Origin of the sequence: Amycolatopsis xylanica (assembly GCF_900107045.1) — a bacterium.
GTDB lineage: Bacteria > Actinomycetota > Actinomycetes > Mycobacteriales > Pseudonocardiaceae > Amycolatopsis > Amycolatopsis xylanica.
Genome location: NZ_FNON01000010.1, coordinates 167992 through 225662, shown reverse-complemented (window position 1 = coordinate 225662; position 57671 = coordinate 167992). Strand labels below are relative to the sequence as shown.

Genomic DNA, 57671 nt, shown 5'->3' with positions numbered 1-57671 from the left:
GGGCAGCTACCAGCCCGACCGCCTGCGTGAGGTGACGGTGCCGGTCGTCTCGAACGACGAATGCGGGGTGTCGTACCCGGACTTGGACTTCAAGTACTCGATCTGCGCCGGGCGGCACGGCAAGGACGCGTGCCAGGGTGACAGCGGCGGGCCGTTGTTCGTGAAGGCGCCCTCCGGGCGGTTCGTCCAGCTGGGCGTGACCAGCGCGGGCTGGGGCTGCGGCGCGCTGGGCTACCCCGGCATCTACGCCAAGCTGAGCACCCAGGAGGTCGGCGACTGGATCGCGAACTTCGGCATGGACACCAAGTAGGTCGTGCGCGTTGCGGGCGGTTCTAACCGCCCGCAACGCGCACGAGCCCTTAAGTCCCCGTCAAATGCTCGGGCCGCACCGGAACCCGGGGCAGCGCCAGGCCCGTGGCCGCGCGGATGGCGGCCACGATCGCCGGGGTGGACGAGATCGTCGGGGGTTCGCCGACGCCGCGCAGGCCGTACGGCGCATGGGGATCCGCGCGTTCCAGCACGTCGATCGACATCGGGGGCATGTCGAGCACGGTCGGGATCAGGTAATCGGTGAAGGACGGGTTGCGGATCTTGCCGCCGTCGATCTGGATCTCCTCCATCACCGCCAGGCCGAGCCCCTGCGCCGAGCCGCCCTGGATCTGGCCGAGCACGGCCTGCGGGTTCATCGACTTGCCGACGTCCTGCGCGCAGTCCAAGGCCACGACCTTGACCAGGCCGAGCTCGGTGTCGACGTCCACGACCGCGCGGTGGGCGGCGAACGCGTACTGGACGTGCGCGTTGCCCTGGCCGGACTCCGGGTCGACCGCCTGGGTCGGGCGGTGCCGCCACTCGACCGTCTCGTCGAAGATCTCCGAGCCCACGACGTCCGCCAAGTCGGCCACAACACCTTGCGCGGTCACGATTTTGCCGCCCGCGACGCTCGCCCCCGACATGTCGAACCGGGCCGCGGCGTGCTTGAACAACCGGTCGCGCACGGCGAGGCAAGCCGCTTGGACCGCGCCGCCGGTCACGTAGGTCTGACGTGACGCCGACGTCGAGCCGCCGTTGCCGATCGAGGTGTCCATCGGCAGGATCGTCACCTGCTCGATGCCGAGCTCGGTGCGCACGATCTGCTGCATCACCGTGACCAGGCCCTGCCCGACCTCGCACGCCGCCGTGTGCACGGTCGCGGCGGGCTCGCCGCCGACGACCATCAGCCGCACGCGCGCGGTCGAGTAGTCGTCGAAGCCCTCGGAGAAGCAGACGTTCTTGATCCCGACCGCGTAGCCGACGCCGCGGACCACGCCTTCGCCGTGCGTCGTGTTGGACACGCCGCCGGGCAGCAGCCGCAGGTCGGAGCCGTCGTTGGCGGCGGGCATCGGCTTGGCGCGCACCAGTTCCAGCAGCTCGGCGACCGGGGCGGCCGAGTCGACGACCTGGCCGGTCGGCATCAGGCTGCCCTCGGCCATCGCGTTGCGCAGGCGGACCTCGACCGGGTCGAGACCGCAGGCCTCGGCGAGCTTGTCCATTTGGGACTCGTACGCGAAGCCCGCTTGCACCGCGCCGAATCCGCGCATCGCGCCACAGGGCGGGTTGTTGGTGTACGTGCCCCAGCAGTCGACGCTCACACTGTCCACATTGTACGGTCCGACGCCCAGCGTGGCCGCGTTCGCCACCACCGCGCCGGTCGACGACGCGTACGCGCCGCCGTCGAGGAACAGCCGCGCCTTGACGTAGACGAGCTTGCCGTCGCGATCCGCGCCGTGCTCGTAGTACATCTTCGCCGGATGCCGGTGCACGTGACCGTAGAAGGATTCTTCGCGGTTGTAGACCATCTTGACCGGCTTGCCGGTGTGCAGTGCCAGCAGGCACGCGTGCACTTGCATCGAGAGGTCTTCGCGCCCGCCGAACGCGCCGCCGACCCCGCCGAGCGTCAGCCGCACCTTCTCCACGGGCAACCCGAGCGCGGCGACGATCTGCTGCTGGTCGACGTGCAGCCATTGCGTGGCGACGTAAAGGTCGACGCCGCCCTCGGTGTCCGGCACCGCGAGCCCGGACTCCGGGCCGAGGAAGGCCTGGTCCTGCATGCCGACCTCGTACACGCCGGACACGACCACGTCGGCGTCGAACGAGGAGCCACGCCGGATCTTGACGTGCCGCACGACGTTGCCGCCCGCGTGCAGCCGCGCGCCCTCGCCGGCGACGGCGGCCTCGGAGTCGGTGACCGGCTCCAGCACCTCGTACGTCACCGCGATCCGCTGCAACGCCCGCCGCGCGGTCTCCGGGTGATCGGCCGCGACGATCGCGACCGGCTCGCCCTGGTACCGCACGACCTCGTCGGCGAGCACCGGCTGGTCGGCGTGCTCAAGCCCGTACCGGTTGACGCCGGGCACGTCGTCCTGCGTCAGCACCGCGTACACCCCTTGCACCGCAAGGGCTTGCGCGATGTCGATCGAGACGATCCGCGCGTACGGGTGCGGGCTGCGCAGCGTCGCTCCCCACAGCATGTCCTCATGCCAAAGGTCTGACGCGTACGCGAACTCGCCCCGCACCTTGACGATCCCGTCGGGCCGCTGCGGGCTGGCGCCGACTCCATTCGGCGTCTCGGTCGACGTAGCAGTCGACGTGGTCATCTGTCCTCCCGCAGTTTCGCACTGGCCACCGACAGTTCGGCGGCGATCGCGGACTCGTCGGCCCCGCGCAGCCCGCCATCGGACACCACGACATCGCCGCCGACGTACAGCCTGGCCAGCGGCGGCGTCGCGCCGAGCACGAGCGCGGCGACCGGGTCGGTGATCCCGGCGTAGAGCAGGCCACGCAGATCCCACACCGCGAGGTCGGCGAGCTTGCCCGCCTCGATCGAGCCGATCTCCCCGGCGCGCCCCAGGCAGCGCGCGCCGCCCATGGTGCCCATCCACAGCGCTTCCCGCGTGGTCAGCGCACGCGGGCCGCCGCGTTGCCGGGCTTGCAGCAACGCCTGGTGCAGCTCCTCGCCGAGCCCGCCGGACTCGTTGGACGCGGCGCCGTCGGCACCGAGCCCGACCGGCACGCCCGCGTCGAGCAGCTCACGCACCGGCGCGATGCCGCAGCCGATGCGGCCGTTGGACGTCGGGCAGTGCCCGGCGCCGGTGCCGGTCGCGCCGAGCCGCCGGATGGCCGGCGGCGCGAGGTGGACGGTGTGCGCGAGCCAGACGTCGTCACCGAGCCAGCCGAGCTTGTCGGCGTATTCGGCGGGCGTGCAGCCCTGCTCTTCCAGGCATTGCCGCTCCTCGTCGAGCGTCTCCGCGAGGTGCGTGTGCAGGCGGACTCCCTTGCGCCGCGCCAACTCCGCGGCCCCGGTCATCAGCTCGGAGCTGACCGAGAACGGCGAACACGGCCCGACCGCGATCTGCACGCGCGCGTTGGGCCCGGCGTCGTGATACCGGTCGATCGCCGCCTCGGTGCCGAGCAGCGCGCCCTCGGTCGTCTCGACCAGGTTGTCCGGCGGCAGGCCGCCGTCGGACTCGCCGCGGTCCATCGAGCCGCGCACGACGTGCAGCCGCACGCCGATCCGGTCACGCGCGCCGACCAGCGCCTCGACCTGGTCCCCGCCGCCACGCGGGAAGACGTAGTGATGGTCGGCGACGGTCGTGCAGCCGGTCAGCGCGAGCCGCGCCATCCCGGCGGTCGCGGCCGCGTGCGTGATGCCCGCGTCGAGCCCGCGCCAGATCGGGTACAGCTCGACCAGCCACTCGAACAGCGTGTGGTCGGCGGCGAGCCCGCGCGTCGCCCACTGGTAGAGGTGGTGATGCGTGTTGACGAGCCCCGGCGTGACCAGGCACCCCCGCCCGTCGACGCGCTCGTCGTACTCCCCCGCCGGCGCTTCGCCCGCACCGACGGCCGTGATCAGCTCATCCTCGATGACGACGTAGCCGGTGAACTCGTCGCCGTCGGAGTTGACGGTGGCGATGGCCGCGTTCTCGATGACCGTCCTCATTTGGCACCGCGAACCGCGTCGAGGATCTTCTCGTAACCGGTGCAGCGGCAGAGGTTCCCGGCGAGTGCCTCGCGGATCTCCTCGTCGCTGGGATCGGGCACGCGCCGGAGCAGGTCATGCGCGGCGACGACCAGGCCAGGCGTGCAGAAGCCACATTGGACGGCCCCGTGGTCCACAAAGGACTGCTGGATCGGATCGAGCTGGTCGCCGTCGGCGAGGCCTTCGACCGTGCGCACCTCGCGGCCTTCGACCTGACCGGCCGCGACCAGGCACGCGCACACCGGCACGTCATCGAGGTAGACCGTGCACGAGCCGCATTCCCCCTGTTCACAAGCATTCTTGGAGCCGGGGAGACCGAGCCGCTCGCGCAGCACGTAAAGCAGGCTCTCGCCTTCCCAGACGTCATCCGCCTGGCGGGCTTCGCCGTTGACAGTCACGTTCACGCGCACGAGCGCTCGACCCCCTGGTACTCGTTCCATGCCCATGTCAAAGTGCGGCGCGCCATCACGGCCAGCGCGTGTTTGCGGTAGGCCGCGCTGCCGCGGACGTCGTCGATCGGCGAGGCCGCCTGCGCGACCAGGTCGCCGAAGCGGCGCTTGACCGAGTCGGCGATCGGCGCGCGCGTGTCCCACGGCGCCTCGGCCGCGAGGTATTCCTCGGCCTCGCGAGCGCGTCGTGGCGTCGGCGCGGCCGACCCGACGGCCGCCCCGATCTCCGCCCGTTCGGGCCGTAAGGCGAGCGCGAACGAGCAGACCGCGATGACCATCGCGTTGCGCGTCCCGACCTTGGCGAACTGCTGCGGGCCAGCCGACGCCGGCAGGTGCACGGCGGTGATCAGCTCGTCGGGCTCGAGCGCGTTGCGCTTGACGCCGAGGTAGAACTCGTCGGCGGGGATCCGGCGCGAGCCGCGCACGGAGGCGACCTCGACCTCGCCGCCGAGCGCCAGCAGCACGGGATGGGTGTCACCGGCGGGCGACGCGGCGCCGAGGTTGCCGCCGACCGTGCCCCGGTTGCGGATCTGCGGTGAGCCGACCGTGCGCGACGCCATCGCCAGCGCGGGCAGCGCTTCGCCCAGCTCAGCGATGACGCGGACGTACGGGACGCCGGCGCCGAGCCGGACCTGACCGTCCGAAGTGGACCACTCGGCGAGCTCGCCGATACCGGTCAGGTCGAGCAGCGCGGCCGGCCGCCGGTGGTCGAAGTTCAGCTCGACCATCACATCCGTGCCGCCGGCGATGGGCACCGCGTCGGTGCGCTCGGCTTTGAGCTCGAGCGCCTCACGCAGTGTCGCGGGTCGCAGGAAATCCAACTCTGGCTCCTCCCAGGTGATGCCTCAGTACACACACTTATGGCCTAGTCGGCAACGGCGTGCGAGCACCAAACGGCGGCTTCGCGGGCATCACCCGTTGTGCTTTCCTACAAAGGCCATGACGACTGTGAAGACTCTGCTGGACATCCCCGCGTTACGCCTGCGGGTCCGGGCGGGCGGCGATCTCCTCGACCGGGCCGTGACCAGGATCTACGGCACCGAACTCGCCGATCCCGGCCGCTACGTGTCGGCGGGCGAGTTCGTGCTCAGCGGCCTGCTCTGGTGGAAAGGACCAGGCGACGCCGAGCCGTTCGTCGCCGCGCTGGCCAAGGCGGGCGCCGCCGCGCTCGCCGCGTCCGGCGCGGACACCGGCGGCATCCCCGGCGACCTGATCGAGGCCTGCGACCGGCATCGCATCCCGCTTCTGGAAGCACCTGCCGACCTGTCGTTCGCGGTGATCACCGAGCGCGTGGTCCTCGCGCTGGCCGCCGGTTCGCAGAGCGCGCGCAAACGTCTGCTCTCGGTCGCGGCCGAGGACGCCTCGCTCGACGCGCTGGTCGAGCACGGCTCGGCTGAGCTGGGCGCGCCGTGCTGGGTCCTGTCCGCGACCGGCCGCGTCGTCGCCGGCTCCGGCGACCTTCCGCCGGTGAGCACGCTGGTGCAGCGGTTCGTCGCCGCGCGCGGGCTGCCCACCCATGTCGACGACTACGAGCTGACCCCGATCGGTGGCCGCCACGCGGTCCCGTGGCTGCTGGCCGTGCGCCGCGATCTGGTGCCCGCCGCCCACGACGTGATCGACGAGCTGGCCGGCCTGATCGGCCTCGCCCGCTCCCGCGACGACGAGGTCCGCCGCGTCTCCGACCGCATCGCGGAGCCGTTGATCGAGCTGCTGGCCGGCAGCGGCGACCCGGCGGGCGCGTTCGGATCCAGCGGCCTCTCCGGCCACATCCGGGTGCTGGTCGCCCGCACCCCCGACGCCCGCGAGGGCCGCGGCCTGCTCGCCGATCTGCTCGCGGATCATCCAGGCCGGGTGCTGCTCGGTGAATCCGACGAAGACGCGTACGCCCTGATCGAGGATCACCCGGCCTGGCCTGGCGATTGGGCATCGACGGCCAGGCGGTCTCTGTCCACTGTGGAGCCGCTGCTCCTGGCGTCGCGGGTGCTGATCGGCATCGGCGGCCCGGCCCCGCTTTCGGCGCTGCGCGGCGCGAGCGAGGAAGCCAGGCACGCGGTCACGGCGGCCAGCCTGCGGCCGGGCGTGGTCGAGGTGGTCGCGGGCGAGCAGGTCGGCATGCACCGGCTCCTGCTGGCGGGCGCGCCCGACGAGCTGCGCTCGGCGTTGCGGCAGCGTGTGCTCGGTCCCTTGCTCGACTACGACGCCGAGCAGCACGGCGACCTCGTGCACACGATCCGCGTCTATCTGGAGTGCTCGAGTTCGCCCGCCCGCGCGGCCAAGGCGCTCCACGTGCACGTCAACACCCTGCGCTACCGCGTCGCGAAGGCTTCCGAGCTGCTCGGCGTCGACCTGACCGAGTTCACGCAGCAGGTCGACGTCTACCTCGCACTCAAGGCCGAGTCTTAGCCCGAATGGCCTAATTTTCGTGGTCGAGGCAACCGGTGGCACCCTATCGAGCGTGCACAGGCCGAACTCGCACACTTTCTTTGGGGAGAAACAGTGAAAAGACTGCTGGGCGCGCTGGCGCTCGCATCGGCCGTCTCGGCGACGGCCCTCGGATCAGCGCAGGCGGCGCCCCAGGCGCCGAAGCTCGCCTCGGCGGTCCTGATCCACAACGCGGCCACGGGGATGTGCGTCGACCTGCCGGAGTTCGGTCCCGGTGAGCCCGACGGGCCGGTCAACCAGTGGTACTGCAGGCCGACCAACGACAACCAGTACTTCATGATCCAGCAGTCCGGGACGAACGCGGCGGGCACGCCGTTCTACCGGTTCGTCAACACCTCCGACGGCCTCTGCCTCGACCTGCCGTACTACGACTCGGCGCCGGCGGGCACCGAGGTCAGCGAGTACTACTGCCGGTCGAACGACAACCAGGACTGGTACCTGGAGCCGCGGCCCAACGACACCTACTTCATCCGCAACGTCAAGGCCGACCAGTGCCTCGACGTCCCGGGCTACGCCGACGGCGGCCCGGACGCGCGCCTGGGCATCTACCCCTGCCGCGAGAACGACGACCACGAGTGGTGGTTCGGCTGATCAAGCCCGCGAGGTGCTCGGAGCCGCCTCGGCGATTCCGAGCACCGCACGCATGCGGTCCTGGTCGAGCTGCTTCTCGGACTTGGCGACCACGAACGTCGCCACGCAGTTGCCCAGCAGGTTGACGAAGACCCGCATCGAGTCCATCAGCCGGTCCGCGCCCAGCAGCAGCGCGACACCCGCGACCGGGAACGCGCCGATCGCCGCGGCCGTCGCGGACAGCGCGAGGAACGACGAACCCGGCACGCCCGCCATGCCCTTCGAGGTCAGCATCAGGATGCCGATCGCGACCAGCTGCTGCCCTAGCGACATGTCGACACCGAACGCCTGGGCCAGGAACACCGTGCAGATCGACAGGTAGATCGTCGCGCCGTCGAGGTTGAACGAGTAGCCGGTCGGCACGACCAGCCCGGTCGCCGCGCGCGAGCAGCCTGCCTCGGTCAGCTTCGCCATGATCCGCGGCAGCACCGATTCCGTCGACGCGGTTCCGAGCGCGAGCAGGAACTCCTCACGCGCGAACCGGATGAAGCGCCAGATCGGCACCCCCGCGTAGACCCGCGCGATCACCGCCAGGATGAGCGCGAACAGGACCGCCGCGCCGTAGCAAGCCGCGATGAGCTTGGCGTAGGTGCCGAGCGTGCCGAGGCCGTACTGGCCGATGATGAACGCCATCGCGCCGAACGCGCCCAGCGGCGCGACCCGCATGACCCAGCCCATCACCTTGAAGATCACCTGCTGCAGCTGCTCGACGAAGCCGAGCACCAGCGGCGCCTTCTCCTTGCCGATCGCCGCCAGCGCGACCCCGAACAGCACCGCGAAGAACAGCACCTGCAGCAGGCTGTTGGTGGCGAACGCGTTGACCACGCTGTCCGGGATCGTGTGGAGCAGGAAGTCCCCGATGGACGGCAGCTGCCCGCCCTTGGTCTGCGCGGCCACGCCTTTCGGGTCGAGCGTGGCCGGATCGATGTCCAGCCCGGCGCCGGGCTGGAAGACGTTGGCGACCAGCAGGCCGAACAACAGCGCGAACGTCGTGACGATCTCGAAGTAGAGGATCGCCTTGAAGCCGATCCGGCCGACCGCCTTGATGTCCCCGACCGCGGCGATCCCGGTGACCACCACGCAGAACACCAGTGGCGCGATGATCATCTTGATCAGCCGGATGAACCCGTCCCCGATCGGTTTCAGATGCCCGGCGACCTCCGGCCAGAAGTGCCCGACGAGCACCCCGGCCACGACCGCCACCAGCAACTGCGCGAACAAGGACCTGGTCCACCGAAACGACATGCCGGGAACCTAGGCGGTGGATATTCCGATCTTGTTAACCGGCGAGCATGTCTTCGGTGACCACCCAGAGCCGCTCGGCGGCCTCGGGGTCGAGCGCGTAGGCGGCGACGCCACGCGGCGAACCCGGCTGGTTCGGCTCGGCCTCGTTGCAGTCCTCGAAGTACTTGCCGCCGACGCCGTCCAGCAGCGGCGAGGTCGCCAGCAGCACCGACGTCGCGGCGCCCTGCTCGGTCGTCTTCCACGGCCGCAGCTCGCTACCGGCGGCCGCGCGCAGCCGCGCGATCTCCTCGGGGTCGACGTGGCGCTGCAGCGCGGTCTGGATCGAGCCCGGCATCAAGGCGTTGACGGTGATGCCGTCGTCGGCCCAGCGCCGCGTCGCCTCGACGGCGAACAGCACATTCGCGGTCTTGGATTGCCCGTACGCCGACCAGGCCTCGTACTCGCGATCGCGGAAGTGGATGTCGTCGAACACGATGCCCGACCGCAGGTGCGCGCTCGAGCTGACCGAGACGACACGGGCGCCGTCCGCGGCGGCGAGCGCCCGGTGCAGTCCCTTGGCCAGCGTGAAGTGACCGAGGTGGTTCGTGGCGAACTGCAGTTCCCAGCCTTCCGGCGTGCGGGTCTCGGGCGTCGCCATCACGCCCGCGTTGTTGACGAGGATGTCCAGCGGCCCGTCCCAGGCGGCGGTGAACGCGGCGACGGACGCCTGGTCGCCGAGGTCGAGGTGCGCGACCAGCACGCCCTTGCCGATCTCGTCGGCGACGCGGTTGCCCGCCTCGAGATTGCGCACGGCCAGCGTGACTTCGGCTCCCGCGCCGGCGAGCGCACGCGCGGTCTCGACGCCGATCCCCGACGCCCCGCCGGTCACGATCGCCCGGCGCCCGGTGAGGTCGATGCCCTCGATGACCTCCGCGGCGGTCGACGCGTAGCCGAAGTTGGTGCTCAGAGTCATGACGGTTCCTATCCGGTAAGCTAAGCGGAGGTTCCTCCGTTACGTTCTCCACGATAACCGGAGGAGCCTCCGTTTAGCAACCTCGGGAGGACATCCGTGCGTGCCGACGCCCAGCGCAACCGCGACCGCCTGGTCGAGACCGCGGCGCGCGCGTTCGCGGACGACGACCCGGACGTGACCCTCGACGCCATCGCGAAAGCGGCGGGCGTCGGCATCGGCACGCTCTACCGCCACTTCCCCACCCGCGAGGCGTTGGTCGAAGCGGCCTACCGGAGTGAACTCGCGAAACTGTGCGACGCCGTGCCCGGCCTGCTCGAGAACATGGCCCCCGACAAGGCGATGCGCGAGTGGATGGATCGGTTCTTCGACTACATGGCCACCAAGCGCGTCATGGGCGACGCACTGCGCGCGGTCGTCGCGTCGGGCGGCAACCCGTTCTCGGAGAGCCGGGACAAGCTCACGGCCGCGATCGCGACCCTGCTGCGCGCGAGCGCCGGGAAGCTTCGCCAAGACGTCGACCCGGGCGACGTTCTCGTTGGCATGGCCGGGATTTCCCTCACTTCAGCGGAACCCGACCGGTCGCGGCGCGCGCTCGACCTGCTGATGGACGGACTTCGCTACCGGGTTTGACCGTCAGTGCCACGATGGCCCTATGCGGTTGCCGGTCGGCGAAGACGAAATCCTGCTGGCGGAGTCCTTGCGGGTCGGCTTGCCCGGGGAGACTTACGCCGTCGACCTCGTCCATTCCGGCACCGACGGGCTGTGGCTCGCCACCGAGCACCGGTACACCGCGACCGTGCTGGACATCATGCTGCCGAGCCTCAACGGATATCGGGTATGTCAGCGGCTGCGCGCCGTCGGTCGAGATGAGCCCGGCGACACGTAGGTCCCAGGCAGCAGCGAGGGGGCGCCACCACGGCACCCCCTTTGATCTTCCACGGAACCGGATGGAACGGCGATGGAACGCCCTAAGGATGACTCGTTCATCCGAAGGGAGACCGATCGTGAAAAGACTCGCGGTGTTCGCGGCACTGACCATGGCTTCGGCAGTGCTGCCGCCGGGAGCGGCGCACGCGGCCAAGGGCGGTGGTGTCGCGCAGGTAGCCGACACCCAGCTTCGCTACGAGGCCGCGGCGGGTGACGTCAACCAGGTGGCCATCACGCAGGTCGGCAAGACGCTGATCGTCGACGACGTGGTGCCAATCCTCCCCGGCCCCGGCTGCGCGTTCCTGAGCCCGAACGACACCACCATCGTCGGCTGCGCCGCGTCCAAGGTCAGCGCGATCGTCGTTTCACTCGGCGACCTCGACGACAATGCGGAGAACCTGACCGCGCTCCCGTCACTGCTGCAGGGCGACGACGGCAATGACGTGCTCAGCGGCGGCAGCGCCTTGGACTCGCTGTTCGGCGGTCCCGGCGCCGACCACCTTTCGGGGAACGAAGGCAACGACAAGCTTGTCGGCGGCGACGGGAACGACACGCTCGACGGCGGACCGGGAAACAACCGTCTCGACGGCGGCGCGGGCAAGGACTTCTGCGCCAACGGCCCGTCCTTCTTCAACTGCAATCCCTAGCGGTCTGATGAAATGACCGGATGAGCGACGAGAGGAAGCCCGGCCAGGTGCTGTCGACCAGAACGATCGCGGTCTGCTCGATAGGCTTGATGGCGCTCGCGGCCGGGCTCGCCTGGTTGCTTCTGTGGCAGTATGGGGATGGCAGCGCCGCGAACAACGCACGGCTGGACGGGATCCGGACAGTGGGCACAATCGTGCTCGGCGCTGGCGGCGCGATCGCACTGTTGCTCGCCGCGCGACGTCAGCAGACCGCGGAACGCGATCTGGAAGAGAAGCGCCGCGACCTCGCGCACAAGGAACGCGTCCAGCAGCACACCGAGCTGATCGCAGCGGAGAATATGGCGCACCAGCAACGGGTCGCGGCCGCGAGCGAAGTGGACGCCGAGGCACGCCGAATCACCGACCTTTATACGAAAGCGGTCGAACAGCTTGGATCGGAGAAGGCGCCGGTCCGGCTGGGCGGGCTCTACGCGCTAGAACGCCTTGCGCAGGACAACGAGTCTCAGCGGCAGACCATCGTCAACGTGTTGTGCGCTTACCTGCGAATGCCTTACGACCCGGCCGACAAGAACCTCGAAAATGTTCAAGAACAGAAGGTCAGGCTTACCGCACAAAACATCCTCACCGACCACCTCTCCAACTACACGCAACCCGTTGCGGCAACGTTCTGGCAAGACATCGATCTCAACCTGGTCGAAGCCACGCTCGTAGATTTCAATCTCAGATCCGGTCGAATCAGGTCAGGAGATTTCAGGAACGCGAGATTTATCAAGCATACAGTATTCGATGGCGCAGCATTCACCGGTGACGCCCAATTCACCGAAGCCGAATTCTCAGGAATATCCTATGTTAGCGGAGTGACGTTCACTCAAGCCGCCATTTTTAGTGACGCCACCTTTTTCGAAGACGTTGAATTCATCAGAACCAGGTTTTTGGGTGATTCGAGTTTCCATGGAGCGCTTTTCTCCAAGGGAGTCGTCGTGCCCAACAACAGTACGCACGTCTACATGTTTGAAAATGCATGGATTCGCATGGCCCCGCGGGAGCAAAGGTTACTGCCGCCCAGCCTGAAACCGTCATCACAACCCGGCATGCCACGACCAGACATCGAGGGCGACTGGCGGCAGTTGCAGGACACCACTCGCCGGCCAGTGGGCGAGTCGTGAGTATTGCGGGCGGTTTCTAATGACCGAAAAGCCAAACGTGTTGTGCGAGTGGAAGCTTTGCCGCGTGAGACGCGGCAAAGCTTCCACTCGCTCGCAACAGGCCGAGGTCGTCGTGAGGTCGTGGACGAGAGGTTCCCCTGCCGCGCCCAACGCAGCAGGGGAAACCCTCATTCAGGCGCGAAAGGGCACGCGCGAGTGGTAACTCTGCTCCGTTGGACGCAGCAGAGTTACCACTCGCAGCCCGTCCAAGCCTCGCAACGTGAAGACCCTCGGCAACCTGGCCTGAGCACGCCACATGCACCCTTCCCCTCAATAACCGGCCGGAACACTCCCGACCCAACTTCCTCGGCCTCGCTAGGAACCGGACTCGAACACAGGATGTTGTGGCGGCGAGCAGGTTTTGCGGCATTGAACGACCCATTTCCCACTACCAGGCTCACGCAACCGATCGAGGGGGCTGCCCCTTGCCACATGCCGGAACGACGACGGCGTTTGAGTCGTGAGTGTTCCGGCCGGTTCTAACCGGCCAAAACACTCACGACCCATCCGGGTCATGGCCTAGACCACAGGCACCACCCGATCAGGCGATGCGCGCACCACTCGGATCGCGGTAAAAGTGGCATATGACAACAGCCACTGTTCGCAGGCTCCAAGTCGGCCAAGTACTCCGCACACTCCGCGAATCCGCCGGGTTCGGGCTGGACCAGGCCGGGAAGATCATCGGCAAGAGCGCCAGCTCGATGAGCCGGATCGAACGCGGGATCACCGGCCTGCCACCGCATTCGCTCAAGAAGATCACCGTCTCACTCGGGGCGGCCGCCTGCCAGGACGTCGATGTCGAGTGGGTGCTCGAACTCGGCCGGGGCAGCCAGGAACGCGGGCGCTGGTCCGGGTACCGGCGCGTCTACGACAAGCATGCCCGGATGGCGATCGACCTCGAGGAGGACTCGTCCATGGTCAAAACCTATTGCCACGAAAGGATTCCCGACCTGTTGCAGGAGGAGGGCTACCTGCGCGCCCAGCTGCCGAAGGAGACCGCCGACGATGTCGTCGAGGCGCGGCTGGAGCGGCAATGGATCCTCAGCAAGAAGGACCCGGCCGAGCTGCACTTCGTGCTGTCCGAGTCGTCGCTGCGGCGGATGGTCGGCGATCGGGACGTGATGCGGGCGCAGCTGGCCCATCTCGCGAGGATCATGCTGTTCGACCATGTCCAGGTTCAGGTGCTGCCCTTCCGCGCCCGCACCGCGCCGAGGGCGAGCTACGACTTCCAGCTGTTCCGCATCCCGTCGCCCGCGCCCGCCGGGCCGCTGCGGTACGTCTACCGGGAGAGCTACACGGATGGCCATTACCTGGACGAACGGCCGCATCTCGACGCGTACGCCGACCTGTGGCGGCGGTTGACGGCCGCCGCGCTCGGACCGGAGGACTCGCGGGACTTCGTGCTCAGAGTGGCGGGCGAATACCTGTGAGAACGCCGAACCTATACTCGCCGGATGCCAGAGGGAGCCGCTGATCATGGGTAAGAAGAACCGGCAGCGGCAAGCCGCGAAACAGAAAACCCAGCCGAAGCAGTCCGGTTTCTGGACCGCGCAGCAGCAGCCGTCCGCCGACGACATCGGCAACGTGATCATCACGGCCGCGGCGGACACGGTGCGCGGCAACGCCGGCGCCGCCAAAGCATGCGCGAACGAGCTGGCACGCACCGACGAGCTGGCTCCGTTGCTGCAACGGGCCGCGGGCCTCGCGAGCCAGCACATCATCACGCGGGTGTTCCGCAACGGCTGGCTGCCCGCCGACATCCACGAGGCCGCTCGCCGCAACGTCGACCAGTTCGCGGGCGCCTACCTGCTGGATGTGATCGCCGAGTACCTGCTGCCGTTCGCGCCCGCCACGGTGGACGAGACCTGGCGTCAGCAGGTCGGCGAACTCGGCATCGTCGCCTGGTGGTCGCGGTCGGAACCGCATCTCGGGCAGTGGGCCGCGAAACACATCCTCACCGCGGTGGAAACGCTGACCACCGTGGTCGAGGCGCTCGCGTTGCTGATCAGCCTGCCCCGGCTCGAACTGATCCGCCCGTTGCCGGGCACCGCCGTCCCGCGTGCGCCCAAACACCACAACGTGGACGAGAAGATGCTCGGCCGGGTGCGGGCGCTGCTCGCGAAGGCCGAGTCGACCGGGTTCCCCGAAGAGGCGGAGGCGTTGTCCGCCAAGGCACAGGAGCTCATGACCCGGCACGCGCTCGACCGCGTGCTCGTCGAAGCGGACACCGCCGCCGAGGATCTCCCCGGCGCGCGCAGGCTCTGGCTGGACACGCCGTACGTCGACGCGAAAGCGTTGCTGGCCGACGTGGTCGCCCGCGCGAACCGGTGCAAGGTGATCTTCTCGGCGTGGGGGTTCGTCACGATCGTCGGTGACGAGAACGACCTGGACGCCGTCGAGCTGCTGACGACCTCGTTGCTGGTACAGGCCACGCGGGCGATGGTCGCGAGCGGGAAGCAGAGCTCTTCCCGGTCGCGGTCGTACCGGCAGTCGTTCCTGGTCGCGTACGCCACGCGGATCGGGGAACGGCTGGAGAAGGCGACCGAAACGACGATCGCCGAATCCGCTGACGCTGAACGGCTTTTGCCGGTGCTCGCCTCGCATCAGGCCAAAGTTGACAAAGTATTCGACACACTTTTTCCCACTGTCCGAGGCAAAAACGTCTCCTTCAGCAACGGTGAGGGCTGGCACGCAGGCCGCGCCGCCGCCGACCGCGCACAGCTCGACACCCGTCGTCCGTTACGTCAGCGCAACACCGGTGGGCCACCATAGGCGGATGAACTTGCGACGGGTGCGGGTCGGGTGCGAGTTCGACTATCTGGCGGAGATCGCCACGCCGACGGTGTTCCAGACCTTCCCGCTCAAGGAAGCGCCGGTCACGGTGCTGCACGAGCAGCACTCGGTGGAACCCGAGGCGGGCAGCCACGCCTACACCGACCTCTACGGCAATTCCTGCCTGCGCCTGATCCTGCCGCCGGGAAAGTCCACTTTCCGCTATGAGGCGCTGGTGGAGGTGCCCGACGCGACCGAGGACTTTCACGACGACGCGCCCGAGCAACCACCCGCGGACCTGCCGGACGAGGTGCTGGTCTATACCTTGCCCAGCCGCTACTGCCTGCCGGACATGCTCGGCAACGAAGCCTGGTCGCGCTTCGGCACCATGGCCCCCGGATACCGGCGGGTCCAGGCCATCTGCGATCACGTCAACAAGCACCTCGAGTTCCGGTACGGCAGCACCACCGCGACCTCGACGGCGGCCGACGTCAACACCTCCGGGTTCGGCGTCTGCCGTGACTTCACGCATCTGGCGATCTCGTTCTGCCGCTCGCTGAACATCCCGGCGCGGTACGTGTTCGGCTACCTGCCGGACATGGACGTCGAGCCGGACCCGGCGCCGATGGACTTCGCCGCCTGGATGGAGGTCTGGCTCGGCGGGAAATGGTGGACCTTCGACCCGCGCAACAACCGGCGCCGCAAAGGCCGCGTCGTCATCGGCCGCGGCAGGGACGCCTCGGACGTGGCGATGGCGACGACCTTCGGCGGGCCGGTGCTCCAGTCGATGGTGGTGGTGGCCGAGGAGGCGCCATGACGTTCGACGCGCCCTTCCTCGACCACCACGAGCACGACCTCGACGCGGCGGATCGGATCACCTACCGGATCGAGCAGAGCTTCCGGTACGACTACGACTCCCCCGTCGAGTCGGTGCGGCAGCGCCTGGTCGTCGTCCCGCCCGCCAGGCACGGCGACGTGCATCGGCGCGCGCATCGCGTCGAGGTGACCGGCGCCGAATCGCTGCGCCGGGTGCGGCAGGACGTCGCGGGCAACACGATCGTCCGGGTGCGAGCGCCGCGCGTCGAAAGCAGTGTCGAGTTCCGGGTCTCCGCCGTGCTGGAACGGGTGCGGGGCGACGGGCCGCCCGCGTTGCCGTCGTCCGCGCTGACGGATCCGCGCCTGTTGCGCACCACCCGGCTCACCGCCGCCGACGACCGGCTCCGCGACCTCGCCGCCGACCTCACGCGCGACGGCGCTCGCGGCCTCGAGCTGGCCGACCGCATCTGCGTGCGGGTGCACGCGCTGATCGCCTACGAGTACGGCGTGACGACCGTGCGGACCACGGCCGCCGAGGCGCTGGCCGCCGGGCGTGGCGTCTGCCAGGACACGGCCCATCTGATGCTCGCGCTGTGCCACCTCGCCGGGCTGCCTGCGCGGTACGTGTCCGGCCATCTGCTTGGGCAGGGTGGCACCCACGCCTGGGTGGAGGTGCTCGTGCCCGACCGCGACCAGGCGGTGGCCGTCGCTTTCGACCCCTGCCACGGAAGGCGAGCGCACGCGGGCTATGTCACGGTCGCGACGGGACGCGATTATGCCGACGTGGCACCGACTTCCGGCTCCTACGTCGGTGCGCCGGGCGGGCGGCTGACCACCAGCCGCCACGTGGGCGTGATCGCGCTCGCGGCTTAGAGCAGGCGGCGCGCGTACCGGTCCAGCGTCACGCGGTCAAACGGTGACTCGCTCTCGTCGAGCGCGCCACAATCCAAGCCCCGCAACAGATACGTCGCGAGTGCCTGCGCGGTGGCCGGTTCGTCGAGAATTCCGCTCGAGGCCCGATCCGCGTAAGCCGTCAGGCGTTCGGAAGCCACGGGAGAACCTTCGCGGAAGAACGCATACGTCGCGGCGAAGCGCGTCGGCAGCTGGTGCGGGTGCAGGTCCCAGCCCTGGTAGAAACCCCGTTCCAGCGAACGCCGCACCAAGCGCAGATGTTCTTGCCAGGCGGGCAGCACCTGGTCGCCGATCGGCAGCTTGTTCGTCGAGCCGTCGGACAGCCGCACCCCGGTTCCCGCCGCCGCGACCTGCATGAACTGCTTCGCGAAATCGGCGGCCGGATGTTCCATGCTCTGGTACTCGGCGCTGATGCCGAGCCCGGCGCTGTAGTCGTAGGTGCCGTAGTGCAGGCCGGAGCACCGGCCACCGGCGGCCTGGATGACCCGCGCCACCGAGACGGTCCCGTCGGTGCCCAGAATAGACTGCGACGTCTCGATCTGGACCTCGAAGCGCAACTCGCCCTCGGGCAGGCCGTACGCGGATTCCAAGCGCCCCAACACTTCCGCGCAGGCTGCGACCTGCTCGACCGCGGTCACCTTCGGCAGCGTGACGACGAACCCTTGCGGCAGCGGGCCACTTTCGAGCAGGCCCGAGAGGAAGAGGTCCAGCGTGCGGATGCCCCGGCGGCGGGTCGCCTGCTCGAAGCTCTTGAACCGGATGCCGACGAACGGCGTCCCGCCGGTGACGGCCAGCGTGCGGCCCGCCGCGACGGCGTCCTTGTCCTCGGCGTCGTCGCCCGGCTTGCCATAGCCGTCCTCGAAGTCGATCCGCAGATCCTCGATCGGCTCCATCAGCAGTTTCGTGCGCACCCGCTCGAACACCGCTTCGTCGAGCCCGAGTGCTTCGCCCTGCTCCATGAACACGCGCATCGCCTGCTTGCCCCAGTCCGCGACCAGGCGCGTCCGGTACTGCGAAGCGGGCACGTACACGGTGTGCACGGGCTGGCGGCCGGACGGCTCGCCGGGGTACCGCGCCGCCACCCGCGCGTCCGCCTCGGCCAGGCGGGCGTCGGCGGCGGCGTAGACATCTTCAGCGAGCCGTCCGTCCATGGGTCTTACTTGATCCGTTCGTAAGCGGGGAGGGTCAGGAAGTCGGGGAACTCCTCGGCCAGCGCGACCTGCTCGAACAGCTCGACCGCCGGGTCCAGCAGCTCCGGGGCGATCTGCGTCGCGAGATCGGCGCGGACCTCGTCGAGCACACTACGCACCAGGGGCTCGGTGACCACATCGCCGGTGTCGAGCTTGACGCCGTTGCGCACCCACTGCCAGATCTGCGAGCGCGAGATCTCGGCGGTGGCCGCGTCCTCCATCAGGTTGTGGATGGCGGCGGCGCCGTTGCCGGACAGCCACGAGGCGATGTAGCGGATGCCGACGTCCACCGCCGCGCGCAGCCCGGCCGCGGTCGCGCCGCCCTCGGTGGAGGCCACGTCGAGCAGCTGGTCGGCGGTGACGCTGACCTCGTCGCGCGTGCGGTCGAGCTGGTTCGGCTTGTCGCCGAGCACCTTGTCGAACTCTTCGCGGCAGATGTCGACCATGCCGGGATGCGCGACCCACGAGCCGTCGAACCCGTCGCCCGCCTCGCGGCTCTTGTCGCCCCGCACCTTGTCCAGCGCGGCCGCGGTGACCTCTGGGTCGTTGCGGTTCGGGATGAACGCGGCCATGCCGCCGATCGCGAACGCGCCGCGCTTGTGGCAGGTGCGCACCAGCAGCTCGGTGTACGCGCGCATGAACGGCGCGGTCATGGTCACCGAGTTGCGGTCCGGCAGCACGAACTTCTCGCCGGCGTCACGGAAGTACTTGATCATGCTGAACAGGTAGTCCCAGCGCCCGGCGTTGAGCCCCGACGCGTGCTCACGCAGTTCGTAGAGGATCTCCTCCATCTCGAACGCGGCCGGGATCGTCTCGATCAGCACGGTCGCGCGGAGGGTGCCGTGCTCGACGCCGAGCGTCTTCTCGGCGTGGGTGAACACGTCGTTCCACAGCCGCGCCTCGAGGTGGCTTTCCATCTTCGGCAGGTAGAAGTACGGGCCGCTGCCGCGGTGGAGCAGTTCCTTCGCGTTGTGGAAGAAGTGCAGGCCGAAGTCGACCAGCGCGCCGACCGCCTTGCGCCCGCCGAAGACCAGGTTCCGCTCGTCGAGGTGCCAGCCACGCGGGCGGACCACGATGGTGGCGTGCTCGACGTCGTCGCGGAGCGCGTAGCTCTTGCCGCCGCTTTCCAGCGTGATGGTGCCGCGGATGGCGTCGTAGAGGTTGACCTGGCCGGACACGACGTTCGCCCAGTGCGGGGTGTTGGCGTCTTCGAGGTCGGCGAGCCAGACCTTGGCGCCGGAGTTCAGCGCGTTGATGGTCATCTTGCGGTCGGTCGGCCCGGTGATCTCGACACGGCGGTCCCGCAGCCGTGGCGGCGCCTCGGCGACGCGCCAGTCACCCTCGCGGACCTCGCGCGTCTCGGGCAGGAAGTCCAGCTTGCCGGTGCGCTTCGCCTCCTCGCGGCGCTTGCCACGCGCCACCAGCAGCTCATCGCGCCGCGCCGCGAAGGCATCGTGCAGACCGGCGAGGAAGTCGAGCGCTTCCGGCGTCAGGATCTCGTCGCCACGGTCGACGGATTCTCCGAGCACCTGGACTTCAGACATGCGAAACACCTCAAAGGACTCTCGTAGGTTTCTACATGCCAGACTATAGTTTCCGCATGGCGGAGAAGTCGAGTGGTGTGCAATCGCTGGAGCGAACCTTCTCGCTGCTCGAACGACTGGCCGACGCGGGCGGCGAAGCCAGCATTTCCGAGCTGGCGGCCCTGTCCGGGCTCCCGATGCCGACCATCCACCGCCTCATCCGCACACTCGTCAGCCTCGGATATGTGCGCCAGAACACCAACCGCCGCTACGCGCTGGGCGCCCGCCTCATCCGACTGGGCGAGCACGCGAGCATGCAGTTCGGCACGGCCGCGCGCCCCCTCTTGGCGGAACTGGTCGAGGAAGTCGGCGAAACCGCCAACCTGGCGGTGCTGGAGCGTGACGAGGTCGTCTACGTCGCCCAGGTGCCGTCGAAGCATTCGATGCGGATGTTCACCGAGGTCGGCCGCCGCGTGCTGCCGCACGGCACGGGCGTCGGCAAGGCGATCCTCGCCCAGATGCCGGTCGAGGACGTGCGCGAGCTGCTCAAGCGCACGGGCATGCCGCCGTACACGGAGCACACCTTCACGGACGCGGACGCTTTGATCGAGCACCTGGCTTTGGTCCGCGAGCAGGGTTACGCGGTCGATGAGAACGAGCAGGAGATCGGGGTGCGCTGCGTGGCCGTGGCGATCCCAGGCGCTCCGACGCCCGCCGCGGTCTCGGTTTCAGGACCTTCGGGACGACTCACCTTGGAAGCGGTGGCTCGCATCGCCCCAGCCGTGAGGCGCGCCGCAAACGCGTTAACCAGTGGGCTTAGCCACTAGACACCCTGCGTAGTGGCCCGACGACCGGGTCGATACACTTCTGGACGTGGCAAGCAACGAAGAACTGGAAGCAAGAATGAGCAGCGTCGAAGGTGAGGTGACCAGCCTGCGGAGAGAGTCGGCCACTGCCCGGAAGGACGCCGCGGCAGCGCGGGTACTGGCTGGCGCAGCCGACCGGGATGTATCCGAATTCAGGCAGATCTTGACCGGGCACACCGGCGTACTGAACGCGCTGCGGGAAACACAGATCGAGCATGGCCAGCGACTCGGCAAGGTCGAAGTCCGACTTGACCGACTGGAAACCAAGGTCGACGAAGGGTTCACCAAGTTAAACCTGGGCATGGTCCAGATCGGTGCCCAGCTTCAGACCCTGCTCGACAGGGAATAGCCCAAAACGACAGATGCCCCCTTGGGAACGTAGAAGGTTCCCAACGGGGCATTTGTCATCTTAGCGGCTTAGCCGAGCAGGGCGTCCACGAAGGCCCCCGGCTCGAACGGCGCCAGGTCATCAGGACCCTCACCCAGGCCGACCAGCTTCACCGGCACCCCGAGCTCACGCTGCACCTGGAACACGATCCCGCCCTTCGCGGTCCCGTCCAGCTTCGTCAGCACGATGCCCGTCACGTCGATGACCTCGGAGAACACCCGCGCCTGCATCAGCCCGTTCTGGCCGGTGGTCGCGTCGAGCACGAGCAGGACCTCGTCGACCTTCGCGAGCTTCTCGACGACGCGCTTGACCTTGCCGAGCTCGTCCATCAGGCCGGTCTTGGTGTGCAGGCGGCCCGCGGTGTCGATGAGCACCGTGTCGACGCTCTGGTCGATGCCGCGCTTGACCGCGTCGAACGCCACGGCGGCCGGGTCGGCGCCTTCCTTGCCGCGGACGACCTCGGCGCCGACGCGCTCGGCCCAGGTCTGGAGCTGGTCTGCGGCGGCGGCGCGGAAGGTGTCGGCCGCGCCGAGCACGACCGTGTTGCCCTGGGCGACGAGCACCCGGCCGAGCTTGCCGGTGGTCGTGGTCTTGCCGGTGCCGTTGACGCCGGCGACCAGCACCACGGCGGGCTGCTTCTGGCCGTCGACCACGTGCGGGAGCGCGCGGACGGCGCGGTCGCGCTCGGTCGAGAGCGTGGAGGTGAGGACCTCGTGCAGGACGGCGCGGGCGTCTTCGGAGGTGCGGACGGCGCGGCGGGAAAGCTCGTCGCGCAGCCTCGCGACGATCTCGCCGGTCAGCGCGGCGCCGAGGTCCGCGACGAGGAGGGTGTCTTCGACCTCCTGCCAGGAGTCTTCGTCGAGGTCACCGGCGCCGAGCAGGCCGAGGAGGCCCTGGCCGAACATCGAACGGGACTTGGACAGGCGGCCGCGCAGGCGCTCCATGCGGCCGGTCGCGGGCTCGATCTCTTCGACGGGCGCGGCAGGCTCGGCCTCGGGGAGCACGACGTCGACGACCGTGCGCTGCGGCGAGTCCCTCGGGACGGCCGCGTCGTCGCCGACGGCGGGCTGGCCGTCGGTCTCGGGGCGGTCCTCGACCGGGTGGGCCTCGCCGCCGGGAGCCAGCGCGATCCCGCCGCCGGTCTGGTAACCACCGCCCTTGGGTTTCCGCTCGACCTCGGTGGCGGCCTTGCTGTCCAGGCTGATGCGGCGCTTGCGCGCGATGATCAGCCCCGACACCAGTGCGACGACCAGCGCGAGTACGACTACGACGACGATCCAGAACCAGGGCGCGTTTGACACGGCCGCCATCTTCGCAGGTGCCCGGGCACCTGCGCGCACCCACCGCTCCGCCAACGGATAACGATGTGCCACCCCGTTGGGACAAGACTCAACGCCAGGGGTTGCGTCACGCGCTGTCGTGGACTAGACCACTCCGCGTGGTGGTGCCTACTTACGACGCCCTGCGGGTCGTCGGCCTGATCTCCGGCACGTCGATCGACGGGATCGACGTGGCGGCCGCTGAGTTGCACGTCGAGGGCGATCTGGTCGAGCTCGTCCCGCTCGGTCATCGCGAACTCGAGTATCCCGAAGAGCTGCGGACGGACCTGCTCGCCGCGCTGCCGCCCAAGCCGTGCAGCGCCGCGATGCTGACACAGCTCGACACCCGCGTCGGCCAGGCCTTCGCCGAGGCCGCCAGAATCGGCGTCAACCGGCTCGCCGGCGGGCACGCGCACGTCGTCGCGTCGCTCGGGCAGACGGTGTACCACTGGGTCGAGAACGGCGTCGCGTACGGCACGCTCCAGCTCGGCCAGCCCGCCTGGATCGCCGAGCGCACCGGGCTGCCGGTGGTCGCCGACTTCCGCGTCCGCGACATCGCGGCGGGCGGTCACGGCGCGCCGCTCGCGAGCACGCTCGACACGCTCTGGCTGCGCGAGCTCGCCGAGTCGAACGGGCACGCGGTGGCCGGGCTGAACATCGGCGGCATCGCGAACGTGACGGTGGTCGAGCCCGGCGGCGAGACGCTCGCGTTCGACACCGGCCCCGGCAACGCGCTGCTCGACATCGCCGCCACCGAGATGACCGGCGGCGACCTCCGCTGCGACGTCGACGGCGCGCTCGCGAGCCGCGGTGTCGCCAGGCTCGATCTGCTGGAACGGCTGCTGCGCGACACCTACTACGAGCAGCCGGCGCCGAAGTCGACCGGCAAGGAGCATTTCCACGCCGACTACCTGCTCGCGGCGATGGCGGGCCTCCCGGAACTGTCCGGTGAGGACCTGCTCGCGACGCTCACCGAGCTGACCGCGACCACGATCGCCGAAGAATGTATGAGGTATTCGGTCAAAACAGTGGTGGCTTCCGGCGGAGGGGTGCAGAATCCCGCTCTCATGGGGGCATTGGTCAAGAATCTTCCGGGCACGACGATCAAGACCAGCGACGAACTCGGAGTACCGAGCGTCGCCAAAGAGGCGTACCTGACCGCACTGCTCGGCTGGCTCACCTGGACCGGCCAGCCCGCGAACCTGCCCTCGGCCACCGGCGCGACCGGTTTCCGTTTGCTGGGCAGCATTACGCCGGGCGACGGACCGCTGCTACTGCCCACCCCCTTGTCCGAAACCGTCACCCGTTTGCGGGTTTCCGGGGATACCGCCGAAAGGGTAGGAGAGTCGAATGCGCCCTCTTGATTTAACGATCGTCATCCTCTATTTGGCGGCGATGCCGCTGATCGGCGTACTGGTCGGCCGCAAACAGAAATCCGCCTCGGATTACTTCGTGGGCGAGCGCAGCCTGCCCTGGCCCGCCGTGATGCTCTCGGTGGTGGCGACGGAAACCTCCACCTTGACGGTCATCAGCACGCCGGGCCTGGTGTTCGGCAACGGTTTCCTGTTCCTGCAGCTGGCTTTCGGCTACATCATCGGCCGGACGATCGCGGCGCTCGTGCTGCTGCCGCGCTACTTCAGCGGGAACCTGGTGAGCGCGTACGAGTTCCTGGGCAAGCGCTTCGGCAAGGGCCTGCAGGGCACGGCCTCGCTGACCTTCGTGATCACCCGGCTGCTGGCCGAGGGCGTGCGGCTGTTCGCGGGCGCGATCCCGATCAAGTTCATCCTGGCGCACTACGGAATCCACCTGGACTACTGGGCGATCGTCGTCATCGTCACCGTGCTGACGCTGATCTACGCCTACGTCGGCGGGATCAAGGCGGTCGTCTGGGTCGACGTCATCCAGCTCTCGCTGTACCTCGGCGGCGCGGCGGTCGCGGCGATCGTGCTGCTGAACAAGCTGCCGTCGGACTGGGCGAGCCAGGCCTCGGCCGACGGGAAGTTCATGCTGGTCGACTTCGGCAAGCACCTGCTGACCAGCCCGTACGCGTTCATCACCGCCGTGCTCGGCGGCGCCGCGCTGTCGATGGCCTCGCACGGCGCGGACCAGCTCATCGCGCAGCGGCTGCTGGCCACCCGCGGCCTGCGCGACGGGCAGAAGGCCCTGATCGGCAGCGGCATCTTCGTGACCGTCCAGTTCGCACTGTTCCTGCTGGTCGGCTCGATGCTGTGGGTGTTCAACGGGCGCAAGACCACCGCGCAGCTCGGCATGCAGAGCTCCGACGACGTGTTCACCCGCTTCATCATCGACGATCTGCCGGTCGGCGTGTCCGGCCTGCTGATCGCCGGTGTGCTCGCGTCGACCATGGGCGCGCTGGCTTCGGCGTTGAACGCGCTGTCGACCTCCACGGTGGCCGACCTGTACCAGCGGTTCACGCACCGGTCGGCCGAGGATTCGAAGCTGCTCAAGCACGGTCGCTTGTGGACACTGATCTGGGCGGTCGTGTTCGCGGTGTTCGCCTCGATGTTCTCGACCACGAAGAACGCGGTCATCGAGCTGGGCCTCGGCATCGTCGGGTACACCTACGGCGCGCTGCTGGGCGCGTTCCTGCTCGGCCTGCTGATCAAGAAGGCACGCCAGCTCGACGCGATCATCGCGTTCGTGACGACCGTGGTGGGCATGGCCTTCGTGATCCTCGGCGTGAAGTTCAGCGCGAAGACCGGCGAGTTCATCGGCATCGACTTCAGCAAGGCCGCGGGTGACAAGGTCGCGCTGGCCTACCCCTGGTACACCCTGCTCGGCGTGGTGATCACGCTCGTCGTCGGCGGGCTGCTTTCGTTGCGCCACAAGGCACCCGAGCCCGAGCCCGAGGCGGAAGCGGAGAAGGCCGCGGCCTAGCGGGATAAAGCGGGCTTTATCCCGGGTGCTTTCCCCGGGATAAAGCCCGCTTTATCCCGGGCCTGACCAACCTTTCGGGCGACCGAGTCCACCCTGCCGTCCGCCCGATGAGGCGCTGACCTGCGAGGACGCGTTGCGCACACTCAGCGCATGCGTGGACGTTTCGCTTTACTGGGCTCACTGCTCGTCCTGCTCGCCACCGCCGCACCGGTGTCCGCGGCGCCTGTCTCGGTCTATGCCGTCACCGGTCTCGACCGGCCGGTGACCCTCGTCCAGGACGAGTGGGGCATCCCGCATATCTACGCCCAGGGCACCGGCGACCTCTTCCTTGCGCAGGGCTTCAACGCCGCGCGCGAGCGACTGTTCCAGCTGGACCTCTGGCGCAGACGAGGCCTCGGCCTGCTCTCCGAGGCGTTCGGCCCGTCCTATGTGGAACAGGACGCGGCGGCGCGGCTGTTCCTCTATCGCGGTGACATGGACGCCGAGTGGGCCAGCTACGGCCCCGAGGCGAAGCTCGCCGCGACCCGGTTCGCCAACGGCGTCAACGCGTACCTCGACTGGCTCGCCCGCAACCCGCGCGCCATGCCCGAGGAATTCCGGCTGCTCGGGCACTCCCCCTCGCGCTGGCGGCCGGAAGACGTCGTCCGGATCCGCAGTCACGGCCTGATCGGCAACCTCCGCAACGAGGTCACCCGCTCCCGCGTCACCTGCGCCGCGGGCGTCAAGGCCGATCAGCTCCGCTGGCCGACGCAGCCCGCCGACCAGGCACGCGTGCCCGACGGCTTCGACCCGTGCTCACTGCCCGCCGACGTGCTGCGGACCTACGACCTCGCGACCCAGGCGGTCACCTTCACCGGCACCACGCTCCAGGCCCAAGCGGCCCCGGACTTCACCGAGGGCAGCAACAACTGGGTGATCAGCGGGGACCGGACCGCGTCCGGCAGGCCGATCCTCGCGAACGACCCGCATCGCGGGTACGCGGCGCCGTCGCTGCGCTATATCTCGCATCTGTCCGCGCCCGGACTCGACGTCATCGGCGCGGGTGAGCCCGCGCAGCCCGGGATTTCCCTGGGCCACAACGGTTCCGTCGCGTTCGGGCTCACCGTGTTCAACATCGACCAGGAAGACCTCTACGTCTACCAGCTCGACCCGGCCGACCACACGCGCTACCGCTACGGCTCCGGCTGGGAGCGGATGACCACGCTCGACGAGAAGATCCCCGTCAACGGCGCAGATGCGAAGGCCGCGCGTCTCAGCTTCACCCGGCACGGCCCGGTGATCAAGGTCGACGAGCAGCGCCACGTCGCGTACGCGGTGCGGTCCGCCTGGTTCCAGCCGGGAACGTCGCCGTACTACGGCAGCCTGAAACTCATGCGCGCCAAGAACTTCAGCGACTTCAAAGACGCCATGCGCACCTGGGGCGGCCCGGCCGAGAACCAGGTGTACGCCGACACTAGCGGCGACATCGGCTGGGTGCCCGGAGGCCTCACACCCATTCGTAAGGGTTACGACGGCCTGTTCCCCGTCCCCGGCGACGGACGCTACGAGTGGACCGGCTACCAGACCGACTTCCCCAGCTCGCTCAACCCCGCCAAGGGTTTCATCGCGACGGCCAACGAGGACAACGTGCCGCCGGAGTACCGGGACCGCGGGTACGGCTATGAATTCGCGGACCCGGTGCGTTTCCAGCGCATCACCGACGTGCTCGGCGCCAATCCCCGGTCGACGGTCGCGGACTCGGCCAAGCTCCAGGGCGACCAGCTTTCCCTGACCGCGCAACGGATCGTGGCGCTGGTCAAGCATCCGGTGTTCGACGGCTGGGACGGCGTCGAAGGCGTCGACTCGGCGCCCGCCGCGCTCTTCGAGGTCTGGCGCAAGCTCTATCTCGGCCCCGGCCTGGTCAAAGCGGTGCTGCCGAGCGCGGCGAACCTCATCGCCCGCCCCGACAACGCCGCGCTGGTCGACGCCTTGGAGCATCCCGAACCCTGGTTCGGCGCCGACGCGATCGCCAAACGCGACCGGTTACTGGCCGACACGCTCGACGCGGCGTACGCGGACGTCGCACGCCGCCTCGGCCCCGACCCTGCCGCCTGGAAATGGGGCGACCTCCAGAGCACCGTCTTCGAGCACCCGCTCGCGCCGGTGGCGGGACCGCGCCTGAACGTCGGCCCGTTCCGGCGTGGCGGCTCGGAAACCGTGGTCAACGCCTCCGGCTTCCGCGCCACCGACTTCCGGCAGACGGGCGGCCCGTCGTTCCGGATGGTCCTCGACGTCGGGAACTGGGACGCTTCGCTGGCCACCAACGCACCCGGTCAGTCCGGCGATCCGGCCAGCACGCACTACCGCGACTTGGCCGATTCCTGGGCCAGCACGGCCCACGTGCCGCTGCTTTACAGCCGAGCGCAGGTGGAGCGACACGCGGACAAGCGGATCCTGTTGCTCCCGGCTTGAGGTCAGAACAGGATTTAGCGGGCTTTATCCCGGGAAAAGCGCCCGGGATAAAGCCCGCTAAATCCCTAGACCGTGACGGGCTCGTCGACGGGGACGGTCTCTTCCTCGGTGCGCAGGCGCTGCGAGATGACCTTGGTGATGCCGTCGCCCTGCATGCTCACGCCGTAGAGCGCGTCGGCGATCTCCATGGTCGGCTTCTGGTGGGTGATGATGATCAGCTGCGAAGACGCGCGCAGCTGCTCCAGCAACCCGATGAGCCGTCGCATGTTGGTGTCGTCGAGCGCGGCCTCGACCTCGTCCATGACGTAGAAGGGTGACGGCCGCGCGCGGAAGATCGCGACCAGCATCGCCACCGCGACCAGCGACTTCTCGCCACCGGACAGCAGCGAAAGCCGCTTGACCTTCTTGCCGGGCGGGCGGGCTTCGACGTCGACGCCGGTGGTGAGCAGGTCGCCCGGCTCGGTGAGGATCATCCGGCCCTCGCCGCCGGGGAACAGCACGTTGAACACGACCTCGAACTCGCGCGCCACATCCTCGTACGCCGACGCGAAGACCTCGAGGATCTTCTCGTCGACCTCCTTGATGACGGTCAGCAGGTCCTTGCGCGTGTCCTTGAGGTCTTCGAGCTGCGTCGACAGGAACTTGTAGCGCTCCTCGAGCGCCGCGAACTCCTCGAGCGCGAGCGGGTTGACCTTGCCCAGCAGCGCGAGGTCCTTCTCGGCGCGCTTGGAGCGGCGCTGCTGCGTCGCGCGGTCGAACGGCATCGGCGGCGGCGGGGTGACGTCCTCGCCGCGCTCCTTCGCCGCCTCGTACTCGGCCATCTCGCCGGCGCTCGGCGGCACCGGGACGTCGGGGCCGTACTCGGCGACGAGGTCGTTGAGCCCCATGCCGAAGTCTTCGGCGATCTTGGTTTCGAGCTGCTCCAAGCGAAGCCGCTGCTCGGCGCGGAGCACCTCGTCGCGGTGCACGGCGTCGGTGAGCTTCTCCAGCTCGCCGGTCAGCTCGCGGACCTTGGCGCGGACGCCGGACAACGCGGTCTCACGGCTCTGCCGCTGCGCCTGCGCCTCGTCGCGCTCGGCGGCCGCACGCTGGACGGAGTGCTCGATGCGCTCCAGCGCGATCTCGCCGCCGTCGACCACGGCCGTGGCGATGTCGGCGCCGCGCTGGCGGGCGACCCGCGCCTTTTCGGCACGGTCACGCGCCTGACGCTCGGCGGCGGCCGCGCGGCGCAGGGATTCGGCTTTACCGGCGATGCTGCGCGAACGTTCCTCGGCGGTGCGGAGCTGGAGCCTGCCTTCCATCTCCTCCTGGCGCACGGTGGCCAGTTCCTCGGCGGCCATGTCGCGCTCGGCGGTGTCCGGGTCCTCGTCGACGGCCTCGTCCGCGACCATGGTGAGCCGCTCTTCCAGCTCGGCGAGCTGGGTCAGCGCCTGCTCACGGCTCTGCTCGACCTTGAGCCGCTGGGTGCGCAGGCGCTCGACCTCGGCCTCGGCCGCACGCGCGGCCTGCTGCATGCGGTTGAGCCGCTCGGACGAGCGCGCCTTGCGGACCTTCGCCTCGCCGAGCGCTTCCTTCGCCTGCGCGACCTCGTCGCGGCGCGCCTGCTGCTCGGCCCGCGCGCCTTCCAGCTCGGCGCCGGTGCGCTCGAGCGAGCGCTCGGCGGCGAGCAGCCGGTCCTGCGCCTCGTCGACCGCGGCCTGCACCTCGATGACGCTTTCGCGACGCTGCGAGCCACCGGCGGCCCAGCGCGAGCCGAAAACGTCGCCTTCGCGGGTGACCGTGCTGACGTCCGGGTGCACGGCGACCAGCCGCCGCGCCTCGTCCAGACCGTCCACAATGGCCACGAGTTCGAGAGCGCGTTCGACGGCGGGACGCAGCGCTTCGGGGGCACGCACGACCTCGCGGGCCCAGCGCGCACCGTCCGAAAGCGACGGCCAGCCCGACGGGTCCACAGTGGACGCTCCGCCGCCGAGCAGGATGCCCGCACGGCCGGAATCGTTGTTCTTCAAGTACTTCAGCGCGGCGAGCGCGTCTTCCCCACCCGCGACGGCGACCGCGTCGGCGACCGGACCCAGCGCGGCGGCCAGCGCGACCTCGAAACCGGGCTCGACGGTCAGCAGCGCGGCGACGGACCCGAGCAGCCCGGGCAGCTCGTGCGAAGCGCCGAGCAGCGCGCCCGCGCCGTCCTTGCGTCGCAAGCCCATCGAAAGCGCCTCGACGCGCGCACGCTCGGAAGCGATCTCACGCTCAGCGGTGCGCTCGGCTTTGACAAGCTCTTCGACACGCGCCTTGGCCGCGTTGTTGGCCTCGACCGCGCGGTCGTGCCGTTCCTGCAGGTCAGCGTCGTCGGATTCCTCGACCCCACCCTCGGCGCGCGCCTCTTCCAGCTCCTCGACGGCGAACTCGGCCCGCGCGGCGGCCTCCTCGATCGACATCGAGATGCGCTCGATCTCGTCGGAGGTGGCGCCGTTCTTGGACCGCAGCGCCTCGACCTGGCCGCTCAGCTTCGCGAGCCCCTCACGGCGGTCGGCGATCGCGCGGACCGCGGCCATGTGCGCGCGCTCGGCGGCCTGGACCTGGTGTTCCAGCTGCTCACGGCGTTGCACGGTCATCGAGAGCAGCTCGCGCGCCTCGGCCACGCCTTCGGCCAGCTCGGCTTCGCGCTCGGCGACCTCTTCGGCCTCCATGAGCAGCTCGTCCGGGTCGCGCCCGGTGCTGTGGCCCGCGACGTCGGCCGAGAGGTGGCGCTGCCGTTCGACGGCGAGCCGGACGGTGCCGCGCAGGCGCTCGGCCAGCGCGGACAGCTTGTACCAGGTGTCCTGGGCGGCGGTGAGGCGCGGCGCGTCCTCGGCCAGCGACGCCTCGAGGTCGTTCTCCTGCGCCGTGACCAGCTCCAACGCCTGCTCGACCTCGGTGCGGCGCGCGCGGGCGGTCTGCTCGTCGGCCTCCTCGCGGGCGATCGCGTCCCGCTGGGTGACCAGGTCGTCGGCGTACAGGCGGAGGCGCGAATCGCGCAGCTCGGACTGCACGGACTGGGCCTTGCGCGCGATCTCGGCCTGCTTGCCGAGCGGCTTGAGCTGGCGGCGCAGCTCGGTGGTCAGGTCGCCGAGCCGGTCGAGGTTGGCCTGCATCGCGGTGAGCTTGCGCAGGGCCTTTTCCTTGCGCTTGCGGTGCTTCAAGACGCCGGCGGCCTCTTCGATGAACGCGCGGCGCTCCTCGGGCTTGGCCTCGAGGATCTGCGCGAGCTGGCCCTGACCGACGATGACGTGCATCTCGCGGCCGATACCGGAGTCCGACAGCAGTTCCTGGACGTCCATCAGGCGGCAGGTGCTGCCGTTGATCTCGTACTCGCTCGCGCCGTCACGGAACATGCGGCGGGTGATCGAGACCTCGGTGTATTCGATCGGGAGCGCGCCGTCGGCGTTGTCGATGGTCAGCGTCACCTCGGCGCGGCCCAGCGGCGCGCGGCCGGCGGTGCCGGCGAAGATGACGTCCTCCATCTTGCCGCCGCGCAGGTCCTTGGCGCCCTGCGTGCCCATGACCCAGCGCAGCGCGTCGAGCACGTTCGACTTGCCGGAGCCGTTCGGCCCCACGACACAGGTGATACCCGGTTCGAACCGCAGCGTGGTGGCCGAGGCGAAGGACTTGAAGCCCTTCAGCGTCAAGCTTTTCAGGTGCACTGGGTGCAGACCCCTCTGGCCTCGGGTTTTCCTCTGTCAATCGCCGAATGTTACCTGGGGCGCTCTGCCATCTGTGGGACGTGGGGGCCTAGCGCTCGTCTAGCGCTCCACGAACCCGGTCAAACCGCCCTTCGGTGCGCTCCACCGCTCAATGACCTGATCCACACGTCCGGGTGATTCTCCGGACCGGAGGGCGGTCAACAACCGCTCACAGTGGTCACGAGTACCCTCCGCTACCACCTCAACACGCCCATCACGCAGATTGCTCGCACTCCCGGCCACCCCGATCTCGAGTGCTCTCGCCCGGGTCCACCAGCGGAAACCCACCCCCTGGACCTGCCCGTGCACCCACGCCGTCAACCGGACCTCGTCAGTTTCCTCACTCACAGGACTTATTGTGCCGGTTGCGGAGGGTGAACTGTGAGCGTGCTCTCGCTCGCTGAGGGTGAATCGTCGGTGATACCGTCCCCGTCCAGGGGTCCCCCGACCGTGGGAGTTTCACGGTTTCCCCGCCATCCCCGATGTCCCCCGTTTCGAGGAGCAGACAGCATGTCCCCTGGGCCCGAGGCGAGCCCGCGTATCTCCGTGGCGCCGCCGCGTGAGACGAACGGACTGATGCAGCGCACCGGATACGCCGTGCTGGCGGTGGGCGGGCTCGTCGTGGCGACGGCGTTCGCCGCGGTCGCCGAGCTGGCGGGCCCCGGCGTCGGCCACGACGCCAGCGGCCCCGGGCTCGGCGGCGGCACCGGCTCCGGCCCCGCCACCCAGGTCATCCAGGGCAAGGGCACCGCCGGTGGCCCGGAGACCATCCCCGGCGCGGGCGCGCCGGGCGCCCCGTCTTCGTCGTCCTCGGCCCCGACCACGGTCGTGAACGTCGGCCCGGACGGCAAGCCGACCACCACGGTCATCGCCCCGCCGCCCCCGCCGCCGAACCCCGGCGACCCCGGCACCACGCCGAACGACCCCGGCACCCCCACGCAGCCGACGACCAAGCCGACGAAGCCGACTTCCTCGGCGCCCTCGTCGTCGTCTTCGCCTTCGTCCTCCTCTTCGCCGGGATCCCCGTCGAGCACGTCGCCACGCAGCGACACGCCGGCGCCTCCGCCTCCCGGCAACAGCAGCACCGGCGGCTCCCCGAGTCCGACCAAGCCGTAAAGGTCGTGAGTGTTTAGGCCGGTTAGAACCGGCCGGAACACTCACGACCCCAGTCGGCAAGGCCGGGCGGCTCGCCCAGCCCGACCCACCCCTAACGGGGGCCGAATTGCCGTCGCCGCGCGCCGCGCGCTCGGGTTGGGTGAACGCGACCTGACCTCTGTTCGGCGAGGAGGAACCCGTGCGGCGTTTCGCTCGACTCGTGGTCGCGGCACTCATGCTGGCCACCCTGCCGGTGCTCGGAAGCTCGGCGGCACACGCCGCCGAGCCGGTATTGACGATGGCGCAGCGGCGCGCCTACCTGAACTACTACGCCCCGGTGATCTTCAAACGGGCCAATGAGGACAACGGCCAGGACGGCCGCGACTGGCTGACGAACTTCGATTTCGACCAGGACCAGAACTTCGCGACCAACCGCGTCAACTGGGTCGAGAGCGAGCGCTACGTCGCGGCCGCGGCGGCGAACCAGACCACCAGCCCGTACGCGAAGTGGCGCATCCGCCCGACGCTCTACACCTCGCTGATCGAGTACACCAGCGGCGGCGTGAAGTCGCTGGTCCTGCTCTATCACGTGTACAACGCCGCGGACAAGCAAGGCGACGCCATCCACGACTGGGAGCGGATCGAGATCGTCGTGCGCGGCGTGACCGGGACGCCGGGCGCGGCCGGTGAGTACGTGAACAACTCGACCATCACGCACCACCACGAGCACATCATCCGCAAGCGCGGCGACTCCGGCTTCAACTTCATGACCACCTCGACCGGCAAGCACCTGATGGTCTGGCAGGCCGACGAAGCGGGCAGCGTGCTGGCCACGCACGCGCACGAGCTGCGGTACGTGAAGGACAGCTACGCCTCGCTGGTGAGCCAGCCGGTCACGAACAACGCCGAGGTGGAGATCAGCGGCAAGGACAAGAACGAGAACGTCCACTACATCTTCGTCCCGCAGGCGTCCGCCGCGGCGGTGAGCGCGTGGGGCGCGCAGACGCTGAGCTGGGCCAACGCTCCGACGCTGATCGCCGGGCACGACAACGAGCACACGGTCGACTGGTACCAGGCCAAGCGGATCACCTACGAGCTGCAGGACATCGCCGACCTCATCCCGACCCACTGGTCCCAGAACCCGGCCTGGCCGAAGCACTGGCTGTCCTCGGCCGTCGACGACGTCGAACTGGAATCGCCGGTGGTCAACGAGCTGGGCGTGACCGAGGTGAGCACGGGACGCCAGCGCTTCTACAGCAAGTCCCGCGACAACGGCGCCTCCGACCTGACCGACGGCCGCGAGGGCCTCATCCACAAGGACTGGCTCTACGGTGCGTACTCGGCCGAAGCGGACGAAGACCGGGAAGGCTCTTCCGACGACTTCCCCGCTTATCAAGGGACTGGCACCGACAGCTCCGGCTGGAGCCGCCAGCTGGCGAGCGGCCGCTCCGATTCGCCCAACGTGTACTGGTGGCAGCACGACTTCTTCGTCCACGACGGCACGGTCAACACCGCCTCGTCCCGCGAGAACGGCGCCTGGCTGCGGGGCGCCTGGTACACGGCGGCGAACGGCGGGTTCGACGGCCGCTGGGTCCAGCTTTTCGACGACTGACCAGAAAGTGGGGTCGTGAGTGTTTAGGCCGGTTAGAACCGGCCGCAACACTCACGACCCGCCCCATAGGTGGCCGGGCTGGCCTCGCGCCGGGCTTCCGGCCTCAGTCCTATTTGGACAAGAGCACGCGTGACGCGGTCAGTGCCGTCGAGACGGGTGTAGTCAGCGAGCCCCGAGGTGACGACCGTGGCCCGCACACTGCTGCTCTGGTCGAGATACTGCCCCACGTCGAACCCGGGCGCGGCGCCGAGCAGAGCGGCCAGCGAGCCACCCCAAGCCTCGATCCGCGCCGGGTCGACGCCCAGCGCGCCCGCGTGCGCCTTGAGGAACCGGACCGCGCATTTGGCGTCGGTGAGCTGAGCGGGCCATGGCGCGGCGGGCGCGAGCCGATAGTCGATCGAGGCGACCACGAACCCGCGGGCGTTGAGCTCCTTGAACAACGCGCCGTCGGTCTTCGCGAGCCAAGCGCCGGGCCCGGTCGCTTTACGTCCGCCAAGCACGAATTCGCCGCCGTGGACATAGAGCACGACCGGCGCGGGCCGCCCGGCCGTCGCCGCGGGCATGTGCAGGTCCATCGGCAGCGGAACACCTTGCGGACGGCAGTATTCGACGGTGCTCATCTGCCCGGCGGGCAGCGCGGAGGCGAGGACCGCGTCGCCGGGAACACCCGTGCCGGTGAAGCCGTCCGACGCGGCTGTCACCCCGGCCGCGCTCGCCACCAGCGTGACGATGAGCAGCGGGAACCCCACGATCCACGAAGCGACCCACTTCGCGATCGACGGCGGCCTCGGGTCGCCGGTCGCCACGATCAGCAACCCGAGCACGGCCACCGCCTGCAACCCGACGGCGAGGTAGTCGGTCGCGCCGAACACGGCGTCGGCGGGCTGCCAAGGATCAGGATCGCCGAGTTTGCCGAGCCCGCGCCCCGCCAGCCACACCATGACCCAGGCGCCCGCGGAGGCGGCGCCGAACAGTACCGCGCGCCGGGTCGGCCTGCTCCACAAGACGATCATGGCCACGGTCTCGATCAGCGCCAGCAGGCCGAACACCATCGCGTGCAGCTGCCACATCCGCCACAGCGGCGGCAACGTCACCGCCGGGATGGCGGCCCCGCCGAGCCCGGCCACGAACGAGCTGACCAGCAGCGGACCCCGCCGCAGCAGCGGCGTTTCCCTGCTCGTCGGCATCCACGGCCCCGCCGGTGAGTTGACCACCCCACCAGTGTGCCAAGGGGTCGTGAGTGTTGCCGCCGGTTGGAACCGGCCGGAACACTCACGACCCCTCACAGCTCGAACCGGTAGCCCATCCCCGGCTCGGTCAGCAGGTGCCGCGGCCGCGAAGGCTCGGGCTCCAGCTTCCGCCGCAGCTGGGCCAGGTAAACGCGCAGGTAGTGCGACTCCGTCTCGTAAGTCGGCCCCCACACGTCGTGCAGGATCTGCTTCTGCGCGACCAGCCGTCCCCGGTTCCGCACGAGCAGCTCCAGCACGCCCCACTCGGTCTTCGTCAGATGCACCTCGGTGCCGTCTTTACGGACCTTCTTGGCCGCCAGATCGATCGAGAACGTCCCGGTCTCGACGACCGCGTCGGTGTCCTCGCCGGCCGAAGCGGTCGATCGGCGCACCGCCGCGCGCAAGCGAGCCAGCAGCTCGTCCATGCCGAACGGCTTGGTCACGTAGTCGTCGGCGCCCGCGTCGAGCGCCTTGACCTTGTCCGACGAGTCGCCGCGGGCGGACAACACGATGATCGGGACCAGGGTCCAGCCGCGGATGCCGGCGATGACCTCAGTGCCGTCCATGTCGGGCAGGCCGAGGTCGAGCACCACCACGTCCGGCTTGGTCTCGGCGACCGCGCGGAGCGCGGCCGTGCCGTCGTGCGCGGTGATCACCTTGTAGCCACGGGCCGACAGGTTGATGCGCAGCGCGCGCACGATCTGCGGCTCGTCGTCGACCACGAGCACGGTGCTCATCGGATTTCCTCCATAGCGGAACGATAGGCGGGCAGGGAAATCACCACGGTGAGGCCACCGCCCGGCGTGTCCTCGGCGCGGATGCCGCCGCCCATCGCCTCGGTGAACCCCTTCGCCACCGAAAGCCCGAGCCCGACGCCGGGGGTGGCGTCGCGGTCGCCGAGCCGCTGGAACGGGGCGAACGCCGAGTCGGCCGTGCCCTTCTTGAGCCCGCGGCCGTGGTCGACGATCCGCAGTTCGACGTGGTCGGAGTGCTCGCTCGCCCGCGCGGCGACCGGCTCGCCGGACGCGCCGTGCCGCAGCGCGTTGTCGAGCACGTTCGCGACCACGCGTTCCAGCAGGCCCGGATCCGCCAGCACCGCGGGCAGCGTGTCGTCGACGCACACCAGCACCGACTCCGAGTTGTCCACATTGGACAATGCGTGCGCGACCACCTCGTCATAGCCGACCGGCCTGAGCAGTGGCCGCACCGCGCCGGTCGCCAGCCGCGACGAGTCCAGCAGGTTCTCGACGAGCCCGGCCAGCCGGTCCGCCGACAGCTCGATCGCCTCCAGCAGCTCGGCGGTGTCCTCTTCGGACAGAGTCAGATCCTCCGCGCGCAGGCTGCCGACCGAAGCCTTGATCGACGTCAGCGGCGTCCGCAAATCGTGTCCCACGGCGGAAAGCAGCGCCGTGCGCAACTCGGTCGCCTCGGCCTTCCGCTCGGCGCGGGCCGCCGCGAGAGCCATCCGCTGCTGACGCAGAGCGAGCAGCGCCTGCCCGGCGACGGCCTCCAGCACCCGCCGATCCGAAGCAGGCAGTGCTCGCCCGCGCAGAGTCAGATGCACGTCAGCGGTGACGGCGATGTCGACGTCCGCCTCGTCGGGATCACGGCAGACGTCGTCGCCCGCCTGCTCGACCAGTGACCAGCCACCGTCGCTCTTTTCCAGCAGCGCCACCGAAACCAGCCCGAAGTTCTCGCGCAGCTTTTCGAGCAGCCGCCGCACGGGATGCTCGTGCGTCAGCACCGTCCGCGCGTAGGAGGCGAGCAGCGCCGCCTCGGTCCGCGCCCGCGCGGCCTGCGCGGCCCGGCGCGCGGCGATGTCGACGACCGTCGCCACCAGCACCGCCACCACGACCATCGCGATCAGCGTGATCACGTTGCGGGGCTCGTGCACGGTGAGCGTGTACAGCGGCGGCGTGAAGAAGAAGTTCAGCAGCCCGGCCGAAAACAGCGCGGCGAGCAGTGCCGGGCCGAGCCCGCCGACCAGTGCCACGATGACCGTCGCGAGCACGTAGTCGATCACGTCGGTCGAAAAGTCCAGCTGCCGCTTCAAGGCGATGCCGATCAGCGTCGCCAATGCGGGCAGCACCAGCGAAAGCGCCCAGCCCATCATCCGCCGCGACGGCGTCAGCGGGCTGTGGTCGAACCGGGCACGCAGCCGCCCGCCTGCTTGCTGGTGCGTGACCGTGTGCACGTCGATCGCGCCGGACGCCTGGACGACCGCGGCGCCGATGCCCTCGTCGAACAGCCGCGCCACCCGCGAGCGCCGCGAGGTGCCGATCACCAGCTGGGTCGCGTTGACCCCGCGCGCGAAGTCCAGCAGCGCGTTCGGCACGTTGTCGCCGACCACCTGGTGGAACGTCGCGCCGACGTCCTCGGCCAGCTTCCGGTACTTCGAGACCGCCGTCGGCCCGAGGCCGGACAGCCCGTCGCCGCGCAGCACGTGCACGACCTGCAGTTCGGCACCGGCCCTGGTCGCGATGCGCCGCGCGCGCCGGATGAGCGTCTCGCTCTCCGGCCCGCCGGTGATGGCGACGACGACCCGCTCGCGGGCCTCCCAGGTATCGGTGATCTTCTGTTCGGCGCGATACCGCTGCAGCGCGACATCCACCTGATCGGCGACCCACAACAAGGCCAACTCCCGCAAGGCGGTCAGGTTCCCTGGCCGGAAGTAGTTCCCGAGCGCGGCGTCGATGCGCTCGGCCGGATAGACGTTGCCGTGCGCGAGCCTGCGCCGCAGCGCCTCGGGGGTGATGTCGACGAGCTCCAGCTGCTCGGCCTTGCGGACGACCTCGTCCGGGATGGTCTCCTGCTGCGCGACGCCGGTGATCCGCTCGACGACGTCGTTGAGGCTCTGCAGGTGCTGGACGTTCACGGTGGACAGCACGTCGATACCGGCCGCGAGCAGCTCTTCGACGTCCTGCCACCGCTTCTCGTTGCGCGAACCCGGCACGTTGGTGTGCGCGAGTTCGTCCACAATGGCCACTTCGGGTTTGCGCGCGAGCAGCGCGTCGATGTCCATCTCGGTGAACTCGGTGCCGCGGTGGACGAACTCGCGGCGCGGCACCACCTCGATGCCCGCGAGCAGCTCGGCGGTCTTCTTGCGGCCGTGCGTCTCCACGATGCCCGCGACGACGTCGGTGCCGCGGTCGAGCCGCCGCCGCGCCTCGCCCAGCATCGAGAAGGTCTTGCCGACGCCCGGCGCCGCGCCGAGGTAGATCCTGAGCTCTCCCCGGCGCGGCTTCACGGGCCTGCTTTCGGTGTCCACGGGACTTATCTTGCTCCCCCGGCGGCGTCACGCACGGCGAGATTGAGCTTCCCCACATTCACGCCGGGTAACACTCCTGCCGTGTTCGCTTCGACCAGCTCGCGCACCTTGGCCTCGGGAAGACCATTCACCCGGGCCACCCGCGCGACCTGGAGGTTCGCGTACTCGACGCTGATCGCCGGGTCCACGCCGGAACCCGAAGTCGTCACCGCGTCGAGCGGAACCTGCGACGGCTGGACGCCTTCGAGCGCGGCGACCGCGGCCCGGCGCTTCGCGATCGCGTCGAGCAGGTCCGGGTTGGCCGGGCCCTTGTTCGACGCCCCCGAAGCCGACGGGCTGCCCGCCGACGGACGAGAGTGGAACCACTGGTCACCTTGCAGGTCGACGCCGATCAGCGAAGACCCGACGGGCCGGTTGTCCTGCGTGATGATCGAGCCCTCGGCGTTGGACTCCAGCCCCGGGATCCGCGACACCGCCCACACGCCCAGCGGGTAGATGACGCCGAGCAGCACGGTCAGGACGATGAGCACGCGCAGCCCCGCCAGGGTCTGCTTGAACAAGCCATTCATGGTGTTACCCGATTCCAGGGATGAGACGGACGAGCAGGTCGATGAGCCAGATGCCCAAGAACGGGCTGACGATGCCGCCGAGTCCGTAGATCAGCAGGTTGCGCCGCAGCAGCGCCGAGGCCGACGACGGCCGGTACCGCACGCCGCGCAGCGCCAGCGGGATCAGCCCGACGATGATCAGCGCGTTGAAGATGACCGCCGACAGGATCGCCGACTTCGGCGTCGCCAGGTGCATGATGTTCAGCCCGCCCAGCTGCGGGTAGATGGCCAGGAACATCGCGGGCAGGATCGCGAAGTACTTCGCGAGGTCGTTGGCCACGCTGAACGTGGTCAGCGCGCCGCGCGTGATCAGCAGCTGCTTGCCGATCTCGACGATCTCGATCAGCTTGGTCGGGTTCGAGTCGAGGTCGACCATGTTCCCGGCCTCTTTGGCGGCCGACGTGCCGGTGTTCATCGCGACGCCGACGTCCGACTGCGCGAGCGCGGGCGCGTCGTTGGTGCCGTCGCCGGTCATCGCGACCAGCCGCCCGCCCTCCTGCTCCTTGCGGATCAGCGCCATCTTGTCCTCGGGCTTGGCCTCGGCGAGGTAGTCGTCGACACCGGCGTCCTCGGCGATCGCGCGCGCGGTCAGCGGGTTGTCGCCGGTGATCATCACCGTCTTGATGCCCATCGCGCGCAGCTCCTCGAAGCGCGCCTTCATGCCCGGCTTGACCACATCGGACAGCCGGATCACACCGCGCACGAACGCCTTGCCGCCGTCGATCTCCGCGACCACCAGCGGCGTGCCGCCCTGGCCGCTGATCTCGTCGACGACCCGCTCGGTCTCGTCGGGCACGTCGCCGCCGCGTTCGCGGACCCACTGCCGGACCGACGCGGTCGCGCCCTTGCGCACCTCGCGCTCGCCGACGTTGATGCCGCTCATCCGGGTCTGCGCGGTGAACTCGACGAACTCGGCGAGCTTCTCGTCCTCCGAGGCGGTCTCGCTCAGGCCGTGGTCGCGGGCGACCAGCTCCAGGATGCTGCGGCCTTCCGGGGTTCCGTCGGCCAGGCTGGACAGGCGTGCCGCATGCGCGAGTTCCTCCACTGTGGACGTTCCGACCGGGATCAGCTCGGTCGCTTTACGGTTGCCGAAGGTGATGGTGCCGGTCTTGTCGAGCAGCAGCGTCGAGACGTCACCGGCCGCCTCGACCGCGCGGCCCGAGGTCGCGAGCACGTTGCGCTGCACGAGCCGGTCCATGCCCGCGATGCCGATGGCCGAGAGCAGCGCGCCGATCGTGGTCGGGATGAGGCAGACGAGCAGCGCGGTCAGCACGACCACGGACTGCTGGCTGCCCGAGTACCCGGCCATCGGCTGCAGCGCGACCACCGCGAGCAGGAAGATGATGGTCAGCGTCGACAGCAGGATGGTCAGCGCGATCTCGTTCGGCGTCTTCTGCCGCGAAGCGCCCTCCACCAACGCGATCATGCGGTCCACAAAGGACTCACCGGGCTTGGTGGTGATCTTGACGACGATCCGGTCGCTCAGCACGGTCGTGCCGCCGGTGACCGCGCACCGGTCGCCGCCCGACTCGCGGATGACCGGCGCCGACTCACCGGTGATGGCCGACTCGTCGACCGTCGCGATGCCCTCGACGACGTCGCCGTCGCCGGGGATCACCTGGCCTGCCTCGACGACCACCAGGTCACCGATGCGCAGGTCGACGCCGGGCACGCTCTCTTCGGAGCCGTCCTCGGTCAGCCTGCGCGCGACCGTCTCCTTCTTGGACTTGCGCAGGGTTTCCGCCTGCGCCTTGCCCCGGCCTTCCGCGACGGCCTCGGCGAGGTTCGCGAACAGGACGGTGAACCACAGCCACACCGCGATCAGGATCGTGAACACGCTGGGGTCGGTGATCGCGAAGACCGTGGTCAGCAGCGAGCCGACCCAGACCACGAACATGACCGGGTTCGCCAGCTGGTGCTTGGGGTTGAGCTTGCGCAGCGCGTCGGGGACCGAGGTCCATAGCTGCCGGGGACTGAACACGCCCACGCCGATCCGGCGGGTTTCTTCCTCGTGTTTCGTGACTGGGCGTTCCTGGGTGACGGTCACGCGAGTGCCTCCGCGATGGGCCCGAGCGCGAGCGCCGGGATGAAGGTGAGAGCGGCGACGAGCACGACCGTGCCGGTCAGCATCGTGCCGAACAGCGGTCCGGTGGTGGGCAGGGTGCCCGCGGTCTCCGGGACCTTCCGTTGCGCGGCAAGGGAACCGGCCAGGCAGAGCACGGCGATGATCGGGATGTACCTGCCGAACGCCATCGCCACGCCGAAGCTGCTCTGGAACCAGTCGCTGGTCGCGGTCAGGCCGCCGAACGCGCTGCCGTTGTTGTTCCCGGTGGACGCGTAGGCGTAGAGCACCTCGGACAGGCCGTGCGCGCCGCCGTTGCCGAGCGCGCTCGCCGTCGACGGGAACATCAGCGCCAGCGCGGAGCCGAGCAGCACCACGGTCGGCATCGCGAGCATCGCGACGGCCGCGCAGGTGACCTCGCGCTTGCCGAGCTTCTTGCCCAGGTACTCCGGGGTGCGGCCGACCATCAGCCCGGCCAGGAACATCGCGATGATCGCCATCACGAGCATGCCGTACAGACCGGTGCCGACACCGCCCGGCGAGATCTCGCCGAAGAGCATGTTCAGCAGCGGACCGCCGCCGCCGAGCGCGCTGAGGCTGTCGTGCGCGCCGTTGACCGCGCCGGTCGAGGTGCCCGTGGTGGTGTTGGCGAAGATCGAGGTCAGGCTGGTGCCGAACCGCTGCTCCTTGCCTTCCATGCCACCGGTTTTCGCCTCGGAGATCCAGGTGACCGCGAGCATGAGGCCCCAGAGCAGGCCCATCACCGAGAGCAGGACGTAGCCCTGCTTGCGGTTGCCGACCAGCTGCCCGAACGTGCGGGTCAGCGACACCGGGATGACCAGGATCAGGAAGAGCTCGACCAGGTTCGTCCAGTAGTTCGGGTTCTCGAACGGGTGCGCCGAGTTGGCGTTGAAGATGCCGCCGCCGTTGGTACCGAGCTCCTTGATCGCCTCCTGGCTGGCGGCGGGCGCCAGCGCGATCGTGCTCGAGGTGCCGTCCGGGTTGGTCACGGCGACGCCGGCCTTGAGGCTCTGCACGACGCCGAGCGCGATCAGGACCAGCGAGAAGACGAAGGCCATCGGCAGCAGGACGCGGATCGTGCCGCGCGTGAGGTCCACCCAGAAGTTGCCGAGCCGGTCCGCCTGCGAGCGGAGGAAACCGCGGGTCAGCGCGATCGCGACGGACAGCCCGACCGCGGCCGACAGGAAGTTCTGCACGGTCAGCCCGGCCATCTGCACGAAGTGACCCATGGTCGACTCCGGCACGTAGGACTGCCAGTTCGTGTTGGTGACGAAGCTGATCGCGGTGTTGAACGCGACCCCCGGCGAGACGGCGCCGCGGCCGAGGTCCCACGGCAGCAGCGGCTGGAGGCGCTGGAGCAGGTAGAGCAGGACCACCGAGACGAACGAGAAGCCGAGCACGCCCGCGGCGTAGGTCGGCCAGCGCTGTTCCGACTCGGGGTTGACGCGGAAGAGCTTGTAGAGGCCCTTTTCCACTTTCGAGTGCTTCTCCGACGAGAACACTCGCGCCATGTAGTCGCCGAGTGGCTTGTAAGCCACCGCCAGTGCGACCAGGAGTAAACCGAGCTGCAGCAGCCCGGCCGTCGTGTCCGACATCAGAATTTCTCCGGTTTGATCAGCGCGATGAACAAGTAGACGATCAGGCCCAGCGCCAGCACACCGCCGACGATGTTGGCCACCGTGCCCGCCCCGTTCACAGCCGTTCCAATCCGCGCAGCGTGAGCGCGAGCACCACGAAGACGCCGATCAACAAGATGGCGTAGAGCAAATCGGCCACTGTGCACCTCTCTTGACGCGTCACCCATCTGGCGACACGGCAACAGTGCGCCCGTAGCGCTGCGTGATCGAGAGCCGCTAACGCCTCCTTGATGCGCTGTTCGCGGCCGTTTACGCGATCTTGATGGCCGGTGATCCACATCACAGTAAGTAGTGAATCAAGCACAGATCGCTCGATTCGGGCAGACAGCGAACCGAAACCGTGTTACACCTGAGTTACGTGTAGTTGTAGTAACTAAGTAAATCCCCGGGAGGCTACGCATGTGCGGAATCACCGGCTGGGTCGCTTACGACTCAGATCTGACCAGTCAGCAGCACACTCTCGACGCCATGACCGCCACCATGGCCTGCCGCGGCCCCGACGACTCGGGCACCTTCGTCCGGCCTCACGCCGCGCTCGGCCACCGCAGGCTCGCGATCATCGACCTGCCCGGCGGCAAGCAGCCGATGAGTTCTCATTCGGTCGCCATGGTCTACAGCGGTGAGGCCTACAACTTCACCGAGCTGCGCGCCGAGCTGGTCAAGCTCGGCCACCGCTTCGAAACCGACAGCGACACCGAAGTCGTGCTGCACGGGTACCTGCAATGGGGCGAGAGCGTCGCCGACCACCTCAACGGCATGTACGCCTTCGCGATCTGGGACGAGCGCGAAGAGAAGCTCGTGATGATCCGCGACCGCATGGGCATCAAGCCGTTCTACTTCTACCCCACCCGCGACGGTGTCCTCTTCGGTTCGGAACCCAAGGCGATCCTCGCGAACCCGTTGGCACGCAAGGTCGTCGACGCCGACGGTCTCCGCGAGCTCGTCTCGATGACCAAGGCCCCGGGCTGGTCACTATGGAAGGGCATGGAGGAAGTCCCGCCCGGCGCGATCGTCACGGTCGACCGCGACGGCATCCGCACCCGCACCTATTGGAAGCTCGACGCCGTCGAGCACACCGACGACCAGGACACCACGGTCGAGCGCGTCCGCGAGCTCATGACCGACATCGTCCACCGCCAGCTGGTCGCCGACGTCCCCCGCTGCGTCCTGCTGTCGGGTGGCCTCGACTCCAGCGCCGTCACCGGCCTCGCCGCCGCCCACCTCGCCTCCCAGGGTGAGCAGCTCCGCACGTTCTCGGTCGATTTCCTCGGCCAGGAAGAGAACTTCCACGCCGACGAAATGCGCGACACCCCGGACTCCCCCTTCGTCCGCGACGTCGCGTCCCTCGTCGGCTCGGCCCACCGCGACATCGTGCTGAACCCGGGCGACCTCACCGACCCGGCCGTCCGCCGCGCGGTCATCACCGCCCGCGACATCCCGGCGGGCCTCGGCGACATGGACACCTCGCTCTATCTGCTCTTCAAGGCCATCCGCGCCGAGTCGACGGTCGCACTCTCCGGCGAGTCGGCCGACGAGGTCTTCGGCGGCTACCGCTGGTTCCACGACCCCGAAGCCCGCAACACCAAGACCTTCCCCTGGCTGGCCTTCCGCAACGCCCTCACCAGCGACCGCGCGGGCCTGCTCAACAAGGACCTCCGCGCCCGCCTCGACCTGCCCACCTACGTCGCCGACCAATACGCGGCCGCGGTCGCCGAGGTCGACCACCTCGACAACGCCACCCCCTTCGAGCAGCAGATGCGCACGATCTGCCACCTGCATTTGACCCGCTTCGTCCGCATGCTCCTCGACCGCAAGGACCGCGCCTCGATGGCCGTCGGCTTGGAAGTCCGCGTGCCGTTCTGCGACCACCGCCTGGTCGAGTACGTCTACAACACGCCTTGGTCGTTGAAGACCTTCGACGGCAGGGAGAAGAGTCTTCTCCGCCACGCCACCAAGCACGTGCTCCCCCAGTCGGTCGTGGACCGGGTGAAAAGCCCGTATCCGTCCACTCAGGACCCGGCGTACGCGGTCGCGTTGCAGCAACAGGTCAAGGAGGTCCTCGCCGAGCCGGATCACCCGGTCTTCGGCCTGATCGACCGCGACTGGGCCCACAACGCCTCCGAGCTGGACGCCCACACGATGCCGAGCGCCGTCCGCACCGGCCTCGACCGGGTCCTCGACCTCTACCACTGGCTGGACATCTACTCCCCCGAGATCCAGCACTGACCTCGTCGGGGTCGTGAGTGTTTAGACCGGTTAGAACCGGCCGGAACACTCACGACCCCTGGGCTCAGCGGCGGACTTCGTCGATGCCGACGGGGCGGCGTTCGCGGCGGGAGATCTCGCAGGCTTCGGCCACGTAGAAGGCTTCGAGGGCGTCGGCCACTCCGCAGGGGCTGGTGGTGCGGCCGGCGACGACGGAGACGAAGGCCTCGAGTTCGCGGGTGTAGGCGGGGCGGAAGCGTTCCATGAAGCCGGGGTAGGCGGGGCCGGCGAGTGCGACCACGCCGGGCTCGACCGAGCGGAGGGGGGCGCGGTCGTCGAGGCCGACTATGACGTTCGAGCGGGAGCCGAGTACTTCGAGGCGGACGTCGTAACCCGCCGCGTTGTAGCGGGTGAGGGAGACGACCGCGAGGGTGTCGTCGTCGAGGACGAGGGTGGCGGCCGCGGTGTCGACGTCGCCCGCGTCGGCGAAGAAGCGCTCGCCGCGGTTGGTGCCGAGCGCGTAGACCTCGGTGACCTCGCGGCCGCTGACCCAGCGGATGATGTCGAAGTCGTGGACGCCGCAGTCGCGGAAGAGCCCGCCCGAGTGCGGGACGTACTCGGCGGGCGGGGGCGCCGGGTCGAGGGTGGTCGCGCGCAGTGTGTGGATCCAGCCGAGGTCGCCGGAGGTGACGGCCCCGCGTGCGGCGGTGTAGCCGGCGTCGAAGCGGCGCTGGAAACCGATCTGCACGGGGACGTCCGAGCCGCTGATGCGGTCGATCACCGCGAGGGTGCCCTCGATGTCGGCGGCGACCGGCTTTTCGCAGAACACCGGGATGCCGGCGTCGACGGCCGCGGTGATCAGCTTGGGGTGGGCGTCGGTGGCCGCGGTGACCACCAGACCGTCCAAACCGGACTGGAAGAGCGCGTCGATGCCGTCGGCGAACTCGACGCCGAGCTTGGCCGAGGCGGCGCGCGCCCGCGCCGAATCGACGTCGGCGACGACGACCGAGGTGACCTCGTCGAAGCCCTTCAGCGTCTCGGCGTGCGAGGTGCCGATCCGGCCGGTGCCTGCAAGTCCCAACCTCATAAGAATCCTCCAGTAGAAAAAGCTCAGCCGTGGGTGGGGAAACCGAGGTCGACGCCGTGCGCCTGCCTCGGCCAGCGCGCGGTGACCGCCTTGCCCCTGGTGTAGAAGTGCACGCCCTCGGCGCCGTGGACGTGGGTGTCCCCGAAGAGGGAGTCCTTCCAGCCGCCGAAGGAGTAGTACGCCATCGGCACCGGGATGGGCACGTTGATGCCGACCATGCCCACGGTGACCCGGCGCTGGAACTCGCGGGCGGCCAGGCCGTCCGCGGTGAAGATGGCCGTGCCGTTGCCGTACGGGTTGGCGTTGACCAGTTCCAGCGCGGCTTCGAAGGAGTCGGCGCGCACGACCGCGAGCACCGGGCCGAAGATCTCGTCGGTGTAGATCGACATCTCGGGGGTCACGCCGTCGAACAGGGTCGGGCCGACCCAGAAACCCTCTTCATGATCCTGCGGCGCGAACCCGCGTCCGTCAACCACCAACCGGGCGCCCGCTTCGACTCCGGCGTCCACATAGGACACGATGCGGTCGCGAGCTGCGCCGGTGACGACCGGGCCCATCTGGGAGGCGGGATCCGTGCCGGGGCCGGTCTTCAGCGCGCGCGTGCGCTCGGCGATCGCCTCGACCAGCTCGTCGGCGGAGTCCCCGACGGCGACGACCACCGAGATCGCCATGCAGCGCTCACCCGCGCTGCCATAGCCCGCCGAGACGGCGGCGTCGGCCGCGCCCGCGATGTCCGCGTCCGGCAGCACGACCATGTGGTTCTTCGCGCCGCCCAAGGCCTGAACCCGTTTGCCCGCGGCGGTTCCGGTGGCGTAAACGTGTTTGGCGATCGGCGTGGAGCCGACGAACGAAGCACCCGCGACGTCGGGGTGGGCGAGCAGCGCGTTGACCGCGGCCGCGTCGCCCTGCAGGACGTTGAGCACGCCCGGCGGCAGACCCGCTTCGGAGAACAGCTCGGCCAGGCGCAGTGAAGCGGACGGGTCACGGTCCGACGGCTTCAGCACGAAGGTGTTGCCGCAGGCGATGGCGATCGGGAACATCCACATCGGCACCATGACCGGGAAGTTGAACGGCGTGATCCCCGCGACCACGCCGAGCGGCTGGCGGATGGAGTACGCGTCGATCCCGCGCGAGACCTGCTCGGAATGCTCACCCTTGAGCAGCTGCGGGATGCCGCAGGCGAACTCGACGACCTCGAGCCCGCGCTGCACCTCGCCCGCGGCGTCGGAGAGCACCTTGCCGTGCTCGGCGGTGATCAGCGCGGCCAGCTCGTCGCGGTGCGCGTCGACGAGCTCGCGGAACTTGAACAGGACGCGCACCCGCGAGGACAGCGAGCCTTCGGCCCAGTCCTGCGAAGCCTTGACCGCGGAAGCGACCGCGGCGTCCACATCGGACTGATCGGCGAGCACGACCTGGCGGGCGACCTCGCCGGTCGCGGGCTGGAAGATGTCGCTGCGGCGGGCGGACACACCGGACGTGCGGGCGCCGTCGATCCAGTGCTGGACGAGTTCGGTCACAGTGCTTCTCCTACGGGGCTGGCAGTGGTCGACCGGACCACCAACGACGGATGCAGCAGATGGCGGACGGGCTCCTCGCGGCCGTCACGCACACGTTCGAGCAGCGCCTCGACGGCGAGCCTGCCCATTTCGGTCCTCGGCTGGTCCACAGTGGTCAGTGAGAGGTGGCGCAGCGCGGCGAGCGAGGTGTTGTCGTAGCCGACCACGGAGATGTCCTCCGGGACCCGCAGGCCCGCCTCCTCCAGCCGGGAAATGGCGCCGACGGCGTTGAAGTCGTTGCCCGCCACCACCGCCGTCGGCCGCTGGGCCAGCATGTACTCGTTGAGCATCTGCTGCATGGCCTTTTCACCGGCGCTGTCGGTGTGCTCACTGCGGATGATCAGCGGCGGCAGGCCGTGCTTGAGCATCGCCGAGCGGAAACCGCGGCGCCGCGCCGCCGCACCGGCCGCGCCCCCGCCGTCGAGGTGCACGATCCTGCGGTGGCCGAGCGCGACGAGATGATCGACCGCCAGCGCGGCGCCCGCCTCACCGTCGTCGTTGACCGTGTCGATCTCCGGGGCGCGGGTCGTGCGCGACACCATCACCACGGGGCACTGCTTGACCGCGTCCTCGATGGCGAACGCGGGCATCACCGGCGACAGGAGGATCACCCCGGCCGGGCGGAAGGAAAGCAGGCTCCGCAACGCGGACCGCTCACGGGCGGGACTGCGGCCGCCCGTGTTGAGGATCAGCTCGAACCCGGCGGCCTGCGCCGCGGCGTCCAGCCCCTCGACCACGTCGGCGAAGAAGGCGTTGCGCAGATCGGAGACCATCACGCCGAGCACGGTCGACGTGCGGCTGGCCAGCGACCTGGCCATCGCGTGCGGGGAATAGCCGAGTTCCTCGGCCGCCTTCAGCACGGCCTCCCTGCGCTGCGGGCTGACCTTCGGTGAATTCCTCATCACCAAGGACACCAGTGCGCGAGAAACTCCCGCACGGGCGGCCACATCCTCCATCGTCGGTCGCGACACCTTCACCTCCCCGATTCGCCCTTGACTTGCCGTGATCGACGTTACAAGATTAGAGCGCTCTAATCAATAGAGCGCTCTAACCGCCGACCGCGAGAGGCACCGATGACAGCGTCGTCCAAGATCCGTATCGCCGCCGCCCCCATTTCCTGGGGGGTGTGCGAAGTACCGGGCTGGGGCCGGGTGCTCGACGCGCCGACCGTGCTGGGCGAAATGGCCGAGCTGGGCGTCAATGCCACCGAACTAGGCCCGCCCGGATACCTGCCGCGCGACCCCGCCGAGTTGCGGGCGCTGCTCGGCGGCTACAAGCTGAGCCTCGTCGGCGGGTTCCTCGCCGTCGTGCTGCATGCCGACCCGGCCGCCGCGCTGGCCCAGGCCGAGGATTCCGCGGCGCTGTTCGCCGCGTGCGGAGCGGAGGTGCTGGTGCTCGCCGCCGCCACCGGGCTCGACGGCTACGACGAACGGCCGCGGCTGAGCGACGCCGAATGGGCCACGCTCGTCGAAACCTCCGCGAAGATCGGCGAAATCGCCGCGAAGCACGGACTCAAGACGGTGCTGCACCCGCATGTCGGCACGCACGTCGAGACCGAGCCGGAGGTCGAGCGGTTCCTCGCCGACTCGGCGCTGCCGCTCTGCCTGGACACCGGGCACCTGCTCATCGGCGGCACCGATCCGGTCGGGCTGGCCAAGCGGTTCCCTGACCGGATCGGGCACATCCACCTCAAGGATGTCCGTGCCGAGATCGCCGAGGAGGTCCGCGCGGGCCGTCTCGGCTACACCGAAGCTGTCGGGCAGGGCATCTATGTCCCGCTCGGCGAAGGGGATGTGGACGTCGAGGCACTGGTGCGCTTCGTCCACGCGGGGGGATACGGAGGCTGGTACGTCCTCGAACAGGACACCGCCCTCGGTGAAGCGAGCCCGGTCGACGGTCCACGCCGTGACACCGAGCGCAGCCTGCAGCACCTGACCGAGATCGCCGACCGACTCTAGGAGAGACAATGAAGTCTTTGACAGCGAAGTCCCTGACAGCGAAGAAATGGATGCTCGGCCTCGCCGCCGGCCTAATCCTCACCGCGTGCAGCGGCCCCACCGCGGACAAGCCCGCCGCGACCGGCGCCGCCGACGCGCCCGGCCAGAGCGGTGACCTGCGCATCGCCGTGATCACCCACGGCAGCGCGGGCGACGCGTTCTGGAACGTCGTCAAGAACGGCTCCGAAGCAGCGGGCAAGCAGCTCGGCGTGAAGGTCGAGTACAACTCGGACGGCGACCCCGGCGCCCAGTCGAAGCTGATCGACAACGCGGTCGCGCAGAAGGTCGGCGGGCTCGTGATCTCGATGGCGAACCCCGAGGCGCTCAAGACCTCGATCGGGAACGCGGTCAAGGCGGGCATCCCGGTCATCACCATCAACTCCGGCGAGGACCGCAGCGCCGAGTTCGGCGCGATCGCCCACGTCGGCCAGAGCGAGGGTCTCGCCGGCCAGGGCGCGGGCCAGCGGCTCAAGGCGGCGGGCAAGACCAAGCTGCTCTGCGTCATCCACGAGGCGGGCAACGTCGGCCAGAACCAGCGCTGCGACGGCGCGAAGCAGTCCTTCGGCAACGTCCAAACGCTGCAGGTCGACATCAACAACCCGACCGACGCGCAGGCCAGGCTCAAGGCCGCGCTGCAGTCGGACCCGTCGATCGACGCGGTGCTCGCGCTGAACTCCCAGGTCGCCGCCGGCGCGGTCACCGCCGCCAAGGGCGCGAACTCGAAGGCGCAGGTCGCCACGTTCGACCTCAACGCCGACGTGGTCGCCGCGATCAAGGACGGCAGCATCCTCTTCGCCGTCGACCAGCAGCAGTACGAGCAGGGCTACCTGCCGATCGTGTTCCTCAAGCTCTACAAGGAGAACGCGAACACCATCGGCGGCGGCAAGCCGGTCCAGACCGGGCCGGGCTTCGTCGACAAGAGCAACGTCGACGCCATCGCGCCCTACGCCCAGCGAGGTACCCGGTAATGGCCGTAGCAGCGCCCGCGCGGGCGGATGAACGTATCGCCAAACCGAGGCTCACCGATCGGCTGATCGTCCGGCCGGAGATCGGCGCGCTGCTCGGCGCCGTGCTCGTCTTCGTGTTCTTCTCCGTGGTCACCGACCAGTTCCTGAGCCCGCTCGGGGTCTCGACCTGGCTCGACGACTCGTCGACGCTCGGCATCATGGGCGTCGCGGTGGCGCTGCTGATGATCGGCGGCGAGTTCGACCTCTCCGCCGGCGTGATGACGGCATCGACCTCGCTGGTCACCGCGATGCTGGCGACGCAGGCTGGCTGGAACGTCTGGCTCGCGCTGCTCGCCTCGCTGGCGTTCGCACTGGCGGTCGGGGCGTTCAACGGCTGGCTGGTGATGAAGACCGGGCTGCCGAGCTTCATCGTCACGCTCGGCACCTTCCTGGCGCTGCAGGGGCTCAACCTCGGCATCACCAGGCTGGTCACCGGCACGGTCCAGGTCTCCGGCATGCGGGCGACCGACGGCTACGAGTCGGCCGGCGCGCTGTTCGCGTCCACTTTGGACATCGGCGGCACGCAGTTCCAGATCTCGATCGTCTGGTGGATCATCGTGGCCGCGGTGGCCGCGTGGGTGCTGGTGCGCACCAAGTTCGGCAACTGGATCTTCGCGGTCGGCGGCTCGCTGCAGAGCTCGCGCGCGGTCGGCGTCCCGGTGGTGCGCACCAAGATCCTGCTGTTCATGACCACGGCCTTCGCGGGCTGGATCGTCGGCTCGATCAACATCCTGCGGTTCGCCAGCGTCCAGGCGAACCAGGGCATCGGCCTGGAACTGCAGTACATCATCGCGGCCGTGGTCGGCGGCTGCCTGCTGACCGGCGGCTTCGGCTCCGCGGTCGGCGCGGCGATCGGCGCGCTGATCTTCGGCATGGCCAGGCAGGGCATCGTGTTCGCCCGCTGGGACAGCGACTGGTTCATGCTCTTCCTCGGCGTGATGCTGCTGGCCGCGGTGCTGGTCAACAACACCTTCCGGCGGCGGGCGGAAAGGGTACGGCGATGAGTCTCATCCAGGTCACCGACATCGGGAAGACGTACGGCAGCGTCATCGCGCTGCGCGATGTGTCCACTGTGGTCAACGCGGGCGAGGTCACCTGCGTGCTCGGCGACAACGGCGCGGGCAAGTCCACGCTGATCAAGATCCTCGCCGGGGTGCATCAGCACGACCGCGGCGAGTTCCTGGTCGAGGGCGAGCCGGTCCGGTTCACCTCCCCGCGCGAGGCGCTCGACCGCGGTATCGCGACCGTGTACCAGGACCTCGCGGTGGTCCCGCTGATGAGTGTCTGGCGGAACTTCTTCCTGGGCTCCGAGCCGACGGTCGGGTTCGGGCCGTTCCGCGCGCTGGACCGCAAGACCGGGCGCGAGACGACCAAGAAGGCGTTGTCCGACATGGGCATCGACCTGCGCGACGTCGAGCAGCCGGTCGGCACGCTCTCCGGTGGTGAGCGGCAGTGTGTGGCGATCGCGCGTGCCGTGCACTTCGGCGCCAAGGTGCTGATCCTCGACGAGCCGACGGCGGCGCTGGGCGTCAAGCAGGCCGGGGTCGTGCTCAAGTACGTGGCGCAGGCCCGCGATCGCGGGCTCGGGGTCGTGCTGATCACGCACAACCCGCACCACGCGTATCCGGTGGCCGACCGGTTCCTGCTGCTCAAGCGGGGCGCGGCGCTCGGTTCGTACGAGAAGTCCGAGATCGACATCAACGAGCTCACCCGGCAGATGGCGGGTGGCGCGGAGCTCGAAGCGCTCGAACACGAACTGCGGCAGGTGGAAACGGGATGAGCGTCGAGGCGCTGGAAGCACTGACGATCGGCCGGGTCGGCGTCGACCTCTACCCCGAGCAGAGCGGGGTGCCGCTGGCCGGCGTCAGCACTTTCGCCAAGTCGCTCGGCGGCACCGCGACCAACGTCGCGGTCGCCGCCGCGCGGCTCGGGCGGCGGACGGCGGTGCTGACCAAGGTCGGGCCCGACGGGTTCGGGGAGTACGTGCGCGAGGCGCTGGCCGGGTTCGGGGTGTCGCCCGAACACGTGGGCACCTCCCCCGGCCTGCAGACGCCCGTGGTGTTCTGCGAGCTGAACCCGCCCGCCGATCCCCCGCTGCTGTTCTACCGCGCGCCGATCGCGCCGGACCTCACGATCACGGACGAGGACGTGCCGTGGGCGGTCGTCGAATCGGTTCCGCTGCTGTGGGTCACCGGCACCGGTGTCTCGGTCGAACCGGCACGCACCACCCAGCGCAAGATCCTCGAGACCCGGGCCCGGCGTGAGCACACCGTGCTGGACCTGGACTACCGGCCGATGTTCTGGCCGGACGTCGAGACGGCGCGCGCGGAGATCGGCTGGATGCTCGACCACGTCACGGTCGCCGTCGGCAACCGCGCCGAGGCCGAGGTCGCGGTCGGCACGGCGGACCCGGACCTGGCCGCCGACCGGATGCTCGAGCGCGGGCTGAAGCTCGCGGTGATCAAGAAGGGCGCCGAGGGCGTGCTGGTCGCGACGCCCGAGGGCCGCTGGACCGTCAAACCACAGCGGGTCGAGGTCGTGTGCGGGCTCGGCGCGGGTGACGGGTTCGGCGGCGCGCTGATCCACGGGCTGCTGTCCGGCTGGGATCCCGTGCGCATCGCCGAGTACGCCAACGCGGCGGGCGCGCTGGTCGCGTCGCGGCTGGCCTGCGCCGACGCGATGCCGGCTGCCGAAGAGATCGAGGAGCTGCTGTGAGCCTGCTGACCGATGAGCGCTGGAACGAGCTGCTCCGGACCCGCGTCACCGATCCTGGCGCGATCAAACGGGCCTACACGCACCGGCGGCGGCGCGAGCTGGTGTCGGACAAGGGAACCCTGTTCCTGGTCGCGGCCGATCACCCGGCGCGTGGCGCGCTCGGGGTCGGCGACGATCCGATGGCCATGGCCGACCGGCGCTCGCTGATCGAGCGGCTGCTGGTCGCGCTCGAAAACCCCGCGGTCGACGGGCTGCTCGGCACCCCGGACGTGGTCGAGGAACTGCTCCTGCTCGACGCGCTGCACGACAAGGTCGTCATCGGCTCGATGAACCGCGGCGGGCTCGCGGGCGCGGACTGGGAGATCGACGACCGGTTCACCGGCTACGACGCCAAGTCGCTGGTCGACTTCCGGCTGGACGGCGGCAAGATGCTGCTGCGGCTGGTCGACTCGGACCCCGGCACCGTGCCGACGCTGCAGGCCTGCGCGCAGGCGGTCTCGGAGCTGGCCGCGCACGAGCTGATGGCGATGGTCGAGCCGCTGCCCTACGACCGTGACACCACCGGGAAACTGGTGCTGCAGAAGGACGCGGAGTCGCTGGCGCGCGCGGTCGCGGTCGCCTCGGGCATCGGCGTGACCTCCGCGCACACCTGGCTGAAGATCCCGGCCCCCGAGGACTCGGCCGTGCTCAACGCGACGACGCTGCCGGTGGTCGTGCTCGGCGGGGTCCCGTCGGCCGATCCCGCCGCCGATCTGGCGTCCTGGGGACGGGCGTTGCGCCACCAGGCCGTGCGTGGCCTCGTGGTGGGCAGGACCCTGCTGTATCCGCCGGATGGGGATGTCGGCGCGGCCGTCGAGGCCGCCGCGAAGATTCTGGAGGCCGCCAAGTGAGCAAGCTGCACCGTCCATTGGGGACACTGAGCGACGGCCAGGACCCGATCCGGCTGACCCCGGACTCGGCGGGCTGGAACTACAGCGGCCTGCGAGTGCTCAAGCTCGAAGCCGGTGAGACACGCGTGCTGCACACCGGCGAGTACGAGGCGTTCGTGCTGCCTCTGGCCGGTTCGTGCGTGGTCAGGGTCGACGGGCAGACCTTCGAGCTGGCCGGTCGCGAGTCGGTGTTCAGCCGGGTCACGGACTTCGCGTACGTGCCGCGCGAAGCCGAGGTCGAACTGTCCACTTCGGACGGCATCGAGGTCGCGCTGCCGATGGCGCGCTGCGTCAACCGGCTGGAGCCCAAATACGGGCCCGCTGAGAACGTGCCGGTCGAGGTGCGCGGCGCCGGCCAGGCGACCAGGCAGGTGACGAACTTCGGCACGCCCGGTGTGTGGGACCACGCGGACAAGCTCAACGCGTGCGAGCTGATCACGCCGGGCGGCAACTGGTCCTCGTACCCACCGCACAAGCACGACGAGGCCACCGAGTGCGAAGTGATCAACGAGGAGATCTACTACTTCCGCGTCGCCGGGCGCGACGGCGTCACACCGTCGCGCGAGGGCTTCGGCCTGCACCGGACGTATACCTCCGACGGTGAGTTCGACGAGGACGTCGCGGTGCGCGACGGCGATGTTTTCCTTATCCCGCGCGGTTATCACGGTCCTTGCGTGGCCGCGCCCGGTTATCCGCTGTACTACTTGAACGTGCTCGCCGGGCCCGCCGCCGAGCGGTCGATGGCGTTCTGCGACGACCCGGCGCACAGCTGGATCCGCGCAAGCTGGCAGGACCAGGAACTCGACCCGCGCTGCCCGGTGACGAGCCACGAAGGACGGGTCTCATGAAGCTGACCACCGCGCAGGCGCTTGTCCGCTGGCTGCTGGCGCAGCGCTCGGAAACGCTCGACGGCCGCGAGGTCCCGCTGTTCCCCGGCGTGTTCGCGATCTTCGGGCACGGCAACGTGCTCGGCCTCGGCACCGCGCTGGAGGAGCACCGCGACGAGATCCCGGTCTGGCGCGGGCACACCGAGCAGGGCATGGCGCTGGCCGCCGTCGGCTACGCGAAGGCGACGCACCGGCGTCAGGTCGGGGTCGTGACCTCGTCGATCGGGCCCGGCGCGCTGAACATGGTGACCGCGGCCGGCGTCGCGCACGCCAACCGGCTGCCGGTGCTCCTGCTGCCGGGCGACACGTTCGCCAGCCGCGCGCCGGATCCGGTGCTGCAGCAGGTCGAGCACTTCGGTGACGCGACGGCGACGGTCAACGACGCGTTCCGCGCGGTCAGCCGCTACTTCGACCGGATCACCAAGCCCGAGCAGCTGCTCTCGACGCTGCCGCAGGTCGCGCGCGTGCTCACCGACCCGGCCGACGCAGGCCCGGTCACGCTCGCCTTGCCGCAGGACGTGCAGGCCGAGACGTACGACTTCCCCGAAGCGCTGTTCGCGCCGGTCACGCACCGGCTGCTGCGGCCGAGGCCGGACCGGCGGTCGCTGACCGCCGCGGCCGCCGCGCTGCGTGCCGCACAGCAGCCGATCCTCGTGCTGGGCGGCGGTGTCCGGTATTCCGGCGCCGGGCGGCGCGCGGTGGAGTTCGCGGAGCGCCACGGGATTCCGGTCACGGAGACGACGGCCGGGCGCACCCTCGTCCGGCACGATCATCCGCTGTTCGCCGGTCCGCTCGGCGTCACCGGGTCGACCTCGGCGAACGTGCTCGCCGCCGAAGCGGACGTGGTGCTCGCCGTCGGGACGCGGCTGCAGGACTTCACCACGGCCTCGTGGACGGTCTTCTCCCCCGACGTCAAGCTCGTCACGCTCAACGCGGCCCGGTTCGACGCGGTGAAGCACGGCGCGCTGGCCGTCGTCGGTGACGCCGGCGCCGGGCTGGCGGAGCTGACCGAGCTGCTGGAGGGCTGGGGTGCCGCGCCGGAGTGGACAGCGCGGGCGGTGGCCGAACGCAGCCGGTGGGACGCGCACATCGACGGGTTGCGCGCGTACGAATCGGGCGTGCCGACGTACGCGCAGGTCGTGGGCGTGGTCAACGAGCTGTCCGAGCCCCGTGACTACGTGATGACCGCGTCCGGCGGCATGCCGGGTGAGCTGCTCGGCGGCTGGCGCGCGACCGGTGAGTCCACAATGGACGTCGAGTACGGGTTCTCGTGCATGGGCTACGAACTCGCGGGGGCGTGGGGCGCGGCCATGGCGCACGACGGGCTCGTCACCACGATGCTGGGCGACGGCTCGTACCTGATGCTCAACTCGGAGCTGTTCTCGGCGGCGTTCGCCGGGCACCCGTTCGTCGCGGTCGTCTGCGACAACGACGGCTACGCGGTGATCGCGCGGCTGCAGGAGGGCCAGGGCGGCAAGCCGTTCAACAACCTGTACGCCGACTGCCGTTCCGGGCACGCGACGCCGCCGCGCGTCGACTTCGCGGCGCACGCGGAGTCGCTGGGCTGCGCGGTTTTCACGGCCTCGAGCCTGGACGACGTCCGCATCGCCTACGCGAAGGCACGCGAGGCCGCCGTCGCCGAGAAGCGGCCCGCGGTCGTGGTGGTCGCGACGCAGCCGAACGCCTGGACCGAGGCCGGGGCCTGGTGGGAAGTCGGGGTGCCCGAGCACCTCGCGGGGCGCCCCGCGTACGACGAGGCCAAGCCGGGACAGCTGAGGTACTTGGGATAAAGCGGGCTTTATCCCGGGTGCTCCTCCCGGGATAAAGCCCGCTTTATCCTTAACCAGGCGAGACCGCGTGGGGCACCAGGAGGAGGGGCGCGCCCGAACCATCGGCTTTCACCGACCAGGTATCGCCACCCAAGCCGTAGAGGACCGACTCCTCCCGCCACAAGGGCTGGTCGTCGACCGACCGCGTTTCCGCGAGCACGGTTTCCCGCAGGGTCGACAGTTCGAGCACGGCTATCCGCCAGCCGTCCCCGAAGCGTTTCTTGAAGGCGATCCGCGTGCCGTCCGGCGAGAGCGACGGGCATTCGACGCCGTCACGCAGCACCTTGGCGCGGAACTTCTTGAAGTCGCCCTCGATCAGGTACGTATGCCCCTTGCTGCCCAAGGTGGCATAGAACCGGTTGCCGTCGTCCGCGAACGTGATGCCCCAGTAGTTGACGTCGTTCGCGTAGTAGCGTTCGCCGTCGAGGAAGACCGCGAGCTGCTCGATCGACTTGATCAGCTTGCTTTGCTGCGTGTCGTAGATCCCGGCGCGCGTGGAGAACCCGGTCTCCGCGTAGGAGTCACCGCTGACGAACAGCGTCCAGTACGCGAACCGGCCGT

At 69.4% G+C, this 57671-nt stretch carries 50 protein-coding genes (2 of these 50 only partly in view); 27 read left to right on the top strand and 23 right to left on the bottom strand.

The features are described 5' to 3' along the window. A protein-coding gene (locus BLV57_RS36150) for a S1 family peptidase (RefSeq protein WP_091297332.1) crosses the window boundary here: on the top strand, positions 1-310 show its 3' end. 509 nt of this gene lie to the left of the window's left edge; 310 of the gene's 819 nt are visible here — the last part of the coding sequence; its start codon lies off the left edge, out of view; it ends in the stop codon at positions 308-310. 49 nt (positions 311-359) lie between these two features. Here the strand turns inward: BLV57_RS36150 and pucD are convergent, their stop codons facing one another. From pucD to BLV57_RS36130, 4 genes are read right to left on the bottom strand one after another with little or no spacing between them, the layout of a single operon-like run. Further along, on the bottom strand, positions 360-2633 hold the full coding sequence (gene pucD, locus BLV57_RS36145; RefSeq protein WP_091297329.1) for a xanthine dehydrogenase subunit D: 2274 nt from the start codon (positions 2631-2633) through the stop codon (positions 360-362). Next, positions 2630-3976: an 8-oxoguanine deaminase gene (locus BLV57_RS36140; protein WP_091297327.1), complete on the bottom strand. Its 1347-nt coding sequence runs from the start codon at positions 3974-3976 to the stop codon at positions 2630-2632. The genes pucD and BLV57_RS36140 overlap by 4 nt, the downstream gene beginning before the upstream one ends. Next, on the bottom strand, positions 3973-4425 hold the full coding sequence (locus tag BLV57_RS36135) for a (2Fe-2S)-binding protein (protein ID WP_091297326.1): 453 nt from the start codon (positions 4423-4425) through the stop codon (positions 3973-3975). Before BLV57_RS36135 ends, BLV57_RS36140 begins: the two co-directional genes overlap by 4 nt. Beyond that, the gene (locus tag BLV57_RS36130) at positions 4416-5285 is read right to left on the bottom strand and encodes an FAD binding domain-containing protein (RefSeq protein ID WP_091297323.1); all 870 of its coding nucleotides are present in this window, start codon (positions 5283-5285) and stop codon (positions 4416-4418) included. Before BLV57_RS36130 ends, BLV57_RS36135 begins: the two co-directional genes overlap by 10 nt. Before the next feature lie 118 nt (positions 5286-5403). Here BLV57_RS36130 and BLV57_RS36125 point away from each other — a divergent pair, with 118 nt between their 5' ends. Both BLV57_RS36125 and BLV57_RS36120 read left to right on the top strand, forming a co-directional pair. Next, a complete protein-coding gene (locus BLV57_RS36125; RefSeq protein ID WP_091297320.1) occupies positions 5404-6867 on the top strand; it encodes a helix-turn-helix domain-containing protein in 1464 nt (487 codons plus the stop codon). A gap of 93 nt (positions 6868-6960) precedes the next feature. Further along, entirely contained in the window at positions 6961-7497 is a 537-nt protein-coding gene (locus BLV57_RS36120) for an RICIN domain-containing protein (protein ID WP_091297317.1), read from the top strand. Here BLV57_RS36120 and dctA read toward each other — a convergent pair whose 3' ends face one another. Continuing rightward, positions 7498-8781, bottom strand: a complete 1284-nt coding sequence (gene dctA, locus BLV57_RS36115; RefSeq protein WP_091297315.1) for a C4-dicarboxylate transporter DctA — start codon at positions 8779-8781, stop codon at positions 7498-7500. 34 nt (positions 8782-8815) lie between these two features. Beyond that, positions 8816-9733: an SDR family NAD(P)-dependent oxidoreductase gene (locus BLV57_RS36110; RefSeq protein ID WP_091297313.1), complete on the bottom strand. Its 918-nt coding sequence runs from the start codon at positions 9731-9733 to the stop codon at positions 8816-8818. A 96-nt stretch (positions 9734-9829) separates the two neighbouring features. On the opposite strand from BLV57_RS36110, the gene BLV57_RS36105 reads away from it, so the two are divergent. The 8 genes from BLV57_RS36105 to BLV57_RS36070 all read left to right on the top strand — a co-directional run bounded on the left by BLV57_RS36105 (position 9830) and on the right by BLV57_RS36070 (position 16973). Next, entirely contained in the window at positions 9830-10363 is a 534-nt protein-coding gene (locus tag BLV57_RS36105; RefSeq protein ID WP_091297311.1) for a TetR/AcrR family transcriptional regulator, read from the top strand. A 22-nt stretch (positions 10364-10385) separates the two neighbouring features. Continuing rightward, positions 10386-10619, top strand: coding sequence for a response regulator (locus BLV57_RS36100; protein WP_091297308.1), 234 nt, complete (start codon positions 10386-10388; stop codon positions 10617-10619). A gap of 118 nt (positions 10620-10737) precedes the next feature. Next, a complete protein-coding gene (locus BLV57_RS36095; protein WP_218134950.1) occupies positions 10738-11307 on the top strand; it encodes a calcium-binding protein in 570 nt (189 codons plus the stop codon). Between the two features lie 20 nt (positions 11308-11327). Further along, positions 11328-12473, top strand: a complete 1146-nt coding sequence (locus tag BLV57_RS36090) for a pentapeptide repeat-containing protein (RefSeq protein WP_091297304.1) — start codon at positions 11328-11330, stop codon at positions 12471-12473. A gap of 623 nt (positions 12474-13096) precedes the next feature. Then, on the top strand, positions 13097-13942 hold the full coding sequence (locus tag BLV57_RS36085; protein ID WP_091297301.1) for a helix-turn-helix domain-containing protein: 846 nt from the start codon (positions 13097-13099) through the stop codon (positions 13940-13942). A 46-nt stretch (positions 13943-13988) separates the two neighbouring features. Continuing rightward, entirely contained in the window at positions 13989-15284 is a 1296-nt protein-coding gene (locus BLV57_RS36080; protein ID WP_091297298.1) for a DUF2786 domain-containing protein, read from the top strand. Positions 15285-15288: 4 nt separating this feature from the next. Next, positions 15289-16101, top strand: a complete 813-nt coding sequence (locus BLV57_RS36075) for a transglutaminase-like domain-containing protein (RefSeq protein WP_091297296.1) — start codon at positions 15289-15291, stop codon at positions 16099-16101. Further along, positions 16098-16973 carry a transglutaminase family protein gene (locus tag BLV57_RS36070; protein ID WP_091297294.1) on the top strand — a complete coding sequence of 292 codons (876 nt, stop codon included), beginning with the start codon at positions 16098-16100 and terminating at the stop codon, positions 16971-16973. The genes BLV57_RS36075 and BLV57_RS36070 overlap by 4 nt, the downstream gene beginning before the upstream one ends. Here BLV57_RS36070 and BLV57_RS36065 read toward each other — a convergent pair. Continuing rightward, positions 16970-18163, bottom strand: coding sequence for a DUF6986 family protein (locus BLV57_RS36065; RefSeq protein ID WP_091297293.1), 1194 nt, complete (start codon positions 18161-18163; stop codon positions 16970-16972). The two genes, BLV57_RS36070 and BLV57_RS36065, sit on opposite strands and share 4 nt — an antisense overlap. A gap of 5 nt (positions 18164-18168) precedes the next feature. After that, positions 18169-19746 (bottom strand): malate synthase A, encoded by a 1578-nt coding sequence (gene aceB / locus BLV57_RS36060; RefSeq protein WP_091297291.1) that lies wholly within the window; start codon positions 19744-19746, stop codon positions 18169-18171. Between the two features lie 56 nt (positions 19747-19802). Between aceB and BLV57_RS36055 the strand changes: the two genes are divergently transcribed. Both BLV57_RS36055 and BLV57_RS36050 read left to right on the top strand, forming a co-directional pair. Further along, a complete protein-coding gene (locus tag BLV57_RS36055) occupies positions 19803-20552 on the top strand; it encodes an IclR family transcriptional regulator (protein ID WP_091297289.1) in 750 nt (249 codons plus the stop codon). Between the two features lie 46 nt (positions 20553-20598). After that, on the top strand, positions 20599-20940 hold the full coding sequence (locus BLV57_RS36050) for a hypothetical protein (protein WP_091297287.1): 342 nt from the start codon (positions 20599-20601) through the stop codon (positions 20938-20940). Between the two features lie 68 nt (positions 20941-21008). On the opposite strand, the gene ftsY is transcribed toward BLV57_RS36050, so the two are convergent. Further along, on the bottom strand, positions 21009-22280 hold the full coding sequence (gene ftsY, locus BLV57_RS36045) for a signal recognition particle-docking protein FtsY (protein WP_245757655.1): 1272 nt from the start codon (positions 22278-22280) through the stop codon (positions 21009-21011). Between the two features lie 140 nt (positions 22281-22420). Here ftsY and BLV57_RS36040 point away from each other — a divergent pair, with 140 nt between their 5' ends. The 3 genes from BLV57_RS36040 to BLV57_RS36030 all read left to right on the top strand — a co-directional run bounded on the left by BLV57_RS36040 (position 22421) and on the right by BLV57_RS36030 (position 27647). Then, a complete protein-coding gene (locus BLV57_RS36040) occupies positions 22421-23662 on the top strand; it encodes an anhydro-N-acetylmuramic acid kinase (RefSeq protein WP_425426072.1) in 1242 nt (413 codons plus the stop codon). Continuing rightward, positions 23649-25196, top strand: a complete 1548-nt coding sequence (locus BLV57_RS36035; protein ID WP_091297284.1) for a sodium:solute symporter — start codon at positions 23649-23651, stop codon at positions 25194-25196. The genes BLV57_RS36040 and BLV57_RS36035 overlap by 14 nt, the downstream gene beginning before the upstream one ends. 150 nt (positions 25197-25346) lie before the next feature. Further along, positions 25347-27647, top strand: a complete 2301-nt coding sequence (locus BLV57_RS36030) for a penicillin acylase family protein (RefSeq protein WP_091297282.1) — start codon at positions 25347-25349, stop codon at positions 27645-27647. Positions 27648-27712: 65 nt separating this feature from the next. Here BLV57_RS36030 and smc read toward each other — a convergent pair whose 3' ends face one another. Beyond that, positions 27713-31327: a chromosome segregation protein SMC gene (gene smc / locus BLV57_RS36025; protein ID WP_091297278.1), complete on the bottom strand. Its 3615-nt coding sequence runs from the start codon at positions 31325-31327 to the stop codon at positions 27713-27715. 99 nt (positions 31328-31426) lie between these two features. Continuing rightward, the gene (locus tag BLV57_RS36020) at positions 31427-31714 is read right to left on the bottom strand and encodes an acylphosphatase (protein ID WP_091297275.1); all 288 of its coding nucleotides are present in this window, start codon (positions 31712-31714) and stop codon (positions 31427-31429) included. A gap of 162 nt (positions 31715-31876) precedes the next feature. On the opposite strand from BLV57_RS36020, the gene BLV57_RS36015 reads away from it, so the two are divergent. Beyond that, entirely contained in the window at positions 31877-32482 is a 606-nt protein-coding gene (locus BLV57_RS36015; RefSeq protein ID WP_143047233.1) for a hypothetical protein, read from the top strand. A 178-nt stretch (positions 32483-32660) separates the two neighbouring features. Continuing rightward, entirely contained in the window at positions 32661-34073 is a 1413-nt protein-coding gene (locus BLV57_RS36010) for a hypothetical protein (protein ID WP_218134949.1), read from the top strand. Between the two features lie 32 nt (positions 34074-34105). Here BLV57_RS36010 and BLV57_RS36005 read toward each other — a convergent pair whose 3' ends face one another. From BLV57_RS36005 to BLV57_RS43040, 8 genes are all read right to left on the bottom strand, one after another. Further along, entirely contained in the window at positions 34106-35287 is a 1182-nt protein-coding gene (locus BLV57_RS36005; RefSeq protein WP_091297271.1) for an alpha/beta hydrolase, read from the bottom strand. Between the two features lie 68 nt (positions 35288-35355). Further along, positions 35356-36039, bottom strand: a complete 684-nt coding sequence (locus BLV57_RS36000) for a response regulator (protein ID WP_091297269.1) — start codon at positions 36037-36039, stop codon at positions 35356-35358. Beyond that, positions 36036-38570: a sensor histidine kinase gene (locus tag BLV57_RS35995; protein ID WP_091297267.1), complete on the bottom strand. Its 2535-nt coding sequence runs from the start codon at positions 38568-38570 to the stop codon at positions 36036-36038. Before BLV57_RS35995 ends, BLV57_RS36000 begins: the two co-directional genes overlap by 4 nt. Before the next feature lie 5 nt (positions 38571-38575). After that, positions 38576-39139: a potassium-transporting ATPase subunit C gene (locus BLV57_RS35990; protein ID WP_091297265.1), complete on the bottom strand. Its 564-nt coding sequence runs from the start codon at positions 39137-39139 to the stop codon at positions 38576-38578. Between the two features lie 4 nt (positions 39140-39143). Next, positions 39144-41225: a potassium-transporting ATPase subunit KdpB gene (gene kdpB / locus BLV57_RS35985; RefSeq protein ID WP_091297263.1), complete on the bottom strand. Its 2082-nt coding sequence runs from the start codon at positions 41223-41225 to the stop codon at positions 39144-39146. Beyond that, on the bottom strand, positions 41222-42856 hold the full coding sequence (gene kdpA, locus BLV57_RS35980; RefSeq protein ID WP_091297261.1) for a potassium-transporting ATPase subunit KdpA: 1635 nt from the start codon (positions 42854-42856) through the stop codon (positions 41222-41224). Before kdpA ends, kdpB begins: the two co-directional genes overlap by 4 nt. After that, positions 42856-42957, bottom strand: a complete 102-nt coding sequence (kdpF, locus tag BLV57_RS35975; protein ID WP_091297258.1) for a K(+)-transporting ATPase subunit F — start codon at positions 42955-42957, stop codon at positions 42856-42858. Before kdpF ends, kdpA begins: the two co-directional genes overlap by 1 nt. Continuing rightward, the gene (locus tag BLV57_RS43040; RefSeq protein WP_143047232.1) at positions 42954-43181 is read right to left on the bottom strand and encodes a hypothetical protein; all 228 of its coding nucleotides are present in this window, start codon (positions 43179-43181) and stop codon (positions 42954-42956) included. Before BLV57_RS43040 ends, kdpF begins: the two co-directional genes overlap by 4 nt. Positions 43182-43297: 116 nt before the next feature. Between BLV57_RS43040 and asnB the strand changes: the two genes are divergently transcribed. Continuing rightward, entirely contained in the window at positions 43298-45124 is a 1827-nt protein-coding gene (gene asnB, locus BLV57_RS35970) for an asparagine synthase (glutamine-hydrolyzing) (protein WP_091297256.1), read from the top strand. Positions 45125-45188: 64 nt separating this feature from the next. On the opposite strand, the gene BLV57_RS35965 is transcribed toward asnB, so the two are convergent. Genes BLV57_RS35965 through BLV57_RS35955 form a run of 3 tightly spaced genes read right to left on the bottom strand, consistent with a single transcriptional unit; the run spans position 45189 to position 48702 of the window. Next, the gene (locus BLV57_RS35965) at positions 45189-46190 is read right to left on the bottom strand and encodes a Gfo/Idh/MocA family protein (RefSeq protein WP_091297253.1); all 1002 of its coding nucleotides are present in this window, start codon (positions 46188-46190) and stop codon (positions 45189-45191) included. A gap of 23 nt (positions 46191-46213) precedes the next feature. Next, a complete protein-coding gene (locus BLV57_RS35960) occupies positions 46214-47707 on the bottom strand; it encodes a CoA-acylating methylmalonate-semialdehyde dehydrogenase (protein ID WP_091297250.1) in 1494 nt (497 codons plus the stop codon). After that, positions 47704-48702 (bottom strand): LacI family DNA-binding transcriptional regulator, encoded by a 999-nt coding sequence (locus tag BLV57_RS35955; protein WP_425426071.1) that lies wholly within the window; start codon positions 48700-48702, stop codon positions 47704-47706. The genes BLV57_RS35960 and BLV57_RS35955 overlap by 4 nt, the downstream gene beginning before the upstream one ends. Positions 48703-48819: 117 nt before the next feature. On the opposite strand from BLV57_RS35955, the gene BLV57_RS35950 reads away from it, so the two are divergent. From BLV57_RS35950 to iolD, 8 genes are read left to right on the top strand one after another with little or no spacing between them, the layout of a single operon-like run. Beyond that, the gene (locus BLV57_RS35950; RefSeq protein WP_091297247.1) at positions 48820-49704 is read left to right on the top strand and encodes a TIM barrel protein; all 885 of its coding nucleotides are present in this window, start codon (positions 48820-48822) and stop codon (positions 49702-49704) included. Positions 49705-49712: 8 nt separating this feature from the next. Beyond that, positions 49713-50711 (top strand): sugar ABC transporter substrate-binding protein, encoded by a 999-nt coding sequence (locus BLV57_RS35945; protein ID WP_245757653.1) that lies wholly within the window; start codon positions 49713-49715, stop codon positions 50709-50711. After that, positions 50711-51754 carry an ABC transporter permease gene (locus BLV57_RS35940; RefSeq protein WP_091297245.1) on the top strand — a complete coding sequence of 348 codons (1044 nt, stop codon included), beginning with the start codon at positions 50711-50713 and terminating at the stop codon, positions 51752-51754. Before BLV57_RS35945 ends, BLV57_RS35940 begins: the two co-directional genes overlap by 1 nt. Then, positions 51751-52530, top strand: coding sequence for an ATP-binding cassette domain-containing protein (locus BLV57_RS35935; RefSeq protein WP_091297242.1), 780 nt, complete (start codon positions 51751-51753; stop codon positions 52528-52530). Before BLV57_RS35940 ends, BLV57_RS35935 begins: the two co-directional genes overlap by 4 nt. Further along, on the top strand, positions 52527-53465 hold the full coding sequence (iolC, locus tag BLV57_RS35930; RefSeq protein ID WP_091297239.1) for a 5-dehydro-2-deoxygluconokinase: 939 nt from the start codon (positions 52527-52529) through the stop codon (positions 53463-53465). Before BLV57_RS35935 ends, iolC begins: the two co-directional genes overlap by 4 nt. Positions 53466-53467: 2 nt before the next feature. Then, positions 53468-54355 (top strand): Cgl0159 family (beta/alpha)8-fold protein, encoded by an 888-nt coding sequence (locus tag BLV57_RS35925; protein WP_176968970.1) that lies wholly within the window; start codon positions 53468-53470, stop codon positions 54353-54355. Next, complete coding sequence (iolB, locus tag BLV57_RS35920) at positions 54352-55242, top strand: 5-deoxy-glucuronate isomerase (RefSeq protein WP_091297235.1); 891 nt, start codon at positions 54352-54354, stop codon at positions 55240-55242. Before BLV57_RS35925 ends, iolB begins: the two co-directional genes overlap by 4 nt. Beyond that, on the top strand, positions 55239-57071 hold the full coding sequence (gene iolD, locus BLV57_RS35915; RefSeq protein WP_176968957.1) for a 3D-(3,5/4)-trihydroxycyclohexane-1,2-dione acylhydrolase (decyclizing): 1833 nt from the start codon (positions 55239-55241) through the stop codon (positions 57069-57071). The genes iolB and iolD overlap by 4 nt, the downstream gene beginning before the upstream one ends. 49 nt (positions 57072-57120) lie before the next feature. Here iolD and BLV57_RS35910 read toward each other — a convergent pair whose 3' ends face one another. Further along, positions 57121-57671, bottom strand: the 3' portion of a protein-coding gene (locus BLV57_RS35910; RefSeq protein WP_091297233.1) for a TolB-like translocation protein. It continues 412 nt past the right edge of the window; only the last 551 of its 963 coding nucleotides appear in the window; its start codon lies off the right edge, out of view; its stop codon occupies positions 57121-57123.

Bases quoted from the DNA above. Each gene is read 5' to 3' on its own strand.
- pucD (WP_091297329.1), bottom strand. From the start codon at position 2,633: ATGACCACGTCGACTGCTACGTCGACCGAGACGCCGAATGGAGTCGGC.
- BLV57_RS36140 (WP_091297327.1), bottom strand. From the start codon at position 3,976: ATGAGGACGGTCATCGAGAACGCGGCCATCGCCACCGTCAACTCCGAC.
- BLV57_RS36125 (WP_091297320.1), top strand. From the start codon at position 5,404: ATGACGACTGTGAAGACTCTGCTGGACATCCCCGCGTTACGCCTGCGG.
- dctA (WP_091297315.1), bottom strand. From the start codon at position 8,781: ATGTCGTTTCGGTGGACCAGGTCCTTGTTCGCGCAGTTGCTGGTGGCG.
- BLV57_RS36110 (WP_091297313.1), bottom strand. From the start codon at position 9,733: ATGACTCTGAGCACCAACTTCGGCTACGCGTCGACCGCCGCGGAGGTC.
- BLV57_RS36100 (WP_091297308.1), top strand. From the start codon at position 10,386: ATGCGGTTGCCGGTCGGCGAAGACGAAATCCTGCTGGCGGAGTCCTTG.
- BLV57_RS36090 (WP_091297304.1), top strand. From the start codon at position 11,328: ATGAGCGACGAGAGGAAGCCCGGCCAGGTGCTGTCGACCAGAACGATC.
- BLV57_RS36085 (WP_091297301.1), top strand. From the start codon at position 13,097: ATGACAACAGCCACTGTTCGCAGGCTCCAAGTCGGCCAAGTACTCCGC.
- BLV57_RS36080 (WP_091297298.1), top strand. From the start codon at position 13,989: ATGGGTAAGAAGAACCGGCAGCGGCAAGCCGCGAAACAGAAAACCCAG.
- BLV57_RS36075 (WP_091297296.1), top strand. From the start codon at position 15,289: ATGAACTTGCGACGGGTGCGGGTCGGGTGCGAGTTCGACTATCTGGCG.
- BLV57_RS36070 (WP_091297294.1), top strand. From the start codon at position 16,098: ATGACGTTCGACGCGCCCTTCCTCGACCACCACGAGCACGACCTCGAC.
- BLV57_RS36065 (WP_091297293.1), bottom strand. From the start codon at position 18,163: ATGGACGGACGGCTCGCTGAAGATGTCTACGCCGCCGCCGACGCCCGC.
- aceB (WP_091297291.1), bottom strand. From the start codon at position 19,746: ATGTCTGAAGTCCAGGTGCTCGGAGAATCCGTCGACCGTGGCGACGAG.
- BLV57_RS36055 (WP_091297289.1), top strand. From the start codon at position 19,803: ATGGCGGAGAAGTCGAGTGGTGTGCAATCGCTGGAGCGAACCTTCTCG.
- BLV57_RS36035 (WP_091297284.1), top strand. From the start codon at position 23,649: ATGCGCCCTCTTGATTTAACGATCGTCATCCTCTATTTGGCGGCGATG.
- BLV57_RS36030 (WP_091297282.1), top strand. From the start codon at position 25,347: ATGCGTGGACGTTTCGCTTTACTGGGCTCACTGCTCGTCCTGCTCGCC.
- BLV57_RS36015 (WP_143047233.1), top strand. From the start codon at position 31,877: ATGTCCCCTGGGCCCGAGGCGAGCCCGCGTATCTCCGTGGCGCCGCCG.
- BLV57_RS36000 (WP_091297269.1), bottom strand. From the start codon at position 36,039: ATGAGCACCGTGCTCGTGGTCGACGACGAGCCGCAGATCGTGCGCGCG.
- BLV57_RS35990 (WP_091297265.1), bottom strand. From the start codon at position 39,139: ATGAATGGCTTGTTCAAGCAGACCCTGGCGGGGCTGCGCGTGCTCATC.
- kdpA (WP_091297261.1), bottom strand. From the start codon at position 42,856: ATGTCGGACACGACGGCCGGGCTGCTGCAGCTCGGTTTACTCCTGGTC.
- asnB (WP_091297256.1), top strand. From the start codon at position 43,298: ATGTGCGGAATCACCGGCTGGGTCGCTTACGACTCAGATCTGACCAGT.
- BLV57_RS35965 (WP_091297253.1), bottom strand. From the start codon at position 46,190: ATGAGGTTGGGACTTGCAGGCACCGGCCGGATCGGCACCTCGCACGCC.
- BLV57_RS35955 (WP_425426071.1), bottom strand. From the start codon at position 48,702: ATGGAGGATGTGGCCGCCCGTGCGGGAGTTTCTCGCGCACTGGTGTCC.
- BLV57_RS35950 (WP_091297247.1), top strand. From the start codon at position 48,820: ATGACAGCGTCGTCCAAGATCCGTATCGCCGCCGCCCCCATTTCCTGG.
- BLV57_RS35945 (WP_245757653.1), top strand. From the start codon at position 49,713: ATGAAGTCTTTGACAGCGAAGTCCCTGACAGCGAAGAAATGGATGCTC.
- BLV57_RS35940 (WP_091297245.1), top strand. From the start codon at position 50,711: ATGGCCGTAGCAGCGCCCGCGCGGGCGGATGAACGTATCGCCAAACCG.
- BLV57_RS35935 (WP_091297242.1), top strand. From the start codon at position 51,751: ATGAGTCTCATCCAGGTCACCGACATCGGGAAGACGTACGGCAGCGTC.
- iolC (WP_091297239.1), top strand. From the start codon at position 52,527: ATGAGCGTCGAGGCGCTGGAAGCACTGACGATCGGCCGGGTCGGCGTC.
- iolD (WP_176968957.1), top strand. From the start codon at position 55,239: ATGAAGCTGACCACCGCGCAGGCGCTTGTCCGCTGGCTGCTGGCGCAG.